Origin of the sequence: Longimicrobium sp. (assembly GCF_035474595.1) — a bacterium.
GTDB lineage: Bacteria > Gemmatimonadota > Gemmatimonadetes > Longimicrobiales > Longimicrobiaceae > Longimicrobium.
In genome coordinates this window covers 1-54,497 of the sequence record NZ_DATIND010000064.1, presented here as the reverse complement: position 1 = coordinate 54,497, position 54,497 = coordinate 1, and the positions used below count along the sequence as shown (strand labels likewise).

Here is a 54,497-nt window from a genome sequence, read left to right as displayed (position 1 = left end):
GGTGGACTCGCGCTGCAGCGGCAGGCGCGCGCCCGCGGACGACGCGGAGGCGCGCGGCGCGGCGGCGGGCGCCGGCTCGGCCGCGGGGACGGGCGCGCGCTTGCGCAGCAGCGCGGCGGCGGCGGCGGCCACCTCGGCGGCGGTGTAGTCCTCGAACAGCGGCTCCAGCACCAGCATCTGCGCGCCCACGTCCTCCTCGCGGATGGCGCGGCGGATCTCCTGGCGGAAGCGGCGCAGCTCGTCGGCCGCCGGGTGCTGCTCGCCGGTGATCCCCGCGGGGCTCGCGGCGAAGCCGGCGCGCTTCGCGATCTCGCGCAGGTGCGGCAGCTCGCGCGGCTGCACCAGCACGAAGCCGGTGTGCTCGCCGCCATGGCGCGCGCGCAGCGCCTCTTCGTCGCCCGGCACGTCGAACGAGATCACCGTGCCCGCGCCGTCCAGCCCCTCGGCCGAGCCGGTGACCACCACGTCGGCGTCCTCGTCGTCTCCATCCCCCACCAGGAAGCCGCGCAGCGACAGCGCCTCGGCTACCTGCGCGGCCCGCTCCTCGGTACGGCACACCAGCGTGGGCGGCGCCTCGCCGTTCCCCGCGCCGCCCAGCAGCCGCGCGACCGTGTCCACCTTCTCGCGCTCGCTGACGGGAACGTAGCCGACCATGCCGGTCGTCGCCGCCTCCACCGCGTCGGGAACGGCGGGCTGCGTGGGATACTTCACCGAGCGCTTCACCCGGCGGTCGATCAGGTCCTGCACCGCGGGGGTGGAGGTGGTGGTGATGACCACGCGCTGCGCGGTGCGCGGCACGTTGTCGAACAGCGTTTCCATCGGCTCCCACCCGCCCAGCGCCTCGATGTCGCTGGCCCCGTCGATGACGATGGCCTCGACCGCGTCGAGCTTCACGCCGGACGTGCGGACCGCCTCCATCACCTGCGCGGGGGTGGCGACGAGGACGTCGGCCTCGCCCGCGGAGGTGCCCCAGCCGGGCCCGGAGACGGTGACCACCAGGTCGGCCGCATGGGCGATGGGAACGAGGGAAAGCGCCGCGTGCTCGGCCGCCTCGGCGGTGGGAACCAGCACCAGCACCCGCGTTCCCTGCCCTTCGCCGGACGCCCCGGCATCGCCCTCCTCGCCCTCACCCTCGCCGTCGCCGCCGGACGAGGCGCGGGGCTCGATGCGGTCCAGCACGCCCAGCGCGTACGCGAGCGTCTTCCCCGAGCCGCTGGAGGCGCGCGCCACCAGGTTCCCCTCGCGCCGCAGCACGGGGATGGCGGCCTGCTGCAGCGCGGTGGGGTGCTCGATCCCCTCCTCCTCGAGCGCCATCACCAGCGGCTCGCGAAGCCCGAGGTCGTTGAACGAAGCCATGTTTTCTTCCGATCCGTCTGGTCCGGGTACGTGTGCGTCCGAAGGGCGGCCAATATACGCGGTAGCAAGTATTCTGCCTACTCAAGCCCATTCCGTCACGCGGAAGCTGCGCGCGTCCGTCCCGGCTGGGTCCGGGCGGATCCCGGCGCACCGGAGGATGACCGAAGCATCGCGGCGCGGGATGCGGATCCGTCCACCCATCCCGCTCCTCACCGGAAAACACCCGCCGGAGCGTGCACGGGTCTTGCCTTTCGTCGCGCGGATGGCCGCCGGGGGGGCGGGCCACGGTGCCCGGGGAGACACGGATGCGAGCGAGCGAGCGGGGGGCGGCGGCACTGGAACCGGCGGGGGCGTACCTCGCCGAGGCCAGCCGCGTGCTCTCCGATTCGCTCGACTACGAGACCACGCTGGGGCGCGTGGCCGAGCTGGCGCTGCCGCAGCTGGGCGGGTGGTGCATCGTGGACCTGCTGGAGGAGGACGGCACCATGCGCCGCGTGGCCGTGGTGCACCCCGACCCCGCCCGCCAGCCCATGGCCCGCAGGCTGGTGAGCGGATGGCCGCCGCACCGCGACGACCCGCTGGGGCTGCCGGTGGTGATGCGCACCCGCCGCGCCGAGCTGATCCCCGACGTGAGCGAGGACATGCTCACCACCGCGGCGCACGACTCCGAGCACCGGCGCGTGCTGCAGGCGCTGGGGATGGGCGCCGTGATCGTGGCGCCCATGCTGGCGCGCGGCAGCGTGCTGGGCGCCATCACCTTCGTGAGCGGACCCGGGCAGCACTACGGCGACGAGGACCTGGCGGTCGCCGAGGACCTGGCCCGCCGCGCCGGCATCTCCATCGACAACGCCCGCCTCTTCCGCGCCGCCGAGCGCGCCCGCGCCCAGGCCGAAGAGGCCAGCCGCGCCAAGAGCGAGTTCCTGGCCGCCATGAGCCACGAGATGCGCACGCCGCTGAACGCGGTGCTGGGCTACGTGGACCTGCTGGAGGTGGAGATCGCCGGGCCGCTGACCGAGGAGCAGCGCGAGCAGATGGCCCGCATCCGCGGCTCCAGCGCGCAGCTGCTGGCGCTGGTGGACCAGGTGCTGGACCTGGCGCGGCTCGAGTCCGGGAGCCTGCCCGTGGCCCGCGAGCGCGCCCCGGTGCGCGAGGCGGTGGACGAGGCGCTGGGGCGCATCCGCACCGCGGCCGCGGCGGAAGGGGTGGCGCTGGCGAACGAGTGCCCCGGCGACAGCCGCGGCTACTTCGTCGGCGACGTGGGGCGCGTGGGCGAGGTGCTGGACCACCTCCTTTCCAACGCGGTGAAGTTCACCGGGCGCGGCGGCCAGGTGCGGGTGACCTGCGGCGTGGCGGGGCGCGCGGACCCCGGCGCGCGGGTGAGCGGGCCCGGGCCGTGGGCCTGCATCGAGGTGGAGGACACGGGGGTGGGGATCGAGCCCGGGCGGCTGGACGAGATGTTCGAGCCCTTCCGCCAGGGGAGCGCCGGGCACACGCGCACCGAGGGGGGCGCGGGGCTGGGGCTGACCGTGGCCCGCCACCTTTCCCGGCTGATGGGGGGCGACGTGACGGTCCGCTCGTCGCCCGGCCGGGGCTCGTGCTTCACACTCTGGCTTCCCGCGGCGCCGGAGAGCGAGGTGGACCTGGAGCGCGACGAGCGGGCGCGGCGCCGCAGCGGGCACGCCATCGAGGCGGCCGGGCGCGACCTCACCTGCCACGTGGACGGCGTAATGGAGGCGTACGTCCGCCGCATCCGCGGCGACGCCCGGCTGCGGAGCGCGCGCGACGCCACCACCGTGGACCTGCTGGACCACGCCGCCACGCTGGTGGCCGACGTGGCGCAGTCGATGGTGGTGCTGGGCGGGGTGGCCGAGGACACGCCACGGCTGCTGCGCGACGGCAGCCGCATCCAGCGCTTCGTGGCCGAGCTGCACGCCGAGCAGCGCCGCCGCCTGGGGTGGACCGAGCCCGAGCTGCGGCGCGACTTCGAGGTGCTGCGCGAGGAGGTGGAAAGCTCCGTGCGCACGCACTGTCCCCCCGGCGAGGGCGCCGAGGCGGCGGCCGCGGTGGCGGCGCGGCTGCTGCGGCAGTCCGAGCGCGTGGGGATGCAGGCGTACCGCGCCGCCGCGGCCAGCGACGAGCCCACCTCGCCGCCGCCCGAGGCGCGGAGCGGCGCACCCTCAGCCGAGCGGCAGGGCGATGTCGGACGACCCGGTTGAAGAGGCCGCGCGCATCCGCGAGTCGCTGGCGGAGGCGGTGAAGAAGGTCCGCGCGGGCGGCGCCTCCCCCCGCGGCGGTAACGCGGAGCCCACGCAAGCCGTGCGGAGCGAGCACGACCGCGCCGTGAATGCGCTCCTGAGCCGCACGCGCGCGGTGATCGACCGCACCCGCCGCGTCATCGAGCAGACGCGGACCAATCTCCAGCGCCTCGCCGGAAAGGACGGCGACGGCGAGAAGCCGGAGTAGGCTCGCCATCTTGCCCCTCCATCTCTCTGACCCACAGAGAGACGTCATCCTGAGGCCGGCCACACTGTCGTTGCCCCGCACGAGCGGTTGCAGGCCGAAGGATCTATAGGCGAGGTCGCACGTGCGCTGCCGGGTCGCACGATCGATCCCCGAATTCGGTATTGATACCGCGTCCGGAGGAAGAATCAGCGCGTCCCGTCGAGTCACGTGCTGCCGCGGCTCTAGATCCTTCGGCCTGCAACCTACTGTTCAGACCCTGATTACGGTGTGACCGGCCTGAATGGAAAGTTCGCGGGCTGGCCCCCTCACCGGCGACTAAAGTCGCAGCAACAACTACGGGAAGCCTCGCAAACTGCGCGAGGCTGTTCGGCTCGGCGGCGAGTTCCGATTCCGGAGGACGCCCCTTTCATCCAACGTGGTCGCGCGCAGCGCGGTGTTCGACTCAGGATGACGTCAGGCTGGTGCGGCGTGGAACATCTCATTTTCCGGATCTGGTATGAGAGGCCTTCTTTGCCGGATCGGGTTGGACGCCGATGCGAAAAGGCCGCGGAGGAGAATCGATCTCCCCCGCGGCCTCTTCACTTTCCGGCAAGGATCAGGGGCGCTTGCCGGTGGTGTCGCGCGTGCCGCCCAGGTGCGCGGGGGTGCCGCCGCCGGAGGGCGTGGAGATGTCGCTGGGCCCGGTCGCCGACGGCGGCGGCGCCTGCACCGGCGGCACGCCGGAGCCCGCGCCCGGCGCGGCCGCCCCGCCCTGCGTCTGCGCGGGGGAGATGCCGGTGCTGCCGGTGGGCGCGGGCGCGCTGCCGGGGTTCGGGTCCTGCGCGCTGGAGTTGCTGCCGCTGGTGGCCCCGCCGTTCATTCCCGTGGTGTCGTTGGGGCTTCCCTCGGTGCCGCCGCCCTGATAGTCGCCGCCGCCCGGCTTCGAGCACGCCGCGCCGAGCATCGCCACCGCCGCCAGCGTTGTGGCAACCCGCTTTCCGATCATCTCCATCTCCTTGCGCTGAGCCTCCGCGGGCCCGCCCTCCGCGGCGCCCGAGCCGCGCTCCCGGGCGCAATCCACATGCCCGCTTCGCCGCAACGCAAAGCCGCCCCCGCCGGATGAGGCGAAGGCGGCGATGTCATTCTTCTTCCGGCGTCACGAGGCGCGGCGAAGCGCGTCGCTGATCTCTTCGGTGATCTCCACCTCACCGAACAGGGAGCGGGGATACAGGTAGTCTTCCCCGCTCTCGTCGATGACCCGGAGGAAATCCATCCCCTCCGCTTCGGCGTCGGAAAGCACCTCATAAAGCTTCCGGATCTCCAGCGAAGCACGGGTTTCCGCGTTGAAGAGGCAGACGGCCCAGCGGTTCATCGGACGATTGATTCTGGTCCCGAACGGAAGCGGGACGTACAATTCCGCGGCCTCGAATCTCCAGTCCCCATAATCTTACAAGCCGCACGAGATGCCGGAAGACCTGACGGACGCGCTGCAGGACGCACGGGCGGCGGAGAAGGAGCACGCGCTCTTCTACCGCGGGCTGGCGGCCGCCGCCGAGGAGCGCGGCGACGCGGCGCTCGGCGAGCGCTTCAACGAGCTGCACGCCGACGAGCAGCACCACCTCTCGCGGCTCACCGCGCGGCTGATGGAGATGGGCGCCGCGCCGCGCGACCTGGCCCGGGTGACGACGGCCGCGCTGGGGCTGGACGGGTGGGAGATCGAGGCCCGGCTGCGCGAACGCGCCGAGGTGGCCCGCTACGAGGCGCTGCTGGCGCGCGGCTACGACGCGCAGACGGAATCGCTGCTGCGCGAGATCCTGCACACCGAGCGGCACCACGCCGCGGAGCTGGGGGGCAAGTGGACGCCGGCCTGAGCCTGGGACTGACGGGAAAGCGCGCCGTGGTGAGCGGCGCCTCGCGCGGGGTGGGGCGCGCCGCCGCGCTGATGCTGGCGCAGGCCGGCGCCGACGTGGGCGTGGGCTTCCTGAGCCGCGAGGCCGACGCCGAGGCCGCGGCCGCCGAGATCCGCGCGCTGGGGCGGCGGGCCTACGCGCAGGCGGGCGACATCTCCACCCCGTGGGGCGCGGAGCTGCTCTTCGAGCGCGCGCTGGTGGAGTTCGGGGGGATCGACATCTTCGTGGGGAACGCCGGGGTGTGGGTGCCCGACGAGGTTTCCATCGCCGACATGACCGACGAGCAGTGGCGGCGCACGGTGGCGCAGAACCTGGACTCCATCTTCCACACCGTGCGGCTGGCGGCGCGCTTCGTCACCCCCCACGGGCGCATCGTCCTGGTCTCGTCCACCGCCGGGCAGCGGGGCGAGGCCTTCCACGCGGACTACGGCGCGGTGAAGGGCGCCGTCATCTCCCTGACCAAGTCGGTGGCCGTGGAGCTGGCGCCGCGGGGGATCACGGTGAACTGCGTGGCGCCAGGGTGGACCGACACGGAGATGGTCGAGAAGCCCATGGCCGCCGGCCGCGCGCGCATCGAGGCGTCGATCCCGCTGGGGCGCGTGGCGAGCGCCGAGGACGTGGCGGGGCCGATCGTGTTCCTCTGCTCGGCGCTGGCGCGGCACTTGACCGGCGAGGTGCTGAACGTGAACGGCGGGAGCGTGCTCTGTGGCTGAGCGCGCCCTTCCCCGCATCCTGCTGCTGGCCACCGGCGGCACCATCTCCATGCGCAGGAGCGCCGAGGCCGGCGGCGCCGTCCCCCAGCTCACCGGGCAGGAGATCGTGGAGGCGGTGCCGGGGATCGAGCACGTGGCCCAGCTGGAGGTGCGCGAGTTCGGGCGCTTCCCCGGGCCGCACATGACCATCGAGCGGATGTGGGAGCTGCGCGCGGCGATCCTGGACGCCTTCGCGCAGGGCGTGGAGGGCGTGGTCGTCACCCACGGCACCGACACCATCGAGGAGACGGCGTACCTGCTGGACCGCTCGCTCCCGGCCGAGATCCCGGTGGTCATCACCGGCGCGATGCGCAATTCGTCGGAGCTGTCGTGGGACGGGCCGGCCAACCTGATGAGCGCCACCGAGGTGGCCGCCGCCCCCGAGGCGCGCGGGCGCGGGACGATGGTGGTGATGGACGAGGAGATCGTGCAGGGCGCCGAGGTGGTGAAGACGCACACCGAGCAGGCGGGCACCTTCCGCTCGCCCAACTGGGGGCCGCTGGGGATCACCGACACCGGGCGCGCCCTCTTCTACCGCGAGAGTCGCCGCCGCCCCACGCTGGCGCCGCGGCACCCCGTCGTGCCCGTGGACCTGATCAAGATCGTCGCCGGGGCCGACGCGCGGCTGGTGGAGGCCAGCCTGGACAGCGGCGCCAACGCCATCGTGCTGGAGGCGATGGGGCGCGGCAACGTTCCCCCCGCCGTCCTCCCCGGCATCCGCCGCTGGATGGACGCGGAGAAGCCCGTCGTCGTCGCCACGCGGTCCTCGCGCGGGCGGGTGCTGGATACCTACGCGTACGAGGGTGGCGGCCACCAGCTGCGGGAGATGGGGTGCATCTTCGCCGACCACCTCACCGGGCAGCAGGCGCGCATCGAGCTGATCCTGGCGCTGGGCGTGCACGGCCGCGACGTGCAGCGCATCCGCGACACCGTGGAGGCGGGCCGATACGAGGAGTAGGGGAGATGGCGAAGATCCGGATCGACTGGGTCGAGCTCGAGATGGCGATGGACAGCGGCGACGGGATGATGCGCTGGTACCTCGACCGCGAGACCGGCGTCGTGATCGGGCTGGACGACGACGATGAGCTCGAGGAAGAGGAGGAGATCCGCGCGGCGATCGCCGCGGACGAGGACGACCGCTACCTCGCCATCCCTTCGCTGTCGTCGCACGAGGGGTTCCGGGTGATGGAGGACTTCGCGAGCATGCAGGACGACGCGCGGGTCCGCGGCGCGCTCCTCGACGCGCTCGACCGCCGGCACCCGTTCCGCTCGTTCAAGGACGCGCTTGCCGGCTTCCCGGAGGTCCGGGAGAAATGGTTCGCGTACCAGTCCGAACGCCTCCGCGAGGACGCGCTCGCGTGGCTGCGCAGCGAGGGGATCGACGCCGAGCTGGTGCCGTACGTCGACCGCTCCGCCGAGAAATCCTGAACCGCAGGATCACGCAGAGGGAACGGAGAACTCACCCCGAGATGAGTTTCTCCGTTCCCTCCGTTCCCTCCGTTCCCTCCGTGTGATTCGGCTTTTCAGTTGGCCGACGGCTGCGAGTCCTCGCGGTAGGCGCCGATGGAGAGGCTCACGGCGCGGTTCAGCAGGCGGCGGACGACGGGGAGCGCCTCGTCGACCGCGCGGCTGGCGGCCACGTCGCGGGCGGCGTTCAGCGACGTCTCGATCTCCTCGCCCAGGATCTCGTACTCGCGCCGCACCTCGGCCTCGCTCCATCCCAGGCGGCAGCGCTGGCGGCCGTGGCGGATGGCCAGCAGCCGCTGCACGTCGTCGGCGTCCTTCGCGATCCCCCGCGCGTCGTCCCCGTCTTCCTCCAGCACCACCAGCACCTGCGCCAGGTCCGTCACCAGCGTGACCAGGTGGTCCTCCAGCTCCGAGCGGGTGTGGCGGCGGGCGCTGGGCGTGCCCGGGTCCACGCGCAACCGCTCGGCGTAGCCGCGCACGACGCCCGCGGCCGAGGTGGCCAGGTGCTGCGCGACCGGGGTGAGCGACCCCTGCCCGCGCGACACGGTCCCGTCGCCCGCCTGCGGCTGCGGCGCGCCGGCGGGAAGCCAGAGCGAGAAGACGGAGCCCTTTCCCGCGCGGCTGCGCACCGTCAGGTCGCCGCCCATCAGCCGCGCCAGGCGCCGGGAGATGGCGAGGCCGAGCCCGCTTCCCTGGTGCGCGCGGGTGAGCGCGTTGTCCACCTGCACGAAGGGCTCGAAGACGGCGCCCAGCCGGTCCGCGGGGATGCCGATCCCGGTGTCCTCCACCCGCGCGCAGGTCCACGGACCGGGGCCGTGCAGCTCGGCGTCGCGGTCGGGCTCGGCGCACTCGCAGCAGAGCCGGATGCTCCCCCCCGCATCGGTGAACTTGATGGCATTGCCCAGCAGGTTCACCAGGATCTGCTGCACCCGGGTGTCGTCGCCCCAGTACTCCACCTCGTCGGCGCACTCCAGCTCCAGCCGCAGCCCCTGCGCCTCGGCCTGCGGGCGCAGCAGCCCGATGGCCGCCTCGGCGGTGCGCGCCAGCGAGGCCCGCGCCGGCGCCACCGCCAGCCGCCCCGCCTCCACCCGCGCGAAGTCCAGCACGTCCTCCACCAGCGCCAGCAGGTGCCGTCCGCTGGCGCGGACGCGCTCCAGGTACTGGCGCTGGCCCTCGGTCATCGGCCCCTGCACCTCCAGGTCCAGCAGGTCGGCGTAGCCCAGGATGGCGTTGATGGGGGTGCGGATCTCGTGCGACATGGTGGCCAGGAAGCGGCTCTTCTCCACGTTGGCCGACTCGGCCGCGCGCAGCGCCTGCCGCAGCTGCTCCTCCACCGCGCGCAGGCGGGAGAGGTCCTGCACCACCATGCTGAAGCCGAACAGCTCGCCGTCGCGGTGGAGCGCGGTGAGCACCACGCGCGCCGGGAAGGGGCCGCGGTCGCGGGCGGTGCGCGTGCCCTCGCCGATGTACTCGCCGTGCTCGGCGGCGTAGCGCAGGTGCCCGTCGGGGTTCCCGTCCTCGGCGCCGCCGGCGGGGTAGAGAAAGCCCAGCGGCTGGCCCACCACCTCGGCGGGGGTGTACTCGGCCATCCGCACGGCGCCCTCGCCCCAGTGCGTGATCACGCCGTGCGGGTCCATCAGCGAGATGGCGTAGTCGTGGACGCGCTCCACCAGCAGGTGGTAGGGAGTCGCGCCCGCGCCGCGCGACCCCGGCGCGGAGCCCTCGCCCTCTCCGGGGAGCCGCGCGTCCCTCCGGCCGTTGCCGTGTCCGTTCGCCGCCGCGCCGGGTGCCGTTCCGCCGTTCATCCCAATCCCGGGAATCCGTCCTGAGCGCGGGCCCCCGCCCGCATCCGAGCGACCCAAGTACAAGCTGCATGCCAGCTTACTGGAGAGGCGGGAAGATGGGCGAAAACAGCCGTCCGCCGCGGCCTTCCGGCGGGGGCTGGACGCGCGCGGAGCGGCGGCGTAGCATGGCTCGCCCCGCGGCACTCCGTCGCGCGGCGAGGCGGGACGGAGCCCCGCGGCGGGCGCGGATTCTGCAACGGTCACGCGCCCCGTTCCCCGCCGCGGACGTCCGCTCCCGATCGCCCGCGACGCGGCCCCACGCGCCCGACCACTCCGTCCAGCGACGATGCCCCGACGCGCCGGTATCTCCATCTCCCTCCCTGCCTTACGTCTCCCGCGGGCCGCGCCGTGGTGAGGGTCACGGGCGAGCGCCGCAGCGGCGTCCTGCTGCACCCCACCTCGCTTCCCGGCGAGGGGACGGGCGACCTGGGCGCGCACGCGTACCGCTTCGTGGACTGGCTGGCCCTGGCCGGGCAGACGCTCTGGCAGATCCTCCCGCTGGTGGCCGTGGGCGAGAGCGGCTCGCCCTACAACGGCCTTTCCGCCTTCGCGGGGAACGTCACCCTTCTTTCCGCCGACCTGCTGGTGGAGGACGCGCTGCTGGACGAGGACGAGGCGCGCGCCCCGGCGTTCGACCCCGCGCGGGCGGACTTCGCGGGCGCGGCGCGGTGGAAGGACGGGCTGCTGCGCCGCGCGCACGCCGCCTTCCGCGCCTCCGCGTCGCCGGGGCTGCGCGCGGGGTTCGCCGAGTACCGCGAGCGGCAGCGCGGGTGGCTGGACGACTGGACGCTCTTCCGCGCGCTTCGCGACGTGCACGGCGCGCCGTGGACCGCGTGGCCGGAGCCGCTGCGGCGCCGGGACGCCGGCGCGCTCGCCGCGGCATCCGGGGAGCTGGCGGGAGAGATCGAGCGGCACGCGCTGGCGCAGTTCCTGTTCGACCGGCAGTGGGGCGAGCTGCGCCGCTACGCCGCCTCGCGCGGCATCTTCGTGGTGGGCGACATCCCCATCTTCGTGGCCCACGACAGCGCCGACGTGTGGGCGCACCCGGAGATCTTCGCGCTGGACGAGGGCGGCCATCCCACCGTGGTCAGCGGGGTGCCGCCCGACTACTTCAGCTCCACCGGGCAGCGCTGGGGGAACCCGCTCTACCGCTGGGACGTGCTGGAGCGCCAGGGCTACGGCTGGTGGACGGCGCGCTTCCGGCGCACGCTGGAGATGGTGGACATCGCGCGCATCGACCACTTCCGCGGCTTCGAGAGCTACTGGGAGGTGCCGGCCGACGAGGCGACGGCGCTGCACGGCCGCTGGATGCCCGGCCCGGGAACGCGCCTGTTCGCCGCGGTGGAGCGCGAGCTGGGGCCGCTTCCGCTCATCGCCGAGGACCTGGGGATCATCACCCCCGAGGTCGAGCGGCTGCGCGACGAGCTGGGCTTTCCCGGGATGCGCGTCCTCCAGTTCGCCTTCGGCCAGGACGATCCGGAGAATCCCCATCTCCCCCGCAACTACCCGCGCGAGTGCGTTGCGTACACGGGGACGCACGACAACAACACCGCGCTGGGATGGTGGCACGACGAGGCGGGCGCCGGCGAGCGGGCCGCGCTGGCGGAGCTGGCGGGGGACGCGCACCCGGCCGAGGTGGGGTGGCGGATGATCGAGGTGGTGCTGGGGTCGCGGTCCGACCTGGCGGTGATCCCGCTGCAGGACGTGCTGGGGCTGGGAAGCGAGGGGCGGATGAACACGCCGGGGTCGGTGAGCGGCGACTGGCAGTGGCGCTTCCGCGACGGGTCGCTGACGCGCGAGCGGGCGTCGCGGCTGCGCGAGATCACCGCGCGAACCGGGAGGCTGCATGGCGAAGAACGGCGCTGAGGCGGCGGGCGGGCCCGTCGCCTTCATCTCCGGCGGCGCGGGAAACCTGGGGCGCGCCGTCACCCGCGTGTTCCTGGAGGCGGGGTGGCGCGTCTCGGTGGCGCTGCACCACACCGACCGCAAGGACGCGCTGGACGAGCTGAAGTCCGCGTACGCCGGGCGCGTGTCCACCTGCATGCTGGACCTGACCACCGAGCGCGGCGCCGACTCGGCCATCCGCCAGACGACCCAGTGGGGCGGGAGACTGGACGCCGTGGCGCACGTGATGGGCGCGTGGCACGGCGGCGCGAAGGTGGGGGATACCTCGCTGGGCGTGTGGGAGGCGATGATGTCGGTGAACCTCACCAGCGGCTTCCTGCTCGCGAACGCCGCCATCCCGCGGATGGCGGACGGCGGCGGCGGGTCGATCGTGTTCGTGGCCTCGCGCGCGGCGCGCGAGCAGCGCGCGGGGAACGGCGCGTACGCGGTCAGCAAGGCGGGGCTCATCGTCCTGGCCGAGACGATCGCCGAGGAGTACCGCGACCGGGGCGTCCGCGCCAACGCCGTGCTCCCCGGCACCATCGACACCCCCGCCAACCGCCGCTCCATGCCGGACGCCGACGCCTCGAAGTGGACGCCGCCGGAGGAGATCGCGCGCGTGGTCCTCTTCCTCGCCTCCCCCGAGTCCGCCCCCGTCAACGGCGCCGCCGTCCCCGTCTACGGCCGCAGCTGATGCCGGATCTTGCAATCACCCGTGCATTGCAAACGCACAGAGAGACGTCATCCCGAGTCGAACACCGCACTCACGCGACCATGGAGGATGAAAGGAGATCGGTCGTGAGCACCGGGGCCGCGGAGTGAGCGGATCAGCCTCGCGCAGTTTGCGAGGCTTCCCGTAGTTGTTGCTGCGACTTCAGTCGCCGGTGACTGACTGCGCCAGGAACTTTCCATCCGGGCCGGCCACACCATCGTTGCCTCCCACACGAGCGGTCGCAGGCCGAAGGATCTACAGGCGAGGTCGCACGTGCGCTGCCGGATCGCACGGTCGATCTCCCACATCGTGACGAAGCCCCCGCTCCGGAAATCCGGCCAGGGGCTTCATCGTTCGCGATCCGGTCGGCGCCTACTGCACGGTCACGTCCTGCTCCAGCCGCACGCCGTCGCCGATGGGCTCGCCGGCGGCGGCCATGCCGGCGTGCTCCACGCGCACGTGGTAGGTGCCCGGCGCCAGGCCGGAGATGTCCGCGCGGTAGCCCGAGACGGCGATGAAGCCGGGACAGGCGTGCTCGGTGTCGTGCTTCAGCTCCAGGCGGAACACCAGGTCGCCGCCGTCCACGCGCGCGGTGGGCTTCGGCGAGTCGCAGCCGCCGTAGGTGTAGGTGCCGTAGATGGTCACGGTGCCGGACGCGCTGCTCCCCGCGGTGAACGGGGGCGTCCCCGCCAGGGGAACGCCGATGTTGTTGAACGACACCGGCACGCGGTTGCCGCCGGTGGCGTCGGAGCACGCCGCCAGCGCGGCGAGGGAGAGCGCGCCGGCCAGGGCGCGGAGGGTCGGTACGAGCTTCATCTTTCCTGTGATCGTCTTGCGGTTCGATGTGTGTGAGCCGCGGATTCAGAACCGCAGCTGTGGAACGACCTGCACGCCCGCGGCCCAGCGCGAGCCGGAGCTGTCCTCGCCGTGGCTCCAGAGCACCGTGCCCTCGACCGCCACGGGAAAGCGCTGGGCGACATTGAACACGCGCCCCAGCGCCAGCCCCGCCGCGGGCCCGGCCTCGTGGCTGACCTGCGCGTCCGTCACCCCGCCGGAGCCCACGAAGTAGGTGGCGAAGGCGTGCCGCCCCAGCCCCACGCCCGGGCGGACGTAAACCTGCTCCGGGTCGCCGATCTGCACCGAGGCCAGCAGCGACACGGTGTTCAGCACCACCGGCCGCCGGTTCACCTGCGTACCGCCGAGCTCGTTGGTCACGACGATGTCGGAGTTGCGCGGCCGGTCGTCGCCCAGGCCGTGCACGCCCACCTCCAGCATGGCGGCCAGCGAGCGGCTGAATCCCCATCCCACCCGCCCGTGCAGCGCCGGGCCCAGGCGGTGCTGCCCCAGCTCGTCGTTGTTCACCGCGCTCACGCCCACCCCGATCCCCACGAACGGCCCGCGCGGGTTCAGCTGCGCCCCGGCGCGAGGGGCGATCACGGCCGACGCGGCGAGCACGGCGGCGACGAGGAAGGTGGAAGAGCGATTCATCTCCGGTCTCCGGCGAAGAAGTTCCGTCGTCCTATCGAATTCGGGATCGGTCGTGCAAACCGGCAGCGCACGTGCGGCCTCGCCTATGGATCCTTCGGCCTGCAACCGGTCGTGCCAGGGCAGCTACGGTGTGGCCGGCCTCAGGATGACGTCTCTCCTGATTTTCGGAACAGATCCGCTGTCAGAAGCGGACGTCGCGCACCACCTGCACCCCGGCGGACCAGCGCGGGCTGCTGCTGTCCTCGCCGCCGCTCCAGCGCGCCACCGCCTCCACGCCCAGCGGAAACCCGGGGATCACGCTCACCTCGCGGCCCACGGCCAGCCCGGCCGCGGGGCCCCACTCACCCTCGGTCTCCAGCTTCCACCCGTCCGTGGGGAGCGGGCGGTACGAGGCGAAGGTGTGCCGCGCGAAGCCGATCCCGGGGCGCACGTAGATCGTCCGCGGCGAGCCCGCCTGCAGCGACGCGAGCACCGAGAGCGTCCGCAGGTTGTGGGGGATGCCCGGCGGGCCGCCGATGACGGCCAGGTCGGGGAGGGGCTGGATCCCCACACGGGTGCGCCCGATCCCGTCCAGCCCTCCCTCCACCAGCAGCGCCATCGTGGGGCTGAGCGCCCATCCGGCGCGCAGGTGCAGCGACGGAGTCACGCGCGACTGGTCCGTAGCCGGCTCGCCCACGCGGGCGACGCCGACCCCGGCTCCAACGAATGGTCCGGCCTGGGCCGCGGCATGCGTCCCCGCCGCCGACGTGGCGAGCGCGAGGAGGATGGGGAGAAGCGAAGCGTGTTTCATCTGCCGGACTCTCGGGTCTGTGTGGGACTAGAACTGGATCTCGCGCACGATCTGCACCCCCGCCGACCAGCGCGCCGGGGTGCTGTCCTCGCCGCGGCTGTAGAGCGCCACCGCCTCCACGTTCAGCGGAAAGCCGGGGATCGGCAGCTCGCGCCCCACGGCGATGCTGGCGGCCGGGCCCCACTCGTGGCTCGTCTGGGAGATGAGCACGTCGCCGTCCCGCTGCCGGTAGCTCCCGAACGAGTGCCCCGCGAACCCCACGCCCGGGCGCACGTAGAGCGTCTGCGTGGTGCCCAGCTGCAGCGACAGCAGGAGCGACTGCGTGCCCAGCTTCACGCGCCGCGACGGCAGCTCGGAGCTGCCGGACGGGCCCTCGACGATCACCGTGGCGGAATCGACGTTCTTGTCGTTCGCCGTGTTGAAGCTGCTCTCCAGCATCAGCGCCACGGCGGGGCTGAAGCGCCACCCCGTGTGCAGGTGCGCCATGAAGCCCACGTTGGCCACGTCCGAGGCCGGCTCGCTGGTGCGGCCCAGGCCGCCCCCCGCGCCGATGAAGAAGCCGTGGGCGTCGCGCGCCGCCTGCGCGCGGGAGGTGGCCGGGAGCGCCGCCAGCGCGGCGGCCAGGAGCACGGACGAGCGGACGATGAGTGTGCGCATGTCGTTGTGGGATAAGGGGGATGGGCGGGAGGATACGGTCAACTGTGCGGGCGCGCCGCCTCCGGCGCAACCCTCGTCCGTAGAACGCGCGGATGCGGCGGGATGTGACTGCGTGGACATTCCGCGGCCATCCGGGGGAGATCGTGGGCCGCGCACGCACGAAGGGCCGGGAGCGATCCCGGCCCTTCGCCCTGCCACCGTCCACGCGGTCCCGGTCAGACCGGCGGCGGCCCGCACCCCGCGGCGCAGTTGCTGTTGCCGCAGCCGGCCACGCAGTTGGTGTTGCCCGGATCGGCGCCGCCCGCGGCGGCTTCCAGCTCGTCCACCGACAGCTCGTCGTCGTCGCGCTGGATGGGTCGATCGGCCATGAGGCCTCCGTTCGTCAGAGGTGGATCGAAAGCGGGTGGAGCTCCGCGGTCCGGGAGAGCGGCATCACCTGAATCGCCGCCGCCCGCCCGTCCCATCTCCCGTGCGGTCAGACCGGCGGCTTGCCGCAGCCCGCCACGCAGTTGCTGTTGCCGCACCCCGCCACGCAGTTGGTGTTGCCGCCGCCGTCGATGCCGCCCGCGGCGCTCTCGAGCTCTTCCACGCTCAGCTCGTCGTCGTCGAACGCGCGCGTGGCCGAAGGATCAGCCATCGGGCCTCCCTGGGTGAAGAGAAAGGTTGAGAACGGAACCCTGCACGCCGGCGGAAGACCGGAGGCTCGCGGGCGGCATCTTCCCGCCCGCTGCTCCCGTTTCCGCCCGCGCTTCACCCGGGTGGAGCTCCCGGCTCTGCGGCCGGGACCGGATGGTGTTCCCCGTGCGCCCTGCCTCCTCCACCGGCCGGTGGCCGGCGCGGTGGAGGGCGCCGGGGACCTTAGAGCGGATCCTTGTTGAGCGGGCCGCAGCCGGCGGCGCAGTTGGTGTTGCCGCACCCCGAGACGCAGTTGGTGTTGCCCGCGGGGTCGGTGCCCCCCGCCACGTCGTCCAGCTCTTCGACCGACAGCTCGTCGTCGTCGTAGGCGCGGGGTGCGATGGAGTCGGCCATGGTGCCTCCAGACGTGAGATGAGGGGAACGGTCCCCGGAGCAGGGAACCCCGCGCCGGGCCGGAAAGCCGGGCCGCGCACCCGCCGCGGCCCGTTCCTGACGGGTTCGGCCACGACCGCTTGCCCGCGTCCTGGGACTCAGACCGGCAGCGGCCCGCACCCGGTGACGCAGTTGGTGTTGCCGCAGCCCGAGACGCAGTTGGTGTTGTTGCCTTCCACGCCGCCCGCGGCGCTCTCCAGCTCCTCCACCGACAGCTCGTCGTCGTCGCGCCCGCGAATGGGATCGCTCATGCCTGCCTCCCGACGTGAAAGGGAAAGATCCGGAAACGGTGATACCCGCTCACACGCCCCTCAGCCGCGGCCCGCGCGGCCATCGCCCGAGTATCCCGGAGACCGGGCGGCACGGGCGCCGGAGCCTTACAGCGGGTCCTGGTTGTAGGGACCGCAGGCGCCGAAGCAGTTGGCGTTGCCGCACCCGCCCAGGCAGTCGCCGTTGGCGGGATCGAGATCGCCGCCCGCGGCGACCTCGAGCTCGTCTACCGACAGCTCGTCGTCGTTGTCACGCGCCCGCGCCCGAGCCGGCCTGGCCATGGTGCATCCTTCCCGGTGGGAGAAGACGGGGAGCCGGAGGCCGTCGCGCCGCGGCGGTGCCCGGCGAACCCATCGGCCCGCCGGGCTCCCGCCCTCGTCGCGAGGGGATGGGAGAGCGGCGGACCCGGGATCACGGCGTCTGGTTCAGCGGCCCGCAGCTGGCCACGCAGTTGCTGTTGCCGCATCCCGCCACGCAGTTGGTGTTGTTCCCCTCCACGCCGCCCGCGGCGGTCTCCAGCTCCTCCACCGTGAGCTCGTCGTCGTGCGCGTGCGCGCCGGCAGGATCGGCCATGGTGCCTCCATTCGTGTGAAGACGGTCCGGAGCAGGAGTGTCCTGCACGCCGGCGGAAAGACCGGGCGCGCGGGAGGGCATTGCTCCCTCCCACTCGCCGGCGCGGAGATCAGGGGGTCTGGTTCAGCGGGCCGCAGGCGGCCACGCAGTTGCTGTTGCTGCACCCCGCCGAGCAGTTGGTGTTGCCCCCCTCCACTCCGCCCGCCACGTCCTCCAGCTCGTCGACCGTCAGCTCGTCGCCGTCGCGCGCGTGCGCGGAAAACGGATCAGCCATGTTGCCTCTCCTGTCAGAGTCCGATCAGCCCCGGCCAGTCACGGCGTCTGGTTCAGCGGGCCGCAGCCGGCGGAGCAGTTGCTGTTGCCGCACCCGGCCACGCAGTTGGTGTTGCCCGTGCCCTCCCCGCCCGCCACGCCGTCCAGCTCCTCCACCGACAGCTCGTCGTCGTACGCGCGGGGTGCGGTCGGGTCGGCCATGATGCCCTCCAGGGGGAAGCGGAGACCGGGAGCAGGGAGCCCTGCACCACGCGGGAAAGGCAGGAGCCATGCCCCCTCGCGGCCCGCCTGCAAGTATTTTTAGCACAGTCGTTTGCGCGCTGGGGCGCGGCCGCTTTCGGACATTTGCATCGCCGCCCGTGTCTACGGAATAGACGGAGCGCTCTACTCGTCGCGCGCGGCGTCCATTCCGCGCGCACGCACCAACGCGGCGGCCCCGCCCGTCCACGAGGGGGACGGGCGGGGCCGCGGGGTCGATCGAGATCCGCCGGGTGTTCGCCTACTCGGTGTGCCGCGCGTAGGCCTCGGGCTTCAGGCGGTGGTGGCGGAGGAAGTCCATGAACTTCAGGTAGTCGCCCGGGTCGATGCCGATGCGCGGGAGGAGGCGCTTGTAGCTTCCGCCCGTCTCCGTCAGGCAGCGGTGCAGCAGCGCCCGCACGTCGGCGCGGCTGATCTCGCGCTCCATGAACGGCTCGCGCACCACGGCCCAGAAGCTCTCGCCGCCGCGCATCATCCGCTCGTACGCCGCCGTGGCCGCCTGCCCGGCCTGCACCTTCCCGTTCCCCGCGGCGCCCGGCGCGTGGCCGTTTCCGTCGGGGGCGGGGATGGGGATGGAGATGTCGAGGGGGATGCGGCGCACCATCCCGCCCCCCTCCAGCGCGGGGATCAGCTCGCCCGCGCAGATCTCCCGCCCCTCGGCCAGGTGGAAGCCCATGTCGATGAGCCCCTTCAGCTCGCGCACGTTCCCCGGCCAGTGGTACGCGCCCAGCACCTCGCGCGCGTCGCGCGCCAGCGTCTTGCAGGTGCCGTCGCACGCCAGCCCGGCCAGACAGTGCCCCGCGATCAGCTCCCAGTCGGCCCCGCGCTCGCGCAGCGCCGGCACGTGGATCCAGAAGTAGCGCAGGCGATAGAACAGGTCCTCGCGGAAGGTCCCCGCCTCGACCATGGGGCGCAGGTCGCGGCTGGTGGCGGCGATCACCCGCACGTCCACGTAGCGCACGCTGGTGCCGCCCACGGGCACGATCTCGCCCTCGCTCAGCGCGCGCAGGAGCATGGCCTGCGCGGGCGGCGAAAGCTCGCCGATCTCGTCCAGGAACACCACGCCGCCGTTGGCCTCCTCGAACAGCCCCCGGTGGTCCGCCACCGCGCCGGTGAAGCTCCCCTTCTTGTGCCCGAAGAGCTCGCTGGCCATCAGGTTGCCGTCGTGGTACTGCGCGCAGTTCACACGGATGAACGGCTTCCCGCGGCGCGCGCCCAGCAGGTACAGCGCGCGGGCGAACAATTCCTTCCCCGTTCCCGTCTCGCCGGTAAGCAGGATGGGGGCGTTGGAGGCGGCGAAGCGCTGCAGCTTGCGCTGCGACTCGATGAGCGCCGGGTCGCGGCCGATGAGCGTGACGGCGCGCGCCGCCCCCCAGCTCTCGACCGAGCGGTCGCGCACCGCCTGCGCCAGCTCGCTCAGCGCGCCGGCGGGCGGCATGGGCACCCCGTTACCGCGCACGCTCAAGCGGCCTCCGGGGCGCGGGTGCCCGACGGCGCAAACCAAACCGCCACAGCGCGCACCGCGCCACGACGGGCACGGCCGCACGCGGTGGCGGCGGAAAGGGAGGGGCGGCACGTACGACCGGGGGTGTGGCATCCCCGGCGGCGAGAGGATGGGGCGGTCATCTGCCCTCCGCGCGAATGAACCCCGGCATCCGGCGGCGGGCGCGTGGTGCGCCCAACCCCGGACCGGAAAGGATAAATCGCCGTCGCCCTGCTGTCAACGAAGCGTCGGCAAAGATGTGCTGAACGTCCGCGTTGCAACCTTCCGGCGCCACGGACGGGCCCGCGAACGCCGCAGCCGCGCCGCCCCGTCCGGGGCGGCCAGTGCCTCCAGCGGCAGCGCGAAGAGGGCCGCCAGCGTAGCACCCCGTTCCGCCACGCCGGTGTCCCGATGGGGCCGGGCGGCGTCGAACGCGGCCAGCGCCTCCACCGCCGCGCGCGCGAGCGAGGCCAGCACCGCGAAGGCCGCGTCGCCCAGCGCGCCGCGGTAGTTGGCCAGGCGCCCGCCCGCGCGGAAGCCGGGAAGCGCCTCCTCCACCCCCAGAAAGCGCGCGGCCCAGTCTGCCCGGTACCGGCCCGCGGCCGCGGCGATCCCGGCGAAGTCGGCCACGATCTCGTCGAGCGCGTGGGGGCGCATGGCCCCCAGCACGCGCTTGCTGAAGTAGTGCGCCGCCTCGTGCTCCAGGCGGATGGTGAGCGAGAGCTCGTTCCACCGCACCGGCTCCATCCCCATCTCCCCCGCCGCCACGCCGCTGTACGGGCCGGGGGCCAGCAGGACGAAGCGGTCCTGGTACAGCTCGCGGCGGGGTATCATCTCCCGCCACGCCGCGCTCCACTCTCCCTCGGCCGCGCCGGGATGCTCCGCCTCCCACGCGCGGCGCAGCGCGGCGACGCGGTCCCAGTTGTTGAACCCCGCCACCATCAGGGCGCCCATCGACGGGGGGACGGGCGACGGCTCGTTCTGCCGCGCCAGCGCGCGCACCAGGGTGACGAAGTCGTCGCGGCACCCGGCGGCGAGCACGGGAAGGCGTCCGGCCGGCGTGGGATGGACGAAGAGGCGCAGCGCCTCCGGCCGCGCCAGCTCCACGCCGGGGCCCTCCGGCGGGGCGAGGCCGCGGCGGGTGGCGGCGCGGTACTCGTCCGTCTCGCACATCCCCTGGGCGATGGGAAAACGCAGCTGCGGCAGCCGCTCGCGCAGCACGTTCCACGCGCCGCGCGCCTCCGCCTCGGCCGCGTACCCCGCCCACGCATCGGCGAACGGCTCGTCGTCCAGCGGGAGCGCGGGGGGGCGCGGCGGGCGGCGCAGCTCCACGGCGGTGTACGCCAGCAGCTCGGCGACCTCCGCCGGGCCGGCGCCGTGCCGGCGCAGGACCTCGGCGCGGAAGGCCCGGCCGCGCGCAGGGGCGTCCGCCCGCGTGCTCATCGCCGCCCCCGCGACGCCACCATCCCGGGAGACGCGGGGCTGGCGCCGCCCAGGTACTCGAAGCGCCCGCCGCGCACGGTGATGGTGGTGATGGGCTTGGTGGGCAGGTCGCCCGACGCGTCGAAGGTGAAGGGGCCGGTGACGCCGGTCCACCCGCGCGTCTCGTGCAGCGCGCGGGCGACACGGTCCGGCGCGGTGCTGTGCGCGCGGCCGATGGCGTCGGCCAGGAGGTGCACGGCGTCGTACCCCAGCGCGGCCGCGGCGTCGGGGGGCTGGCCGTAGCGCGCGCGGAAGGCGCCGGAGAAGCGCCGCACCTGCGGGTTCGGCGCGTCGGGGTGGAAGGCGGCCACGATCACCGTTCCCTCCGCGGCGGGGCCGGCGGCCAGGAGGTCGGGCACGCCCAGCGCGTCGCCGCCCAGCACGGGCGCGGTGATGCCGTGGCGGCGCGCCTCGGTCAGGAAGGTGGCCGCGTGCGGCGTCTCGCCGGCCAGGAGGATGGCGTCGAAGCCCAGCTGCTTCCAGTCGTCCAGCAGCGGGCCCAGCGCGGGGGCGCCGGGAACGGTGTTGGGGTCGTAGCTCTGCCGCGCGGCGATGCGGATCCCCAGCTCGGCGGCGTGCTCCTCGAACGCGTTGGCCAGCGAGCGGCCGTAGGGGTTGCGGACGTAGTAGATGGCCACGCTGCGGTAGCCGCGGGCGTGCGCGTAGTCGGCCAGCTGCGCGCCCGCGGCCAGGTCGCTGAAGGTGCCGCGGAAGACGTGCGAGAAGTGCCCCTGCGTCAGCTCCGGGTCGGTCGCGGCCGGGGCGAGGAGGACCACGCCGGCCAGGTCGTAGATGGGGGCGGCGGGGATGGTGACGTACGACTGGAGATGGCCGATGACGGCGACCACGTCGGGGTTCTCGGCGAAGCGCTGGGCCACGAGCCGGCCGTCGTCCACCGATTCGTGGTCGTCGGCGGAAACGATGCGGATCTGCCGGCCCAGCACGCCGCCCTTCGCGTTCACCTCGGCGGCGGCCATGTCCAGCCCCTGCTTGTAGAGCAGCTTGCTGCGCGCGGCCCACGGCCACGCCGCGCCGATGACGATCTCGCCCCTGCCGCTCTCGGCGCGGCGGAGGCGCTCGGCCGCCGGGTCCGCGCCGCCGCCGCACGCCTGCGCCGCCACCGCCGCCGCGAAGATCGCGGCGGCGGTGGCGCTCCGGGTCCAGCGGAATCCAGGCATCGTGACCGCCTCGTTGGCGCGAGCCGCGGCCCGGGGAGACCCGGGCGTGCGGGATTCGTCGTCGATGTGGAAGATGCGACCGAGGTCGCGGCTACAACGGCACGCAGTCCGCCTTCGCGGACTTCCCTGCCCCGCCATCCGTGCGGTCCATCCCGCATCCGCGCGTCCGGCGATCGCGGCGGGCGCATCTCATCGTTCCGACAAGCATCGCTGCGGCGATCGCGGCATGCTCGTCATGCGCTCTACGCATCGCACAATTCGGAGGATTCAGTGCGAACCGCCGGCCGACGTGCGGGACAGGCTATGGATCCTTCGGCCTGCAACCTGTTGCGCGGAGGCGGATTACGTCGTGGCCGGCCTCAGGATGACGTCCCGTCGGGATGACCGCCGATGACCAGCCCCGGCGCAGTCGGGATCATCCACTCTCGCACTCTCGCACTTCCGTCAAGCGATCTGCCGCCTCGCCAGCTCCCGGAACGGGCCGTCCACCTCCATCAGCTCCTCGTATCTTCCCGACTGCACCACGGTTCCCTTCTGGATGACGCAGATGCGGTCGGCGTGGATTACGGTGCTCAGGCGGTGGGCGATCACCAGGCGCGTGGAGCGCAGCCCCGCCAGCGAGTCGGCCACGATGGCCTGCGTGCGGTTGTCCAGCGCGCTGGTGGCCTCGTCGAAGAGGAGGATGCGCGGGCGGGTGACGATGGCGCGGGCGATCATCAGCCGCTGCCGCTGGCCACCGGAGAGCGTGCTTCCGCCCTCGCTCACCACCGTGTGCATCCCCATGGGCATGGCCTTGATGTCGCCGTCCAGCCCGCTCATCCGCGCGGCCTCCCACGCGTCCTCCAGCAGCGCGCCGGTGGAGCCCACGATGTTGGAGAACAGGTCACCCGGCATCAATCGCCCGTTCTGCAGCACCACGCCGATCTGCCGGCGCAGCGCCAGCAGGTCCAGCCCGCCCAGCTCCTGCCCGTCGAAGAAGATGGACCCCGACTCGGGCTGCTCGAAGCCCAGCAGCAGCCGCAGCAGCGTGGACTTCCCCGATCCCGACGGCCCGACGAGCGCCACGAACTCGCCCGCCTCGGCGTTCAGGGACAGGTCGTTCAGCACGTACCCGCCGTCCACCGAGTAGCGGAAGAAGAGGTGCTGCATGGACACCTGCCCGGTGAGCACGCCGGGGTCGGCGCGGCCCAGGTCGGTCTCCGGCTCGGCTTCCAGGATGGGGCGGGCGATCTCGTACTGCGGCACGGCGGCCAGCGCGTTGGTCACCGCCTGGCTGGTGGTGAGCAGCGCCCCGGTGAAGGCGCCGAACGCCGCCATGAACGCCAGGAAATCTCCCGTCTTCATCCCGTGGTCCCCGCCCACCACGGCCGCCGCGGCGGCGAAGATCACCGCCTGCGCCAGGACCGGGAAGGCGGCGTTGAAGCTGGCCAGCCCGCCCGCCGCGCGGCGCACAGCGTAGCGCAGCCGCCGCTGCTCGGCGAAGCGCTCGGCCCACAGCCCGAAGGCGCGCGCCTCGGCCGCGGCGGCGCGCAGCTTGGCGATGCCCGTGAGCAGCTGCAGCACCACCCCCTCGATCTCCGCCTGCAGCCGGCTCAGCACCCGCTGCCGCCGCAGCTGCACGAAGCTGCTGGCGATGGTCGCGGCAACCAGGATCCCCGCCATCAGCGTGGCCCACCCCGCCAGCCGCCCGCTGTAGTGGAAGAGGAGGGCGAAGTTGAAGGTGGAGAAGACCAGCCCCAGCAGCGCCGTGGCCGTCGCCCCCGACAGCGCCTCGCGGATGGAGTCCACCCCCATCGCTCTCGATGCCAGGTCGCCCGCGGCGCGCGCGCGGAAGAAGCCGGGCGGCAGCGATAGCAGCCGGTCCCACACGGCGGCCTGCACCGCGGCGCCCGCCTTCCCCTCGATGCGCGTCAGCGCCACCGCGCGGGTGAGCTGGAACAGCGCGGCCGCCACGGCCACGGCCAGGAGGACGGCGGTGAGCTGCGCCAGCTGCGCCCGCTCGGCACCGGGGATCACGGAGTTGAACAGGAGCCCCGTGGCGATCGGCGGCGCCATCGCCAGCGCGCCGCCCGCGAAGCCGACCAGCAGCAGCGTCGTCACGTCGCGCCCGCACCCGCGGATGCCGAAGCGGAGCAGCCCCCCGATTCCCACCGGGCCGGGATCGAACGGGCGGTAGAAGGCGTAGGCGAAGGGGGTCAGCGTTCCCGCCACCTTGCCGTCCACCGGCGTGCGGGCGCGCTCCACCGGGTCGCAGAGCACGTAGCTGCGCCCGCGCACGGGAAGGAGGGCGACGAAGCGCTTCTCCGCGTCCAGGAAGGCCAGCATCGGCCCGCTGTCGCGCCGCCACCAGTCGTCGCGCAGCATCACCGTGCGCGTCTGGAAGCCCGAGGCGCGGGCGATGGAGGCCAGCTTCATCTCCGTGGCGGCGGGCGGCGGGCGCACCGCGATCCCCTGCGCCTCGGCCACCAGGCGGCACGAGGCGAAGAGCGCGTCCTCGTCGTCGTCCGCTGCGCGCATCCGCATCCCGCCGGCGGCGCGGCGCGTCTCGATGACCGAGGCGAGGCGCCCCGTGGCCCGCGCGAGCACCGAGCGGTCCAGCGCGGCGCGGCGCCGCAGCCGGTCGCGGTCGGCGGTCTCCTCGCGGGCCGCCAGCTCGGCGGCGGCGCCCAGCACCAGGCCGTGCAGCCGCGCCATCCCCCGCCACGCCTCGGCCGGCTCCGGCATGGCCTCGGCGGCCACCCGCGCCTCCGCCTCCGCAGTCACCCACGCCGGCGCGGCGATGGGAACGGGGACGTCGCCGGAGAGGCGGAGGGTGGCGTCGCCCAGCAGGTCGGTGCTCCCCTCGCGGTGCCGCAGCCAGACGACGCCCACCGGACGCACCGTGGCCCCGGCGGGAAGGGTGATGGCCATCCCCTCCGCCAGGTCCTCCGAGCGCCGGGGAACCACGTCGCGCGCGATCCCCGTGCAGAGCGCCGCCGCCCACCCCTCCACCGCCGCGGCCGCCGCGTCCCGCTCCCCGCCGCCGGCCGCGTCGCGCAGCCGCGCCTGCGGAAGCGCGAGGAGGCGCGCGTTCACCGCCGGAGCCGCGAGCAATCCCATCCCATGCGCCCCCGCGGCCTCGCCCACGCCCAGGAGCGCGCCGCCGGACTCCACGCGCACCAGGTGGCGGCGCGCGCCGGTGGGCTCGCCCTCCGCCACCCGCACCGCGAACACGTCCACATGCCCCTGAGCCACCAGCCACCCCGTGTCCCCACCGAGCAGGAACGGCCCCGCGGGGGTGACGGGCGCGCCGTGCGCCGCGAAGAGCGAGCGGAGGGCGGGGGCGCTCATTCGGCCTCGATCAGCGCGCGGTACACGCCGCCCGCCGCGTAGAGTTCGTCGTGCGTCCCCCGCTCTACGACCTTGCCCCGCTCGAGGACGATGATCTCGTCCGCGTCGCGGATGGTGCTCAGGCGGTGGGCCACGATCACGCAGGCGCAGCCGCGGCGGCGGAGCGCGTCGTCCACCGCGGCTTCCGTCGGGGGATCGAGCGCGCTGGTCGCCTCGTCCAGCACGAGGAGCGACGGGTTGCCCACCAGGGCGCGGGCGATCTCCAGCCGCTGGCGCTGGCCGCCGCTGAAGTTGCGTCCCCCCTCCTCCACCCGCGCGTGGTAGCCGCCGGGGCGCGCCGTGATCTCCTCGTGGATGCTGGCGTCGCGGGCCGCGCGCACCAGGTCGGCCTCGGGCACGCCGGGGTCCCAGAGCGCCAGGTTGTCGCGCACCGTCCCCGCGAAGAGGAACACGTCCTGGTCCACGAAGGCCAGCGACGCGGCGACCGAGGCGGGGGGGACGGCGGCGCGGGCGCGCCCGTCCAGCACCACCTCGCCGGTCCACGGCTCGTGCAGTCCGCAGACGAGGCGGGCGATGGTCGACTTCCCGCTCCCCGACCCGCCGACCAGCGCCACGCGGCGCCCCGGCTCCAGCGCCAGCGAGAAGTCCTCGATCAGCGGCGGCTCCAGCGGGCTGTAGCCGAAGCTGATGCCGCGCAGCTCCAGCCGCCCCTCCAGCCGCGGCGGGTCCTCCGCCTCGCCGTCGGTCTGCACCGCGGCGAAGGCGCCGGCCAGCGGGTCGGGCGTGGCGTTCAGCACGTCGTCCAGCCGGGCGAGGCCCCCCTTCACCTCCTGCAGCGTCCCGCCGAGGTCCACCAGCCGATTGACGGGGGTGACGAAGGCGATGAGCAGCGCCTGCAGCGCCACCAGCATCCCCATGCTCAGCCGGCCGTCCATCACCCGCAGCCCGCCGATCCCCACCAGCAGCGCGGTGTTCGTGGCCAGCAGGAAGGGGGGGACGACGGAGAGGAGATGCGTGTACAGCGCCAGCTGCTGCTGCGCGTTCACCACCTTGGCCTGCTGCCCGGCCCAGCGGGTGAAGAAGAAGGCCTCCGAGCCGGTGGCCTTCAGCGTCTCGATGGTCTGCAGCCCGCCCATGGCCACGCCCATCAGCTTGCCGCGGTCCTGCTGCAGCCGCTGCGAGATGTCCACGCGGCGGCGCGACACCCAGCGCAGCGCCCCCACGTTAAGCGCCGCCACGGCCACCCCGATCCCGGTGAGCACCAGGTCGTACTGCACCATCACCGCGGCGTAGAAGGCGATCACCAGCAGCGACAGCATGGTGGTGGCCAGCTCGCCCGAGAGGAGCTGCGCCACGCGGTCGTTCACCCCCACGCGCGACCCGATCTCGCCCGCGAAGCGCTGGGTGAAGAAGCTCACCGGCAGCCGCAGCACGTGCCACAGGAAGCGCCCCGAGCTCCCCAGAGCCAGCCGCGTCTCCAGCCGCAGGAGCTGCGTCTGCTGCATCCAGGTGATCGTGGCCATCACCAGCCCCGCCACCACCATGGCGGCCAGGAGCGGCGTGGTCCACCCGCGCAGCCCCTTCACCATCACCTGGTCCACGAACACGCGCGAGAAGGCGGGGGCGACCAGGCCGGGGACCACGAGCGCGATCCCCGCCAGCACCGCGAACGCCAAGGCCGGCCCCGCGCCGACGAGGCGCCCGCGCAGCGACGCCACCACCCCGGGAAGCGCCCCGCCGCGCGCGAACGCCTCGCCGCGCCCGAAGGTGAGCACCACGCCGGTGAAGGCCTGGTCCAGCTCCTCGGTGGTCACGCGGCGCGGGCCGGTGGACGGGTCCACGATGTGCGCCCGTCCCTTGCGGAACCCCTCCAGCACCACGAAGTGGTTGAAGTTCCAGTGCAGGATCATGGGCGGGGCCAGCTCGCGCAGCTGCGCCGGCTCCTTCTTGAACCCCCGGGCGTCCAGCCCGTAGCGGCGCGCGGCCTTCACCATGTTGCTGGCCTTGCTGCCGTCGCGCGACACGCCGCAGGCCACGCGCATCTCCTCCAGCGGCACCCAGCGCCCGTACGCGGCCAGCACCATGGCCAGCGTGGCCGCGCCGCACTCCACCGCCTCGAGCTGCAGGATGGTGGGCACGCGCACCCGCGACGGCCCGGCGGGGCGACGCAGCACGCGCAGCACGTCGCGCGGCCGGAACCCGCGCGGCTCCTCCGCGGGCGCGAGGGCGACGGGCGCGGCCTCAGACATCCGTCCCCCCGACGGGAACGGCGGAGCTCTCACGGAAGGCACCGAGGTCACGGCGAACGGAATCCGTGTCCTCCGTGCCCTCCGCGAGAGCCCATGCGATGCCGGGTCTCACCCGGGCGGTGGGGATTCGGAGAAAGCTCATCCCCCCACCAGGCGGCGGAAGATGGGGAGCACCAGCTCCACCGGCCGCGTCTCGCGGAGCGTGACCTGCGCGCGGCAGAGGGTGCCGCTGCGCACCTCCACCGGCGGGCCGGCGGGGCTGGACCAGCGGTAGTGGCTGATGGTGCGCGGGTCGGGGATCAGGTCGGCGTGCACCTCGTACGGCGTGCCGGTGCCGGCCAGCGACTGCGCCAGCGCGTCGTTTTTCAGCACCCGCCCCATCCCCTCGGGCGAGGCGGGAAAGTCCGAGACGTAGGTGACCGTGCCGATCATCAGCCCGTACTCCTCCTCGCGCACGGTGCTGGGGGCGATCTGGATGCGCATCCCCGGCCGGATCTTCTTCCCCGCGTCGCTGGGGACGTAGACGACGGCCTCCAGGTCCTTCACCGCGCGGCCCACGGGGTCGATGCGCACGATGGGCTTGCCGCGCTCCACCACGTGCCCCTGCTCGGCCATCACCTCCACGATGCGCCCGGTGTAGGGGGTGACGACGGACGAGGTGCGCTCCAGCTCGGCCTCCAGCCGGTGCACGTCGCGCTCGGCCTCTTCCACGCCCAGGCGGCCGGTGAGCGCCTCGGCGTCGCGCTTCTGCCGCACCGCCACCTGGTCGGCGTCCACCTGCTTCAGCTGGCTCTGCGCCTGGCGGATCTGCTCCTGCACGTTCTGGTATTCCTGCCGCGTGGAGAGCAGCGTCTGCCGGGTGATCAGGCCGTCGCGCACCAGCCGCTCCTGGCTCTCCATCTTCTGCTGCAGCAGCTGCAGCGTCTGCTCGTTGGCGCGGATCCCCGCCTGCAGGTTGCCGCGCTGCTCGGCCGCGTACGCCGCCTGCACCTGCAGCTCGCGCGCGCCGGACTCGCCGGTGCGCTGCTCCGACAGGCGCAGGTCCTCCAGATGGTTGCGGGCCTCGGTGAGCTTGTCCTGCAGGTCGGGCTGCGCCACCCGGGCGATGGTCTGCCCCTCGTTCACCACGTCGCCCACGTTCACCGACACGTCGGTCACCCGCCCGCCCTCCAGCGGCACCACCTCGAAGATCCCCCCGCTCTTCACCAGGATCCCCTGCCCGGGGATCTTCTCCGGCACCGTTCCCGTCATCCCCCAGAACACGGCCACCGCCAGCAGAAGCCCGAGCGCGCCCAGCGCCAGCCACCCGCCGGGGGTGGTGGCCTGCATGGCCTGGTCGAGCTGCTCGGGGCTGGCCAGGCGGTCCAGCGACACCTTGCGGAAGATGCTGTCGGCCATCGGCTTCCGATCTTCAGGGAGACGGGGAGAAGGCGACGGCGGAGGGGGCCGCCACGGGGCGCCCGTCCTCGTCGCGCACCAGCGCGCCGGTCTCGTACGCCAGCCGGGCGCGCGCGTCGGCGAAGCGCTCCTGCGCCGAGATGCGCGACAGCAGCGCCGACGTCAGCGCGTCTTCCGACTGGATGATGTCGAAGAGCGTGCTCATCCCCAGCTGGAACTTGCGCTCCTCGTTCTCCACCGAGGTGCGCGACAGCGTCACCGCCTCATCGGCGCGCTCCAGCTCGGCCTGGCCGTGGCGCAGCGCCTGGGCGGCCACCGCCACCCCCGAGCGGATCTCGCGCTCCAGCTCCTGCGCCGCCACCTCGCCCTGGCGCTGCACCGCGCGCGTCTGCGCCGCCGTCCCCGCCGCGGTGGCGTTGCGCAGCGCGGCCTGCCAGCTCACCTCCAGCGACGCGCTCCAGGTGTTCAGGTCGCGGTAGAAGGGGGTCACCAGCGACGACCACGACTCGCCCGGCACCGCGCCGGTGTAGCCCACCGACAGCTGCAGGTCCAGCCGCGGCCGCGTGCCCGCCTGCGCCGCGTCGGCCAGCACCCGCTGCGCGCCGGCCGCCTGCCGCGCCGCGGCCAGGTCCATCCGCCGGGCGACCGCCTGCGCCACCAGCGCGTCCGCCGCCAGCGGCGCGCCCGGGCCGCCCACCGGGAGCGGGGTCGACGGCAGGGGAAGGAGGGCGATGGAATCGCCGTCCACCCCCATCGCCAGCCCCAGCGTGCGCCGCGCCTCGGCCAGGTCCTGCTCCGCCGCCGAGCGCGCCGCCTGCCGCGATGCCAGCGCGGCGAGGAGGGGGTTCAGGTCCGCCTGCGCCCGCTCCTGCGCCGAAACCAGGATGCGCGTCTGCTCCACCAGCCGCCGCGAGCGCTCCTCGGCCTGCCGCTGCACCTCCAGCCGCTCGGCCGCGGCGGCGTAGGCCCAGTACGCCCGCGCCGCCTCCAGCGCGCCGACGGACGCGGCGTGCATCAGGTCCGCCCGCGCGGCGCCGGCCAGCGCCCCCGCCGCCCGCTCCGGCGCGGCCAGCTGCCCGCCCGCGCCGCGCAGCAGCGGCATCCCCACCACCAGGCTGGCGGACGCGGTGCTGTTGCGCCCCGTGGCGTCGGGCGAGAACTCCTTGCGCGTGGCCTCGATGCCGGGGGACACGACCAGGCCGGAGCGGAACTGCCGCTCCAGCGCCACCCCGTACCGCACCCCCAGCGCGCGCGACGGCTGCACCGCGTCGGCCCCGGCGCCGCTCCAGCGCAGCTGGTTGTCGCGCGTGCTGGTGACGAACGAGGTCACCGTGGGGTCGAACGCGCCCGACGCCGCCAGCGCCCCGCCCCGCGCGGCCGACAGCTGCTCGCGCGCCTGCCGCACGCCGCCCGAGCGCTCCGTCGCGCTGGCCAGCGCCTGCGCCAGCGTCAGCCCCGGCGCGGGTGCGTTGCCGGGAGACGGGGTCTGGGCGCACGCGGCCCCGGCCGCCGCGCAGAGCGCCGCGGCCAGGGCCGCGCACCTCCAGCCGAGTGCCACCCCGCGCATGGGCTCAGGGATCCGTCGGCGGGGGCGGAGGCGGGGGCGGGTTCAGCGGATCGCTCCAGGTGCCGTCGCCGCCGGCCGCCTCGTCCAGCTCCTCGTCGGTCAGCTCGTCGCGCTCGGGGTCGGGAAGCACCACCAGCGCGTCCACGTCGCGCGGGCGCTCGACGAAGCGCACCCGGTACCCGGCCGGCAGGGTGATCCCCAGCGTTTCGCGGAGCGCGCGGGCGGGGTCGTGCAGCAGCGCGCGCCGGAAGTCGGCGTCGTGCGCCGCGCGCGCGGCCACCTGGTCCCAGCGCGGCTCGGGGTGCGGACCTGCGGGTCCGGGCGAATGGGCCATGGGGTCGTCTCCGGCTGGGGTGCGGGGAACCGCGGGTAAGGGTTGGAGCGGGGCAACGAGCGTTCCCCGCCACGCCTCCCGCGGGGGCGATGCAAATCCGTTCACCGCAACCGTTTCCAGCGCCGTCCTCTCCGCTGGACAGACGGCGATGGAGCCCGGGCCCCATCGAGTAGAGCCCCGGCTCCATTCGCTCGCGCATCCCTCCATCCCCCAACCGGCCGAAATGTCTCACGGGCGGGCCCGGCGGGCGCGGAGCCGATGCCCATCCTCCGTGTCCGAATCTCCAACGCGAGTCCGTGTGATCGTGGGGCCCGCGACGGAGTCAGCCGCGAAGCTTGGTCGATCATCGGGCCCGCGCCGGCGTCAGCTTCCCGCCGAGGGGGCGGACGGAGCCGCGGCCAGGGGGATGGGTGCGTCGCGGCGGGGCTCGGCGGGAACCCAGGCGCGGTCCAGCCCGCCGGCCACCTGGTCCAGCTCGTCGAGGTCCAGCTCGTCGCGCGTGCCGGCGATGCTGCCGGGAATCCGGATGCGGTCCTCCATGCTCAGCCCTCCTCCTCCTTGCGGTTGGCGCGTGCGGAGTGGCGCGCGGCCAGGTAGGCCTTGGCCTGGGGCGCGCACCCCTCGTGGAACAGCAGCTTCACGTGGTTCACCCGGCGCACCAGCAGGCTGCGCCAGGGCTGGTGCGGAAGCACGGCGTTGGACCATCCGGGCCAGCGGCCCAGCGCCCCGGCCTTCTCCGGCGCCACCGAGGAGAGCGACCGCAGCCACTCCGCCTCGCGGATGTGCCCCTCCAGCTGGGCGCGGCGCTGGAACGGCACCTCCACCCCCAGCCGCGGCCCCGGCCCGCCGTCGTGCGCGTCCAGGTGCACGTATCCGGGCACCGGCCCCGGGTCGGCGTCGCCCAGCGCGGCCAGCACCGGGCCCGGGTCGCCGCGCCACCCCGCGCGGCGCAGGTAGCCCCGCAGCGTGGCGGCGCCGACCCCCGACGCGCACACGCGGATGGCGCCCTCGCCGCGCCCGGGGAAGAAGCCGGCGTAGGTCATGGCGGCGCCGGGGGGGAGCGCCTCCACGCAGCGCCGCACCGCGCGGATGGTTCCCGGCGCCGGCGCCCGCCCCGCCAGGCGCGCGGCGGCGCTGGCGGCGTACGCGGTCCACTCGGCGGGGCCGGCGCCGCGGGCCGAGAGCCAGGAGAGGTCCACGAAGATCCCCGGCTCCAGCCCCCCGGGCGCGTCGTCCAGGTCCAGCTCCACCCAGAGCGAGCCCACCGCCGTGTGGAAAATGGAGCGCGGGTCCGCCCACTCTCCGCAGAAGCGCCGCAGCCGAGCCCAGGCCGGGTGGTCGCCCAGCGGCGGCGGGAGGGGGATGGCGTGGTTCACCCCCGCCAGGATGTCGCGCCCCGGGCCCTTCACGTGCAGCACCGTGTCCACGCGCGGCTCGCCCGGCCCCAGGCGGCACTCCAGGTACAGCTCGTCGGTCACCGCCGCGGGAACCAGCGCGAGCGCCGCCTCAAGCGCCGAGAGCGCCGCGCCGCCCACCAACTCGGGCGCGAGGTGCGGCTCCAGCAGCCGCAGCGTTTCCGACAGCGGCCCGCGGGTAAAGGCGCCCGGGTCGTCGCCGCCCTGTCCGTGGAGCGCGTGCCACCGGCGTCCGTCGGCGGACGCGGGGTCGGTGGCGGGGATGGTGCCCTCCATGGCTCCCCCATGGCGCAGGCGAACACAAACCGCACGGCGTGATCGGATCGGCAACGCACGTGCCGGGCGCGCCGTTTCTCGTAACCTTTTGTCCCGCCGCACTTTCTCCCATCCGCGACGTTTTGCGGCCTCCGTCCGTCGTAGAGCCGATGGGCCGGGGATAGAGCCCCGCGTCTACCGCCGCCGCCCCGCTCCAGCGAGAGGTGGACGGTCCGGCGGCGGGCGCGAATCGCCACGCGCTTGCAGAAGGCAGCCCGGACCGCTAGTCTGCCCAGTGTAAGCGAATCGTTCGTAGACGTGGTAGACGGGCCGGAGAGGCTCCGGCGGCGGCGGTGTGCCCATGACGGCGCGCCGCCCGGTTCCGCTGGAGATCGTCCGGCAGGCGCTCCGGTCCGCGGTGGACCGCGACGGCCTGCGCCCGGTCGCGCGTGCCGTGGGGATGACGCCCACCGGCCTCTCCAAGGCGCTGGACACCTCCATCTCGCCGCGCGCCAGCACGCAGACCAAGATGCGCGACTGGTACGTGCGCCACAGCCGCGGCATCGGCCCGAACACGTACAGCGCCCGCATCGCGCTGGAGATGATGCTGGAAGGCATTCCCGAGCCGCAGCGCTCGGAGGGAATCGCGGTGATGCTGCAGGTGGTGGAGAAGATCTACCGCTCGGCCGGCATGCAGCCGCCCGAATGGCTCCGCAAGCTGCTGGAATCCGATTCGTAGATCCCCGGGACGCGCCGAAACATCCCCACTCCGAACTGAAGTCCGCGAAGGCGGCGCGAAGGCGGACTGCGTGCCGTCGTAGCCGCGACTTCAGTCGCATTTTTCCCCCGACATCGATCCGAATCCTCCTCGACCTCTCCCAATCCTTCTCAATCTTTCCCTCGCTTCCTATTCCTCTTCGAATCTTCGCTCTCCCCTACCCTTTCCTCCGCCCCCGCGCGGCGGATGCGCAGCTCTCACCCCTCCTCGTTCAGCAGCACGCGCAGGCTGAGCTGGCGGTTCTGCAGGAAGTCGCGGTACACCTGGTAGTGCTCCGTCTCCTCGTACTCCGTGCGGCGCACGCCCTGGTCGTCGAACTGGTAGATCCACGCGTCGGGGTACGCCAGCACGATGGGCGAGTGCGTGGCGATGACGAACTGCGCGCCGCTGCGCACGTGCTGGTGCAGCAGCGAGAGGAAGCTCATCTGGCGGATGGGGCTGAGCGCGGCCTCGGGCTCGTCCATCAGCACCAGCATCCCGCCGTGCAGCTTGTGCTGGAAGATGGCCAGGAAGCTCTCGCCGTGCGACTGCTCGTGCAGCGAGCGCCCGCCGAAGTAGTCGATCGTCTTCTTCGGCAGCGCCCTCGCCCAGTCCTCGCGGTCCACCCGCTCGATCTCGGTGGCCAGGTTGAACACGCTCTCGGCGCGCAGGAAGAATCCGTAGCGCAGGCGCGACGGGCGCGGCTCCAGGTACTCGTTCAGCTCCGAATGGCTGGCGCGCGAGGAAAAGTCCAGCTCGCCCAGCGAGCCGCCCTCGGCGTTGAAGCCGAGCGACACGGCCAGCGCCTCGAGCAGCGTGCTCTTGCCGCTGCCGTTCTCGCCCACGAAGTAGGTCACGCGGGGGTGCAGCTCCAGCCGGTCCAGCCCGCGCACCGCCGCGAGCGAGAAGGGGTAGCGCTCGAACGACGGCACCCGCTCGCGCCGCAGCCGCACTTCGGCAAGGTGGGCCACGGCGGGGTCAGCTGCCGGCGCCGTCGAGGAAGGGCTGGAAGCGGGGATCGTTCTTCGTGGGGGTGAAGCGGACCAGCTCGTAGTCGGCCACCTTCTCGGTGAAGTACGGGTCGTCCACGATCATCTTCATCGCCTCGACCTCGTTCGGCACGTTGGCGAAGATGACGCCCCCGGTCTGCGGTTCGCGCGGCCCGCTGACGATCAGCTTTCCCTGCGCGTACAGGCCGTCCAGGTAGGCGCGGTGGGCGGGGCGGACGCGCTCGATCTCCTCGATGGGCTTGATGTACTTCAGCAGCAGCACGAACATGGCTCCCTTTCGGCGTCGGTGTGGGTCTGCCGGGGAGTGTAGCCGGAGGTGCGGGAGTGCGAAAGTGCGTGAGTGCGGAGGGATGGCGATGGGGAGATCGTTTCTCGCTGGACGGAAGAGTTGACGAGATGCATGGATGGATCGAAGCCGCGTCGCGGGCGATGGAGGAGCACGCGGGGCCGGACGGTGCGTCAGCCGCCGCGGTCGCGGTGCTGGCAGGCGGTGCGATGGAGACTGCGGTCGTCTCGCGCCCGGGCGTGTCGCCGGCGTTCTCTGCCGACGCGCGGTTCCTCGTGTACAGCCTCACCAAGTCTTTCATCGCCGCGGCGGCACTCCGGCTGGTCGCGGCCGGCGAGCTGGAGCTGGATGCGCCAGCTGGACGATGGATTCCCGCGGTGCCGCTGCCGGATTCGGTCACGCTCCGGCACCTGCTGCAGCACACGAGCGGGTTGGGAGACTACGGCGCGCTGCCGGAATACCACGCGGCCGTGCGTCGGGGATCGAAGCCGTGGAGCGACGCCGAATTCCTGCGCCGCACCGGCAGTTGCGTGCCCCTCTTCGCGCCCGGCACCTCGTGGGCGTACTCGAACGTGGGATACATGCTCGTCCGCCGCGTGCTCGAGGCGGCGCGGTCCGCCACCCTCGCGCGGGTCCTCGATGCCGAGGTGCTCCAGCCGCTCGGGCTGCGCCGCACCTCCGTCGTGGAGCATGCGGCCGAGCTGGACGGGCTGGCATTCGGGCCGAGCCGCTATCTCGGAGATGGCGAGCCCGTGCCGGTGGCAGGCCGGTACGACCCCGCGTGGATCGCGACGGGCGTGGTGGCCTCGACCGCGGAGGAGGTCGCGCGCTTCTACCACGCGCTCCTTGGGGACGATTTCCTTCCGCCGGCACTCGCGGCGGAGATGCGGAAGCCGGTCGTGCTCGGGCCGGTGCCCGGACGTCCGGTGGCGCGGGCGGGCTACGGGCTGGGCCTCCAGGTCGACATCGGCGCCGTCCCCGGCCCCGTGTACGGCCACACCGGCGCGGGTCCCGGCGCCTCCGCGAGCGCATGCCACCTGCGCGACGGCCCCGCACCCGTCACCGTAGTCGCGCTCTCGAACGGCGAGGACGTGCCGCAGGTGGAGTGGATGGCGACGGAAGCGCTCAACGCAGTATCTCGGTGTTGAGCGCCGATGCCGCGGATGAGCGGATCAGCCTCGCGCAGTTTGCGAGGCTTCCCGTGGTTGTTGCTGCGGCTTCAGCCGCCGGTGACGAAGCTGAGGCCGACTCCACAATCCGTCCCCGCACAATGACCTGCAGGCTGAAGCATCTATCGCCGGGGAGCACGTGATTCGGGGAAAGCACGAAAGCCGCCCCGCCGGTTGTCACGGCGGAACGGCTATGGGAGATGGAGATTGGAGATCGAATCCAACCGCACCGACGATGCCCCACTATCCGGCGTCCGAGCCGCTTCCGAGGAGACGCCCCGCGAGCCGTACGCCGCCTTCGATCAGCCGCCCAACGCCATCGATCAGCTCCAGCAGCTCGAACAACGCGCCGACCAGCTCCAGGATCTCGAACATCGCCACCTCTCGCGAAAAAACCCCGTGTGGCCCTGCTCAGGATTACGCGGGTGTGGCGGCGGCGGTTTCGCGGCGGGTCAGCGGTCCGGCAGGTGGGACGGGTTCATCGCGAGAACGGCGTCGTGCAGCAGCCCGTTGCTGGCCACGACGCCGCGCCATGCGGGGTCCGGCTGGTTGTAGCGGAAGGGCTCGCCGGTGGGCCCACTGACGCGGCCTCCCGCCTCGACGACGATCACCGCGGCGCCGGCCACGTCCCACTCGTTCTTGGGCCCGGACGAGACGAAGACGTCGGCGGTGCCATCGGCCACCTTCGCCATCTTGTACGCCGTGCTCCCGAGCGGCGACACCCGCCACGGCGCGGTGAAGTGGGCCAGCTCGCCGCGCCGGATCTCCCAGCGCGAGCCGATGAGCGTGCGCATCTCCGCCCGCTCGTCCGTCGTGGAAACGCGGATCGGCGCGCCGTTCAGGAACGCGCCGCCGCCCGCCGCGGCGTGGTACAGTTCGTCGGTCGCAGGGTTGAAGACGAGGCCGATCACGGGCGCGCCGCGGTCCACCAGCGCCACGCTGATCCCGAACTCCGCGATCCCCTGCACGAACGAGTTGGTCCCGTCGATGGGATCGACCACCCAGAGCCGCTCCTTCGCCAGCCGCGCGGGCGAGTCCTTCGTCTCCTCCGAGAGCCAGCCGTACTCCGGCCGCGCGCCCAGCAGCATCTCGTGGAGAATGCGGTCCGCCTCCAGGTCCGCGTCGGTCACCGGCTGGTCGGGCCCCTTGTAGCGCACCTCCTGCCCGCTCCGGAACGCCGGCAGGATCGCCTCCCCCGCCGCCCGGATCGCGCGGATGGCAAGGTCCAGGTCGGCGTCGTACTCCGAGACGTTCCGCATCAGCTCGCGAACCCGGTCAAGCTCATCGCGACCTGGGGAAACGCGGCGAGTACCTTCCGATCGGCGGTAACGAGCGTGCGGCCGGTTTCCTGGGCCACGATCACGAATTCACAATCGTAGGGAGAAACACCGGAGGCGGCCGAGAGCGCCAGAACGCCCGCCGATTCGACATTGTATTCTCGCCCGCCCAGCAGGGTTTCGGCATTCTCCATCGCCCGCATCGCCCGGTCGAGCGTGAATCCTCCCGACCGGATTTGAAGCCACAGGACGTTCCGGAACTCGCTTCGCCACAGGGCCGGCGCGCACCATTCCGGGTCTTTCCGAAAGACGGCCTCGGCGTCGGCCGTGAAAACACTGGGAATGAAGAGATACGCGATCAGATTCGTGTCAGCGACAATCACGGCCGTCCCTCGGCGATGGCCTTCTCGATCATCTCCGGTGTGAGCGGCGTGCCGTGCATTTCTTCGCGATCACGGCGGATCCGCGCGAGGAACGCCTCGGGATCGATACGCGCGGGTCCCAGAGACTTCTCCAGCGCAACGAGTGCCTCGCTGTTCAGGCTGCGCCGATGCATCTGCGCGCGAACTCGAAGGCGCTCGAGCAATTCGTCGGGTACACCCTTCAAGGTGAGCGTGGCCATGGAACCTCTGAATGGTTGCGAAATGGAACCAAAATGGAAATATAAAGCTGCCCGCACGGAGGTCAATCCGGCACGCGTGTTCAGTCGCACGACAGGGGTGCACTTATGACGACGCCGCGGCCGGGGTGCGCTCGGGGAGGACGGGGGTGGCGGGGTCCTGCGGGAAGCCGCGCTCGGCGGCGCGGATGAAGGCTTCGACCACCTGGGGATCGAACTGCGTCCCCGCGCAGGCGCGCAGCTCGGTGAAGGCGGCCTCGTCGCTGGCGGCGCCGCGGTAGGGGCGGGCGGTCACGATGGCGTCGTAGCAGTCCACCACCGCCACGATGCGCCCGTGCAGCGAGATGGCCTCGCCGCTCAGGCCGGCGGGGTAGCCCGCGCCGTTCCACCACTCCTGGTGGTGCAGCACCGCGGGCAGCCCCGGGCGCAGGAACGAGCTGCTGGCCATCACCCGCGCGCCGATCTCGGGATGGCGCTTCATCTCGTCGTACTCGCCCGGCGTCAGCGCGCCCGGCTTGCGCAGGATGGCGTCGCTCACCCCGATCTTCCCCACGTCGTGCAGCAGCGCGCCGATCCAGAGCGCCCGCAGCTCGTCGCCCCGCAGCCCCAGCTCGGCGCCGGTCGCCGCGGCGTAGCGGGCCACACGCTCCACGTGGCCGCCGGTGTAGTCGTCGCGCGTGTCGATGGCCGTCGCCAGCGAGCGCAGGGCGTCCACCAGCAGGCTCTCGATCTGCCGCGCCTGCTCGCCCACGCGGTCCTCCAGGTGCTGCTGGTAGCCGCGGTTCTCGCGCACCAGGCGGCGGTGCTCCAGCGCGCGCGCGCACGCCAGCAGCACCTCGTCCACGTTGAAGGGCTTCACCAGGTAGTCGTCGGCCTGCAGCCGCAGCGCCTGCACGGCGTTCTCCACCGTTCCCGCGCCGGTGAGGATGATGAACGCCGCGGTGTCGTCCACCGCCTTCACGCGGCGCAGCAGCTCCAGCCCCGTCATCGCCGGCATCTGCAGGTCGCTGAGGACCAGGTCGGCGCCGCCGTCCTCGAAGATGGCCAGCGCCTCGGCGCCGTCGCCCGCCTCGCGCACGTCGTAGGCGGCCAAGATCAGGCGCAGCGCCTTGCGGATGGCCGCGTCGTCGTCGGCCACCAGGATGCGCGCTGGAGGAGCCGTCACCGGGCCGCTCCGTCCGCGGCGCCCGGCTCCACGCGGAAATCGCGCACCACCAGCAGGCACTCGTGCGACGTCCGCACCCCCGCGATCCCGCGCACCGACAGCTCGGCCGAGGGCACGCGCGCCATCTCGGCGCCGTTCACGCGGAAGACGGTCACGCTGTCCGTCACCGCCACCTCCAGCTCGTTGGGGCGCCCCTGCTCGTCCACGTCGCGGCGGATGACGGGGTTCTGCGTCCAGTCGCGCACCACCGGGGTCTCCAGCCCCTGCCGCCGCTTCACCAGGAAGCTCCCGTCCCCTCGGACCAGGAGGTAGCTGTACACCTGGCCGGACTCGGGCCCCTGCAGCCCGCTGCCGCCGAACAGGATCCCGTATCCCTCGTGCAGCCGACCGCGGTGCTTGGTGAAGGTGGCGCGGATGGTGTACGGCGGCGCCAGCTCCTGCGCGCTCGCGGGCCAGAGGATGGTGTGCGGCCCCGTCTCGATCACCATCGAATCGCCCGCCCCCGTCAGCGCCTCGCCCGCCAGCGGGTTGGAGCTCCACGCCGGCACGGCGGCCCGCGCCGGCCCCGCATCCGCCCGCGCGGGCGGCGCCGGCGGCGCGTCCTTGGTGTGGCACGCGGAGGTCCCCGCCATCGCCGCGCCCAACGCGAGCAGGCGGCGGACGCGCGCCATCGCCCCGGATCGTACTCCCGTGCTCCCGTGCTTCCGTACTCTCATGGCGCCAGCGCGTGGCGGAGTGCATCCATCGGCAGGTCCTTCAGCTTGATCTCCAGCGGCACCACGTACTCGGCGCCCGTCTGCGTGCGCAGGTGGAAGGTGTCCACCAGGTGCACGGGAATGTCCTGGCGCAGCGGGACGCTGGCGTGTACGGGGATGGTGACCACCCGGTTTCCGAAGGGCGTGTTGAACGGGACCCGCACGTCGGTGTTGATGGGGAGCGAGGTGCGCAGGTTGATCACGTAGCGCTGGTCGATGGGGATGTCGAAGCTGACCGGCGTGCCCGCGGGGATGCGGACCGTGTACTTGATGGCGGCGTCGGAGTTCCGCAGGCGCTCGGCCACTCGGTCCAGCGCGGGCGCCAGCGTCCGCTCGGGCCGGCTGAGCCTGTGCAGCAGCACGCCGTTGATGGCGAGCGACACGAGGGCGATCGCCAGCGCGGCGGGCGCCATCCAGGGTGCACGGAGAGCGGAGGTGTTCGCCAATCTGCGTCGGGTCCGAAGGGCGTGCCGGGCGGGCGTGGGTCGGCGGAAGATAAGCAGCCGGCGTCGCTTGCGCGAGCCGGACGCCCTGCCGGAGACGGTGGACGCGCCTGCCTGCAATCACATTTGCATGCAGTTACGATTGCAAGCAAGGACTAGCGACTCGCCGCCCGGCGCGAGTTTCGCTTCCGGCGTTCTTTATCCAGAGCCGTCCGGAACGGGAGGCGCGTACACGTCCTCAATCGTCCAGAGGATCACGGGATGCGCACTCGCTCCCGCCTCCTCCCGGAACGCCGCGCTGAAGCCGCCGGCAGCGACATAGAAGATCGGCGCCTCCGGCTCAAGCGCCGAGTGCGCCCACGCGCGCCCTGCTTCCGCCGCCCGGCGGAGCATCTCCAGATGCCCGTGGTGCACGCCCGCACCGATGGGAGCGGCGTCCCACTTCACGGCGCCGGTCATCACGCGCCCATCGGTCAGCGGAGCGACGATGTCGACCTCCAGCGACCGCCGCCCCCGGTCCACCCCCTCCCACTGTCCCCATCGCTCTACCATGGCCAGTCCCATGCCCGGTGACCGGCGGTCATACGCCTGGGTGGCGATGCGCTCGAACTCCAGGCCCATGTAGGCGTCCAGGTGCGGCGCGACGGCCGTCTCCCACACCTGCGCGGCCGGGTAGCGTTCCAGAACCGAGGCATTCGGCGCCACGAAGCGGTGGTAGAATCGAAACGCCGCGTCGGCAATGGAATAGCGTACCGCCTGGTTCGGCTTCGCGTCGATGTTGCGCCGCTCCTCCAGGTATCCAAGCTCGACCAGCGTTGCCAGCTTCGCACGCAGGCCGTGGTCGTTCGCCAGCCCCGCACGCTGGGCGACCTCGTTGCGCTCGGTGCACCCGTCCGCCACCGCGCGCAGGATCGCACGGTACCTGGACACCTCACGCAGTCCCTCTTCCTGGTCAAGCGCGGTTTCCACCAGCAGGCGCACCTCGCCACGCGGAGAAAGCAGCTGGTCCGCGGCGTTCTCTCCAACCGTGCGCGCCGGGTCCACCGCCGCGAGGTAACGCGGCGTGCCGCCGAACACTCCGTAGAGCAGCGCACGGTCGCGCGGACGTGCGAACGGCGCGAGCTCGGCCGCGTGCCAGTACGTGAACGGCTGAAGCTTCTGGTGCCACGCGAACCGCCCGTACAGGGGCGCGCCGCCACCGGCCAGCGCTTCCATCGTCGCCACTGCCGAGCCGGCCAGGACGATCAGGAACGGGAGGCGTGGCTTTCCCCGTTCGACCTGCTCCCATACCGCGTTCAGCTCGGATGCGACCGCGGCAACTCCCCGGTCGCCGTCCGCGAGGTACTGGAACTCGTCAAGGACGACCACGGTGGGGCGCACCGGATCACCCGCCGCGCGTCTCTCGGCTACGTCCGCCATGAGCCGGAAGACCGTGCGCCAAGTGGGGTACTCCTCGATTCGCACCGCCCCGCCCGACCATGCCGCGAGGTCGGTAATCAGCTGCTGCCGGTTCAACTCCGGCGTGGTCTGCGCCGCCGTGTACAGGAACAGCTCTTCGGGCGGGAAGACGTGGGAGAGGAGGTACGTCTTTCCCACCCTCCGCCGCCCCGTCAGCAGCGCGAGCGCGGGCCGTCCACGGCGGAGCAGAGACGAGAGCTCGTCACGTTCACGCTCGCGGTCTACCAGAAGCGGCGGAAAGGTATCTGAATCCATGCTTGCAATCGTAATTGCATGCAAACGTAATTGCAAGCAACCATGTTTGGGAGTAGTGATAAGGTGCTCACATAAGCCAATGACTGCGAAGTGTTTCCTTGTCCCCTTCTGATGCCGCAGGCACATTGCGAAAGCGTCGCCCGCCGGCCGCGCCGCAACTCTCGGCGCCGTGCCGCACACGCCATGGGCGCGCCGCCCGCCGGGCTCCGTACACGCGGTCCACGGGGAGGCATCATGGGCAAGATCAGGCTGGCGCTCGAGTCCCTCGCAGTCGAGTCGTTCGCAACCATGCCGCGGGAAGGCACCGCCGGCACCGTGCACGCCAACCAGTTCGAGAGCCTGCGCTCGTGCGGGGTGACCTGTGACGACACCTGCATCCAGACCTGCGCGAACACCTGCCTGAACACGTGCGGCACCTGCAACGCGTCGTGCTACAACACCTGCGCCGTGTCGTGCCTCGGCACCTGCCAGACTGCGTGCGGCGGGTGCGGCTACGTCTCGCAGCCGCCGGCCTTCTACAGCTGCAGGTTCTGCTGAGCGGCGGCCACGCTGGCCATGGGACAGACGAACGGAGGGCGCCGGCCTCGCAACCGGCGCCCTCCGCGCGTCTGCTCCCTGCAACTCGCGATCAGGGGCTATGGCCCGCGGAAACCGGTGCTCTACGGAACTCGACCTTGAACACCGTCTCGGATTTCTCATCGCCCGTGAAGAACCGAATCAGCATCGCGGCGATAAGCGTTGCCAGAATCGCGATCCCGAGCTCTCTCCAGAAGCTGCGTCCCCGCATCACCACTGCCTCCTTTCGGTGACCGAAGACGAGAATCCCCGCCTCCGGAGCCGGGAAGCGGGGTCATGGACACACGCCTCCCAGCATCATGAGCTTGCTGGGAGGCCCGAGGCGTCGACTCGGAAAACCGCAGACCTCTATGTCACCGAACCTTCGAGTTAAGCGCCACGCTGCCGAGCCGACCTTCCCCGTTGGGAACCGCGGGGAAACAGCGCTTCAGGCGCATAGTTACAGAGATGGCTCAAGCCATCTGCCCCTGATATTTGCAGGAAACAGGCCAGAGCAGGACAGGTTCAGGCGCGCGACTGCTGCCCCATCCCCCACCGCGCGCAGAGCTGCGCAACCCCGCGGCGCGACGGCGCGTAGGGCCGCGGGACGATCGCTCCACGCCACTTGCCCCCGAACCCCCGCGCTCCCATGCCGTTCCGGATCGACCTCGCCAGCCCGTCGTTCAAGGCCGATCCCTACCCGGCCTACGCGCGGCTGCGCGACGAGGCGCCATGCCACCGGGTGCGGCTCGGCTGGCGGCGAGCGGCCTGGCTCGTCTCGCGCTACGCAGACGTCGCCGCGCTGCTGCGCGACGGGCGCTTCGCCAAGGATCCGTCCCGCGTCCGCGGCCCCGGCGGGCGGGGCGGCGGGCCGTGGCTGCCGCCGTTCCTGCGCCCGCTGACGCGCAACATGCTGGACCTGGACGCGCCGGACCACACGCGCCTGCGCGCGCTCGTGCAGAAGTCGTTCACCCCGCGCCTGGTGGACGGGCTCAGGCCGCGGATCGAGAAGCTGGTGGACGAACTGCTGGACGCGGCGCTGCGCGATCGCCCCGGCGAGCTGGTGCGGCAACTCGCGCTTCCGCTCCCGCTCACCATCATCGCCGAGCTGCTGGGCGTTCCCGCGGAGGACCGTGCGCGCTTCCACGCCTGGTCCAGCCGCATCGTCTCGGGGACGCCGGACATCCGGGCCATCGCGGTGCTCCCCGCGGTCCGCGCGCTCTTCCGGTATCTCCGCACGCTGTTCGCCGCGCGCCGCGCCGAGCCGCGCGACGACCTGGTGAGCGCGCTGGTGCACGCCGAGGCGGAAGGCGACCGGCTGAGCGAGGACGAGCTGCTGGGGATGGTCTTCCTCCTCCTGGCCGCAGGCCACGAGACCACGGTGAACCTGATCGCCGGCGGCGTCCTCGCGCTGCTGCAGAACCGCACGGAGCGCGAGCGGCTCCGCCACGATCCGGAGCTGGCGCGCCCGGCGGTGGAGGAGCTGATCCGCTTCACCAGCCCGGTCGAGCTGGCGACGGAGCGGTACGCGCGGGAAGAGGTGGAGATCGCGGGAGTCCGCGTCCGGCGCGGCGAGCTGGTGCTGGGAGCGATCGGCTCGGCCAACCGCGATTCCGCACAGTTCCCCGACCCCGACGTGCTGGCCCTGTCGCGCGAGCCCAACCGCCACCTGGGCTTCGGCATCGGCGCGCACTACTGCCTGGGTGCCCCGCTGGCGCGGCTCGAGGCGCAGATCGCCCTCCCGGCGCTCCTGACGCGCGCGCCGCAGCTGCGTCTCGCCGTCCTCGCGGACACCCTGCGCTGGCGGCGGCACGTGTTCCTCCGCGGCCTGCGCGAACTGCCCGTGGTCTTCTGATCTCGACGAACCCAGAGCGCTTCCTCGACCTTCTCAACAGAGGGCATCACGCGGAGGAAACGGAGGACTGGAAACGCGCGGAGATGGCGGGGAGCCACCTCCTCCCGGAACGGGAGGGATCGCGCCCTCCGGCGCGGGGGGAGGGCGCGAGGCGGCGGAGACGCGGTGAAATCCGTCCGGGGAAAATGCGCGGAGGGCGCCGGCCTCGCAGCCGGCGCCCTCAGCGCGCGTCTCCCGACGATCCGAGGCGTTGCCGCCTCAGCTCATCAGCTTCTTCACCTCTTCCGTCATGCGTGGGAGGATCTGGAACAGGTCGCCCACGATCCCGTAGTCGGCCACCTTGAAGATCGGCGCCTCGGGGTCCTTGTTGATGGCCACGATGTAGCGGCTGGTGCGCATCCCGGCCAGGTGCTGGATGGCTCCACTGATGCCGACGGCGATGTAGAGCGTGGGCGCCACCGTCTTCCCCGTCTGCCCCACCTGGTCGCCGTGTGGCCGCCACCCGGCGTCCACCACCGCGCGCGACGCGCCGACCGCGGCGCGCCCGCCGAACGCCTCGGCCAGCTCCTCCAGCAGCTTGAAGTTGGCCGGGTCCTGCAGCCCGCGCCCGCCGCTGATCACGATCGGCGCCTCCGACACGTCCAGCTTCTCCCCCGCGGCGGCCTTGATCTCCTTCACCACCGCACCGAAGTCGGCCGAGCCGAGATCGACGTTCAGCGTCTCGACGGAGCCTGCCTTCGCGTTCTCCGCCGCCTGGAACGAGTTGGGGCGCACCGAGATCACCGCCGGCTTCGACGTGACCGCCGCCCTGCTGAACACCTTGCCGGCGTAGCGCGGCCGGGTGACGGTGATGGTGGCGCCCTCGGCGTCCAGCGCCGTGGCGTCGCTCAGGTACTCCACCCCCAGGCGCGCGGCCACCCGCGGCGCCAGGTCCTTCCCCAGCGCGCTGGCGGGGAAGAGCGCCGCGTCGCACCCGTGCTCCCGGATGAAGTTCACGATCACGGTCGTGAACCCCTCGGGCGAGTACCGGTCGAAGGCGCCGGACTCGCCCACGAACACCTTGTCGGCGCCGTACTTCCCCAGCTCGGCGGCGGCGGCCTGCAGGCCGGAGCCGCCCAGCGCCACCGCGTGCACCTCGGTGCCGGCGGCGTCGGCCAGCTTCCGGGCCGCCGTCACCACCTCCTGCGCCACCTTGCGCAGCTCGCCGTCTCGCGACTCCGCGAACGCAAAAATGCCTGGCATATGGATCTGCCTCTGTCTTTTAGGGGACAGGGGACAGGGAACAGGGGACAGGGAACCGCGGGGAGGGAGCCTCTCGCAGGCCGTCCCTGTCCCCTGTCCCCTGTAACCCGTCCCTCAGTCCCCTAGATCACTTTGGCTTCCTGGCGCAGCAGGCGCAGCAGCTCCGGCACCGCGTCGGGGCCCTCGCCCACGATGCGGCCGGCCTGGCGCTCGGGCGGATACGAGAGCGCCGCAGGCGCCGCGGGCGCGTCCACCTGGGCGGGCTTCTCTTCCAGCGGCTTCTTCTTGGCCGCCATGATCCCCTTCAGCGACGCGTAGCGCGGCTCGTACGCGCCCTTGGTGAGGGTGATCGCGCAGGGCATGCGCAGCTCCACCACCTCGGCGCCGCCCTCGATCTCGCGGTGCGCCGTCACCTTGCCGTCGGCGATGGAGAACTCGGTCACGGCGCTGGCGACGGGGATCCCCAGCAGCTCGGCCACCATGGGGCCCACCGCCTGCAGGTCGTCGTCGATGGCCTTCATCCCGAACAGCACCAGGTCGTACTCGCGCCCCTGGATGCCGGCGGCCAGCGCCTTCGCGGCGGCGAGGCCCTCGGGGGTGCGGTCGGCCTTCAGCAGCACGGCGCTGTCGGCGCCCATGGCCAGCGCGGTGCGCAGCGTCTCGGCGCTCGCGGCGTCGCCCACGCTCATCACCGTCACCTCGCCCTGCCCCGCGGCCTCCTTGTGCTTCAGCGCCGCCTCGACGGCGAACTCGTCGTACGGGTTCAGCACGAACTTCACGCCCGACGGGTCGATGCTGCTCCCGTCGCCGGCAATGCGAATGCGCGCCTCGGTGTCCGGGACGCGCTTTACGCACACGATGCTCTTCACGCGCATCTCCCTGGTTCGGATTGGTGCAACCGGCGCCCGCCGGGGCTCCGGAGCCGGGAATTCTAGCGCCCGCGAAGAATCGTGCAAGGCTCGAACGAGCGTTCGGCAACGGATTTAGCCCAATCTGCAACCGCCGGGTGCGGGCGTGTCCCTCCGCTGCGCTCCGGGCCGGGCTGCGCGCGCGGTAGGGCACGGTACGACTGTGCCCAACCGCGCCGGGCCCCCGCCGCGCCCCACATCCCGGCAATCCCCCAGCATCCCCGCGGGCGCGGCGGTTTCCCGGCCCTCCGGGCGCGCATCCCTCACGCAAGAATGCCGCGGAGTGAGCGGACCAGCCTCGCGCCGTTTGCGAGGCTTCCCGTAGTTGTTGCTGCGACTTCTTCAGTCGCCGGTGATCGGCTGCGCCCGGAACTTTCTTTCAGGCCGCCAGCTTCGGGGGCCTCAGAATGACGTCTGCGATGTAGCGCCATCAAGGAAAATCCCCCTCGCCCGGCGTTCGGGCGAGGGGGATCTGCGATCGTCGATGACGAGCGCTACGGCTTCGTCGCGGAGGCGGGCGGGGTGCCGGTGGTGGCGCCGGCGGCCTTCGTCGCGGTGTCGTTGTTCGCCGCGCCGGCGGGGGTGCTGTCCTGGCCACCCAGGTCCTCGATGTGGGTGGTGGTGTCCACCATCCCGGCGGCGGCGGCCTGCTCGGGCGTCAGCGCCTGCGCCTGCTGCTTCAGCTGCTCGTCGCTGACGCCGTCCATCGGCTGGTTGTTCGCGCTGTCGATCTGCACCGGCGGTCCGCTCGCCCGGTCGTCGTCGCCCCCGCGCTTGCACCCCCCGGCCACGACGGCGGCCAGCACCATCCCGCACCCGGCGATTCGTCCCGCTCTCGTCATCGCTCCACTCCTTCGGGGGGTCCGTCGTCGCTCCGCGCGGGTCGAATCCGCCGCGGAGGCAAGTTCATCGGCCTGCCGCACCCCGGCTGCCGGTCCAGCGCGGACCGGCCGGGTGCGGTATCCTTCCGAGCCCCAAACCTACTCCGCCGCGCGGCGCTGCCCCTCCTGCGCGTCCAGGAAGTCGCGGATGCGCGCCACCACCTCGCGGGCGCGCTCCCAGTGCGGCATGGCGCCGGTGGGGAGCGAAACCACGCTCACGTTGGCGCGCCCCTCCAGCTCCGGCACCCGCGTGTAGCTTTCCATCCGCCGGTTCTCCACGTTCCCGTGGATCACCAGCAGCGGCTGGCGCAGGCGCCGGTAGGTTTCCAGCGCCTCCTCGGGGAACATGCGCCCGCTCAGGAAGTCGTCCAGCGGGTGCGGCGCCCCCTCGGCCCGCGCCGTCTCCGAGGCGAAGTTCACGTACTCGTCCGGCACCCCGAAGTCGGGAGTGAACAGGTTCTCGCGCGCGAACCGGGTCAGCGCCTCGGGGGTCGTCAGCCGGTCGTAGAACGCCCGCTGCACGCCCGGCAGGGTGAACAGGAGTCGCGCCCACCCGCGTCCGATCTCGGCCGGCTCGTCGCCCAGCCCCGCGGGCTCGATGGCGACGAGCGAGCGCACCAGGTCCGGCCGCCGCCGCGCCACCTCGGCCGCGTACGTGGCGCCCAGCGACAGCCCGATCACATCCGCGCCCCCCGCCGGCCGCAGCACCCGCTCCAGGAAGTGCTCCAGCTGGTCTTCCAGCACGTCGGGCGTGTAGGCGATCTCGGGCCGGTCGCTGTGCCCGAAGCCGATCCACTCCAGCGCGTACACCGGGCGCTCGCGGTCGCGCAGGAAGGCGCGCGCCAGCGGCCGCATCTCGTGCGCGCTGGCCACGGCGTTGATGGAGTGCAGCAGCACCAGCGGCCGCCCGTGCCCCTCGCGGGCGTAGTAGGCGTAGTGCACGTCGCCCCAGGGCACGTAGTCCAGCCGCATCCCCAGCGCGTTGGGCAGCTCGGTCACCGGGCGGCGGCGGCCGCGCCCGGCGCCCAGCAGGTACACCGCGTAGGCGGCGGCCGCGGCCGCGCCCAGCCCGGCCGCCGCGCGCCGCGGCGTCACGCCGAACAGCCCGCGCCGCTTCGGCTCGTCCGCGGGGGCCTCGCCCCCGGGCTCCGCGGGGCGCTCCACGATCCGCGGGCGCTCGGCTTCGCCGCGTTCCTTCCCGTCCTCCTCAGGCCCGTCCATCTTGCGCGCTCCGGTGTCCGCCGCTCGTGACCCGCCGCCCTGCCGCGGGATGGTGTGCAATCGCCATGCGAAACGCAAGGCCCGGCGCGCCGGCGCCGGGCCCGTCACTCCCGTCTTCCCTCCGTCCTTCCCCCGCGGCTACAGCGTCCGCGGCACCCCGCCCGGCGCGTCCGCCGCCGGCGCTGCACCGGCCGCGGGCTGCTGCCACTCCGCCGGCCAGAGCGAGTTGGCGCTCCGCTCGGCCCACCGCAGCGGCCAGCCGCCCGCGAAGAAGAGGAGCACCACCAGCGCCGCCGCGACGCCCACCGCCGCCATCGCCGGCCCGGGGAGGCGCGCGGCGCGGTGCTCGCCGGCCACCCGCGCCGGCTGCATGTACATCACCACGATCACGCGCAGGTAGTAGAAGTAGCTGAGCAGCGAGGTCAGCACCAGCACCACCGCCAGCGGCGTCAGCCCGCTGGCGATGGCCGCGCGCAGGATGTACAGCTTCCCCAGGAACCCCGCGGTCAGCGGAAAGCCGGCCAGGGAGAGGAGGAAGATGGAGAACAAGCCGGCCAGCAGCGGCTTCTCGCGCGCGAACCCGGCCCAGTCCTCCAGCGACACCCGCTCCTCGCCGGTGGCCTCGCGCGAGTTGGCGATCAGGAGCGCGAACGCCCCCGCCGTCATCAGCGTGTAGACCAGGAGGTAGAAGAGGAACGCCGCCGCCCCGTCGGCCGAGTTGGAGAGGAGGGCGACCAGGAGGTAGCCGGCATGCGCGATCGACGAGTACGCCAGCATCCGCTTCAGGCTTCCCTCGGTCATCGCGATCAGGTTGGCGCCCGCCATGGTCACGATGGCGATCCAGAACCCGATCGCCTGCCAGTGCTCCGGCGCCCCGCCGAACCCGATCACGAACACGCGGATGAAGCTGGCGAACGCCGCCGCCTTCACCCCGGTGGACATCAGCGACGTCACCGGCGTGGGCGCGCCGTCGTAGGCGTCGGGCGTCCACATGTGGAAGGGCATGGCGGCCACCTTGAAGCCGAAGCCCACCATCAGCATGGCCATCCCCGCCAGCAGCATGGGCGACACCTCCACCGTGCGCCCCAGGATCAGCTGCCCCATCAGGGGGATGTCGGTGGTTCCCGTGGCCCCCCAGGTCAGCGCGATGCCGAAGAGGAAGAAGGCGCTGGAGAAGGCGCCCAGCAGGAAGTACTTCAGCGCCCCCTCCACGCTGCGCTCGTCCAGCCGGTCGAAGCCCACCAGGCAGTAGATGGGGATGGAAAGCAGCTCCAGGCCGATGAACACCATCAGCAGGTCGCGCGCGCCCGCCATCAGCAGCATCCCGGCGGTGCTGAACATCACCAGCGCCTGGAACTCGCCGCGGTTGATGCCGCGCCGGTCCAGGTACCCCTGCGCCATCAGCAGCGCCAGCGCCGCCGAGCCCAGGATCACCAGGTCGATGAACACGCGGAAGCGGTCCACCGACATCATGGCCGGCCCGGCGGTGGCGGTCACGTTCCACAGCGCCCCCGTGGCGACCGCCGTCACCACGATCCCCACCAGCGCCAGCCAGCCGATGGACGGGCGGCTGGCCTGGGAGCGGTTCCCCTTCTGCGCCACGTCCACGATCAGCACCAGCATGGCCCAGGCGCAGAGCACGATCTCCGGCAGCAGCGCCAGCGTGTAGCCGCCCGTGCGGGTCAGGTCGAGCACGGCGTTCATCGCGCGCCCTCCCCGCCGCCGAGCGCCACCCCGCCCGTCGCCTCGCCCTGCGGCGCGGCGAAGTCGGGAACCAGGCGGTTCTGGTGCACCGCGGTCAGCACCCCGGTGGCCGCCGGCTCCATCCGGTCCAGCACCGGCCTGGGGTAGAAGCCGATCCACAGGATCAGCGCCACCAGCGGAAGGAGAATGGCCAGCTCGCGGCCGTTCAGGTCCGGAATCAGGCGGTTGGCCGGGCGGTCCAGCCGGTTGAACACCAGCTTCTGCACCATCGGCAGCATGTAGTACGCGGCGAAGATCACCCCCGTCGCGGCGATCAGGGTGAAGACGGGGAAGCGCTCGAAGGCGCCCAGCAGCACCAGGAACTCGCTGGTGAAGCCGGCCGTGGTCGGCAGCCCGACCGACGCCATCCCCGCGAACACCAGCAGCGTGGCGAAGAGCGGGAGCGAGGCGGCCAGCCCGCCGAAATCGTCGATCTCGTAGCTGTGGCGCCGCTCGTACAGCATCCCCAGCAGGAAGAAGAGCATCGGCGTCGACAGACCGTGCCCGATCATCACCAGCAGCGCACCCTGCATCCCCTGCAGGTTGAAGGCGAAGATCCCCAGGATCACGAAGCCCAGGTGGGCCACGGAGGTGTAGGCGACCAGCCGCTTGGCGTTGGGCTGCACGGCGGCCACCATGGCCGTGTAGATGATGCCGATGAGCCCCAGGATCACCGCCGACCTCCCCGTGGCGTACCCGGCCGCCACGTTGGGAAAGAGCGGGAGCGCGAAGCGGATGAAGCCGTACGTTCCCATCTTCAGCAGCACCCCCGCCAGCACCACCGAGCCCGCCGTGGGCGCCTGCACGTGCGCGTGCGGGAGCCAGGTGTGGAAGGGGAAGATGGGCACCTTGATGGCGAAGGCCAGCGCGAACGCCAGGAACAGCAGCCGCTGCTGCCCCGCCGTCATGGGCACCTGCAGGAAGGCGAAGTAGCTGAAGCTGGGCTCGCCCGGGTGCAGGCCGGCGTAGTGCCAGTAGAGCCAGAGGATGGCCACCAGCATCAGCAGCGAGCCCACGGTGGTGAAGAGGAAGAACTTCACCGCCGCGTACACGCGCTCCTTGCCGCCCCAGATCCCGATCATGAAGTACATCGGGATCAGCATGATCTCCCAGAACACGTAGAACAGGAACATGTCCAGGGCCACGAACACGCCCACCACGCCCGCCGTCAGCGCGAGGAGGGAGGCGTAGAAGCCGCGCCTGCGGTCGCGGATGTAGGTCCACGAGCCGAGGACCATCAGCGGCAGCAGGAGCGTGGTCAGCAGCACCATGAACAGGCTGATCCCGTCCAGCCCCAGCTGGTAGTGGATCCCCCAGCTGCCGAGCCAGGGGGCGTCCACGCAGTTCTGGAACGCCGGGCCGCCGGCGGGGAACCCCTGCACGTCGCAGCGCGCGGCCGGCTGGAAGGTCCAGAAGAGCGGCACCGAGACCAGGAACTCGATGATCCCCACGCCCAGCGCGATCTCGCGCGCGTTCTCCTCGCCCGCCAGGAACACCGCCAGGGCGCCCGCCAGCGGGAAGAAGATCAGGAGGGTGAGGATCCAGTGGCTATGGTAGAAGGCTTCCACTTTTCGTCAGTCCGCGGTCACAGGGCCACGAAGGCGCCGAGCACGATCACCACGCCCACCACCAGCACGAAGGCGTAGGTGTTGAGCTGCCCCGTCTGGAGCCGCCCGAAGGCGATGCCGAACATCTGCGACAGACGCCCGAACAGGTCCACCGTCCAGTCGATCACGCCCATGTCGAAGCGCGCGAAGGCGCGCGACACCCCGCGCACCGGGCGCACGACCACGCGGTCGTAGAACTCGTCCACGTACCACTTGTTGTACAGCACGCGCTCGGCGGCGTTGTCGTACGCCGGCTGCGTGTCGGCCGTCCCCAGCCGCCTGCGCGCCAGCAGCACCCAGGCCACGGCCAGCCCGCCCAGGCCGATGGCGACGGCGAGGAGGATCGGCCACGCGGCGTGCCCCGGCTCGGGAAGGTTCCCCACGTTCTGCGCGATCACGTCGTCCGCCCCGGCCAGCGCGGGGTGCAGCCAGTGGTGCAGCGCCTCGCCCTGCCCGAAGTCGAACGCCTTCACCAGCGGCGTCCCGGTCTCCACGTTCAGCAGCCCGCCCACGGTCGCCAGCAGGCCCAGCACGATCAGGGGGAGCGAGAGCGTCCAGTCGCCCTCATGGAGATGCTTCCGCTCCTCGTCGCCGGTCCGGTTGGCGCCGAAGAAGGTGTAGATCATCATGCGGCCCATGTAGAAGGCCGTCATGAACGCGGCGATCGAGAGCGTGCCGCCGATGAACCCCATCCAGTAGCGCCCCTCGATCCCGAAGAGCGACGCCGTCGACAGGTGCGACGCGCCCTCGGCCCCCAGCCACGCCGCGCCGATGATCTCGTCCTTCGAGAAGAACCCGGCGAAGGGCGGCACCCCGGCGATGGCCAGCGTGGACACGCCCATGGTGATGAAGGTGATCGGCAGGTACTTCCTGAGTCCCCCCATGTTGCGCATGTCCTGCGCGTCGGCGGGGTTGTGCGTGCTGTGCAGCGCCGCGTGCATCGCGTGGATGACCGCGCCCGAGCCCAGGAAGAGGCAGGCCTTGAAGAAGGCGTGCGTCATCAGGTGGAACACGCCGGCCACGTACGCGCCCATCCCCACGGCGGCGAACATGAAGCCGAGCTGGCTCACCGTCGAATAGGCGAGCACCTTCTTGATGTCCCACTGCTTCAGGCCGATCGACGCCGCGAAGATCGCCGTCAGCGCGCCCACCAGGGCGACGACCAGCGAGGCCGAGGGCGCCATCGTGTAGATGACCGCCGAGCGGGCTACCAGGTACACGCCCGCCGTGACCATGGTGGCCGCGTGGATCAGCGCCGAGACGGGCGTGGGGCCGGCCATGGCGTCGGGGAGCCAGATGTAGAGCGGGATCTGCGCGCTCTTCCCCGCCGCGCCCAGGAAGAAGAAGAGGGCGATCCAGGTGATCACCACGCCGCCGTAGGGCAGCGCGTTGTGCAGCAGGTTCTCGTTCACCGTGGCGAAGTCCAGCGCCTTCACGTTCCAGAAGAGCAGGAACATGGCGATGAGGAAGCCGAAGTCGCCGATGCGGTTGACGATGAACGCCTTCTTCCCCGCGTCGGCGTTGGCCTTCTCGGTGAACCAGAAGCCGATCAGCAGGTACGAGCACAGGCCCACGCCCTCCCAGCCCACGAACATCACGGGGTACGACGAGCCCAGCACCAGGATCAGCATGAAGAACACGAAGAGGTTCAGGTACGCCATGTAGCGCGGGTACCCGGGGTCCTCCTTCATGTAGCCGATGGAGAAGATGTGGATCAGCGACCCCACGCCGGTGATGACCAGCGTCATCAGCATGGAGAGCGGATCGAGCTGCAGCGCCGCGTTCACCTGCAGCGAGCCGGCGGGGATCCAGCTCCACAGCTGGTGGATGGCCGTGCGGTGCGCTTCGTCCGCCCCCCGCATGGCCAGGAAGTTCAGCACGGCGACCACGAACGAGCCGATCAGCACCCCCGGCGCGATGAGCGACGGCAGGGTGTGCGTGAACGGCCTGGGCCCCGCGGGCCCGTGGTCGTGCGCGTCGTGCCCGTGCGCGTCGTGCGGGTGGACGAGGGTGTCGTCCGCGTCGTGGACCGCGTGCCCGTGCGCGCCGTGGACGAGGGTGACGTCCGCGTCGTGCATCTCCGCGTGCGCGGCGTCGACGGGGTGGGCGATGGCGCCGGAGTCGTGCGACTCCTGCTCGCTCGGCATCCCCGCGCCCACGGCGACGGGGGCGGGCACCGGCGCATGCGTGACGGCCACGCCGTGGTCGTCGTGCGCGTGGTCGTAGTGCGGGTCGCCCACCGGCGGCAGCCTGGGCAGCGCGCGCCGCGCGGCGGTGACCGAGAGCAGTCCGTTCAGCACGAACCCGAGCAGCGGGAGCGCGACGATCAGCCAGGGGAGCACCGGCGTGAAGCCGCTGCCGCCGGTAGCTGCCGCCGTGGCGCCGTGCGCCGCTTCCTGAAGAAGGAGCATCGTGTGCCCTACCACCTGAGCAGGCTGAAGTTCTTCACGTCCATGCTCTCGCGATGGCGGAAGACGGCGATCATGATCGCCAGCCCCACGGCCGCCTCGGCGGCCGCGACGGCGATCACGAAGAAGACGATGACCTGGCCCTTCACCCCGGCGTAGGGGCTGAGCGCCACGAACGCCAGGTTCACGGCGTTCAGCATCAGCTCCACGCACATGAAGAGCACGATGGCGTTGCGCCGCACCACCACCCCGGCCACGCCGATGGCGAAGAGGATGGCGGAGAGGCCCAGCGAATAGGCCAACGGGATCTCGTTCATCCGGCTTCAGACCTTCCGCTTGGCGAGGACGACGGCGCCGACCCCCGAGACCAGCAGGAGGATGGCGGTGGCCTGGAGCGGCACGATGTAGTCGGTGTAGAGCGGGATCCCGATGAGCCCCACCACGCCGC

The 54,497-nt window shown here is 72.5% G+C and carries 56 protein-coding genes (1 of these 56 running past the window's edge); 12 read left to right on the top strand and 44 right to left on the bottom strand.

Annotated features, from left to right (window positions below; genetic code table 11):
- On the bottom strand, positions 1 to 1,356 hold the 5' portion of the coding sequence (locus VLK66_RS11385; RefSeq protein ID WP_325309535.1) for a DEAD/DEAH box helicase. 453 nt of this gene lie to the left of the window's left edge; only the first 1,356 of its 1,809 coding nucleotides appear in the window; its start codon is at positions 1,354 to 1,356; its stop codon lies off the left edge, out of view.
- A 305-nt stretch (positions 1,357 to 1,661) separates the two neighbouring features.
- Between VLK66_RS11385 and VLK66_RS11380 the strand changes: the two genes are divergently transcribed.
- The gene (locus tag VLK66_RS11380; protein WP_325309534.1) at positions 1,662 to 3,572 is read left to right on the top strand and encodes a GAF domain-containing sensor histidine kinase; all 1,911 of its coding nucleotides are present in this window, start codon (positions 1,662 to 1,664) and stop codon (positions 3,570 to 3,572) included.
- Entirely contained in the window at positions 3,553 to 3,819 is a 267-nt protein-coding gene (locus VLK66_RS11375) for a hypothetical protein (RefSeq protein ID WP_325309533.1), read from the top strand. The genes VLK66_RS11380 and VLK66_RS11375 overlap by 20 nt, the downstream gene beginning before the upstream one ends.
- Positions 3,820 to 4,414: 595 nt before the next feature.
- On the opposite strand, the gene VLK66_RS11370 is transcribed toward VLK66_RS11375, so the two are convergent.
- Both VLK66_RS11370 and VLK66_RS11365 read right to left on the bottom strand, forming a co-directional pair.
- Entirely contained in the window at positions 4,415 to 4,804 is a 390-nt protein-coding gene (locus VLK66_RS11370) for a hypothetical protein (RefSeq protein WP_325309532.1), read from the bottom strand.
- A gap of 150 nt (positions 4,805 to 4,954) precedes the next feature.
- On the bottom strand, positions 4,955 to 5,170 hold the full coding sequence (locus tag VLK66_RS11365; RefSeq protein ID WP_325309531.1) for a hypothetical protein: 216 nt from the start codon (positions 5,168 to 5,170) through the stop codon (positions 4,955 to 4,957).
- A gap of 91 nt (positions 5,171 to 5,261) precedes the next feature.
- Here VLK66_RS11365 and VLK66_RS11360 point away from each other — a divergent pair, with 91 nt between their 5' ends.
- Genes VLK66_RS11360 through VLK66_RS11345 form a run of 4 tightly spaced genes read left to right on the top strand, consistent with a single transcriptional unit; the run spans position 5,262 to position 7,888 of the window.
- Positions 5,262 to 5,669: a hypothetical protein gene (locus VLK66_RS11360; protein ID WP_325309530.1), complete on the top strand. Its 408-nt coding sequence runs from the start codon at positions 5,262 to 5,264 to the stop codon at positions 5,667 to 5,669.
- A complete protein-coding gene (locus tag VLK66_RS11355; RefSeq protein WP_325309529.1) occupies positions 5,654 to 6,421 on the top strand; it encodes an SDR family NAD(P)-dependent oxidoreductase in 768 nt (255 codons plus the stop codon). The genes VLK66_RS11360 and VLK66_RS11355 overlap by 16 nt, the downstream gene beginning before the upstream one ends.
- Complete coding sequence (locus tag VLK66_RS11350; protein ID WP_325309528.1) at positions 6,414 to 7,418, top strand: asparaginase; 1,005 nt, start codon at positions 6,414 to 6,416, stop codon at positions 7,416 to 7,418. The genes VLK66_RS11355 and VLK66_RS11350 overlap by 8 nt, the downstream gene beginning before the upstream one ends.
- 5 nt (positions 7,419 to 7,423) lie before the next feature.
- Positions 7,424 to 7,888 carry a UPF0158 family protein gene (locus VLK66_RS11345; protein WP_325309527.1) on the top strand — a complete coding sequence of 155 codons (465 nt, stop codon included), beginning with the start codon at positions 7,424 to 7,426 and terminating at the stop codon, positions 7,886 to 7,888.
- 95 nt (positions 7,889 to 7,983) lie between these two features.
- Here VLK66_RS11345 and VLK66_RS11340 read toward each other — a convergent pair whose 3' ends face one another.
- Entirely contained in the window at positions 7,984 to 9,732 is a 1,749-nt protein-coding gene (locus tag VLK66_RS11340; RefSeq protein ID WP_325309526.1) for a PAS domain-containing sensor histidine kinase, read from the bottom strand.
- A gap of 387 nt (positions 9,733 to 10,119) precedes the next feature.
- On the opposite strand from VLK66_RS11340, the gene malQ reads away from it, so the two are divergent.
- Positions 10,120 to 11,637 (top strand): 4-alpha-glucanotransferase, encoded by a 1,518-nt coding sequence (gene malQ, locus VLK66_RS11335; protein ID WP_325309525.1) that lies wholly within the window; start codon positions 10,120 to 10,122, stop codon positions 11,635 to 11,637.
- Positions 11,618 to 12,349 (top strand): SDR family oxidoreductase, encoded by a 732-nt coding sequence (locus VLK66_RS11330; protein WP_325309524.1) that lies wholly within the window; start codon positions 11,618 to 11,620, stop codon positions 12,347 to 12,349. Before malQ ends, VLK66_RS11330 begins: the two co-directional genes overlap by 20 nt.
- Positions 12,350 to 12,739: 390 nt before the next feature.
- Here VLK66_RS11330 and VLK66_RS11325 read toward each other — a convergent pair whose 3' ends face one another.
- From VLK66_RS11325 to VLK66_RS11220, 22 genes are all read right to left on the bottom strand, one after another.
- A complete protein-coding gene (locus VLK66_RS11325) occupies positions 12,740 to 13,183 on the bottom strand; it encodes a hypothetical protein (protein ID WP_325309523.1) in 444 nt (147 codons plus the stop codon).
- Between the two features lie 45 nt (positions 13,184 to 13,228).
- Positions 13,229 to 13,855, bottom strand: a complete 627-nt coding sequence (locus VLK66_RS11320) for a hypothetical protein (RefSeq protein ID WP_325309522.1) — start codon at positions 13,853 to 13,855, stop codon at positions 13,229 to 13,231.
- 181 nt (positions 13,856 to 14,036) lie between these two features.
- Positions 14,037 to 14,645, bottom strand: a complete 609-nt coding sequence (locus VLK66_RS11315) for a hypothetical protein (RefSeq protein WP_325309521.1) — start codon at positions 14,643 to 14,645, stop codon at positions 14,037 to 14,039.
- A 27-nt stretch (positions 14,646 to 14,672) separates the two neighbouring features.
- Complete coding sequence (locus VLK66_RS11310; RefSeq protein ID WP_325309520.1) at positions 14,673 to 15,302, bottom strand: hypothetical protein; 630 nt, start codon at positions 15,300 to 15,302, stop codon at positions 14,673 to 14,675.
- A gap of 215 nt (positions 15,303 to 15,517) precedes the next feature.
- Positions 15,518 to 15,670, bottom strand: a complete 153-nt coding sequence (locus VLK66_RS11305; protein WP_325309519.1) for a hypothetical protein — start codon at positions 15,668 to 15,670, stop codon at positions 15,518 to 15,520.
- 107 nt (positions 15,671 to 15,777) lie between these two features.
- A complete protein-coding gene (locus tag VLK66_RS11300; protein ID WP_325309518.1) occupies positions 15,778 to 15,939 on the bottom strand; it encodes a hypothetical protein in 162 nt (53 codons plus the stop codon).
- A 221-nt stretch (positions 15,940 to 16,160) separates the two neighbouring features.
- The gene (locus tag VLK66_RS11295; protein ID WP_325309517.1) at positions 16,161 to 16,331 is read right to left on the bottom strand and encodes a hypothetical protein; all 171 of its coding nucleotides are present in this window, start codon (positions 16,329 to 16,331) and stop codon (positions 16,161 to 16,163) included.
- A gap of 137 nt (positions 16,332 to 16,468) precedes the next feature.
- The gene (locus VLK66_RS11290) at positions 16,469 to 16,621 is read right to left on the bottom strand and encodes a hypothetical protein (protein ID WP_325309516.1); all 153 of its coding nucleotides are present in this window, start codon (positions 16,619 to 16,621) and stop codon (positions 16,469 to 16,471) included.
- Between the two features lie 126 nt (positions 16,622 to 16,747).
- Positions 16,748 to 16,921 (bottom strand): hypothetical protein, encoded by a 174-nt coding sequence (locus VLK66_RS11285; protein WP_325309515.1) that lies wholly within the window; start codon positions 16,919 to 16,921, stop codon positions 16,748 to 16,750.
- Positions 16,922 to 17,051: 130 nt separating this feature from the next.
- Positions 17,052 to 17,213 carry a hypothetical protein gene (locus VLK66_RS11280; protein WP_325309514.1) on the bottom strand — a complete coding sequence of 54 codons (162 nt, stop codon included), beginning with the start codon at positions 17,211 to 17,213 and terminating at the stop codon, positions 17,052 to 17,054.
- 109 nt (positions 17,214 to 17,322) lie between these two features.
- Positions 17,323 to 17,487 (bottom strand): hypothetical protein, encoded by a 165-nt coding sequence (locus VLK66_RS11275; RefSeq protein ID WP_325309513.1) that lies wholly within the window; start codon positions 17,485 to 17,487, stop codon positions 17,323 to 17,325.
- A 38-nt stretch (positions 17,488 to 17,525) separates the two neighbouring features.
- On the bottom strand, positions 17,526 to 17,687 hold the full coding sequence (locus VLK66_RS11270; protein ID WP_325309512.1) for a hypothetical protein: 162 nt from the start codon (positions 17,685 to 17,687) through the stop codon (positions 17,526 to 17,528).
- Positions 17,688 to 17,985: 298 nt separating this feature from the next.
- A complete protein-coding gene (locus tag VLK66_RS11265; RefSeq protein WP_325309552.1) occupies positions 17,986 to 19,203 on the bottom strand; it encodes a sigma 54-interacting transcriptional regulator in 1,218 nt (405 codons plus the stop codon).
- A 261-nt stretch (positions 19,204 to 19,464) separates the two neighbouring features.
- Positions 19,465 to 20,670, bottom strand: a complete 1,206-nt coding sequence (locus tag VLK66_RS11260; RefSeq protein WP_325309511.1) for a DUF7005 family protein — start codon at positions 20,668 to 20,670, stop codon at positions 19,465 to 19,467.
- Positions 20,667 to 21,887, bottom strand: a complete 1,221-nt coding sequence (locus tag VLK66_RS11255) for an ABC transporter substrate-binding protein (protein WP_325309510.1) — start codon at positions 21,885 to 21,887, stop codon at positions 20,667 to 20,669. Before VLK66_RS11255 ends, VLK66_RS11260 begins: the two co-directional genes overlap by 4 nt.
- A 444-nt stretch (positions 21,888 to 22,331) precedes the next feature.
- Positions 22,332 to 25,217 (bottom strand): NHLP bacteriocin export ABC transporter permease/ATPase subunit, encoded by a 2,886-nt coding sequence (locus VLK66_RS11250; RefSeq protein ID WP_325309509.1) that lies wholly within the window; start codon positions 25,215 to 25,217, stop codon positions 22,332 to 22,334.
- Positions 25,214 to 27,466: an NHLP family bacteriocin export ABC transporter peptidase/permease/ATPase subunit gene (locus VLK66_RS11245; protein WP_325309508.1), complete on the bottom strand. Its 2,253-nt coding sequence runs from the start codon at positions 27,464 to 27,466 to the stop codon at positions 25,214 to 25,216. Before VLK66_RS11245 ends, VLK66_RS11250 begins: the two co-directional genes overlap by 4 nt.
- A gap of 138 nt (positions 27,467 to 27,604) precedes the next feature.
- The gene (locus VLK66_RS11240) at positions 27,605 to 28,864 is read right to left on the bottom strand and encodes an NHLP bacteriocin system secretion protein (RefSeq protein WP_325309507.1); all 1,260 of its coding nucleotides are present in this window, start codon (positions 28,862 to 28,864) and stop codon (positions 27,605 to 27,607) included.
- Between the two features lie 13 nt (positions 28,865 to 28,877).
- Positions 28,878 to 30,431 carry a TolC family protein gene (locus VLK66_RS11235; protein ID WP_325309506.1) on the bottom strand — a complete coding sequence of 518 codons (1,554 nt, stop codon included), beginning with the start codon at positions 30,429 to 30,431 and terminating at the stop codon, positions 28,878 to 28,880.
- Between the two features lie 4 nt (positions 30,432 to 30,435).
- Positions 30,436 to 30,765: an NHLP leader peptide family RiPP precursor gene (locus tag VLK66_RS11230; RefSeq protein WP_325309505.1), complete on the bottom strand. Its 330-nt coding sequence runs from the start codon at positions 30,763 to 30,765 to the stop codon at positions 30,436 to 30,438.
- Between the two features lie 363 nt (positions 30,766 to 31,128).
- Complete coding sequence (locus VLK66_RS11225) at positions 31,129 to 31,305, bottom strand: hypothetical protein (protein ID WP_325309504.1); 177 nt, start codon at positions 31,303 to 31,305, stop codon at positions 31,129 to 31,131.
- A 2-nt stretch (positions 31,306 to 31,307) separates the two neighbouring features.
- Positions 31,308 to 32,456, bottom strand: coding sequence for a hypothetical protein (locus VLK66_RS11220; protein WP_325309503.1), 1,149 nt, complete (start codon positions 32,454 to 32,456; stop codon positions 31,308 to 31,310).
- Positions 32,457 to 32,796: 340 nt separating this feature from the next.
- On the opposite strand from VLK66_RS11220, the gene VLK66_RS11215 reads away from it, so the two are divergent.
- Positions 32,797 to 33,174 carry a hypothetical protein gene (locus tag VLK66_RS11215; RefSeq protein WP_325309502.1) on the top strand — a complete coding sequence of 126 codons (378 nt, stop codon included), beginning with the start codon at positions 32,797 to 32,799 and terminating at the stop codon, positions 33,172 to 33,174.
- 236 nt (positions 33,175 to 33,410) lie between these two features.
- Here the strand turns inward: VLK66_RS11215 and VLK66_RS11210 are convergent, their stop codons facing one another.
- Both VLK66_RS11210 and VLK66_RS11205 read right to left on the bottom strand, forming a co-directional pair.
- Positions 33,411 to 34,163, bottom strand: a complete 753-nt coding sequence (locus tag VLK66_RS11210; protein ID WP_325309501.1) for an AAA family ATPase — start codon at positions 34,161 to 34,163, stop codon at positions 33,411 to 33,413.
- Between the two features lie 7 nt (positions 34,164 to 34,170).
- Positions 34,171 to 34,470 carry a YciI family protein gene (locus VLK66_RS11205; protein ID WP_325309500.1) on the bottom strand — a complete coding sequence of 100 codons (300 nt, stop codon included), beginning with the start codon at positions 34,468 to 34,470 and terminating at the stop codon, positions 34,171 to 34,173.
- 128 nt (positions 34,471 to 34,598) lie between these two features.
- Between VLK66_RS11205 and VLK66_RS11200 the strand changes: the two genes are divergently transcribed.
- Positions 34,599 to 35,636 carry a serine hydrolase domain-containing protein gene (locus VLK66_RS11200; RefSeq protein WP_325309499.1) on the top strand — a complete coding sequence of 346 codons (1,038 nt, stop codon included), beginning with the start codon at positions 34,599 to 34,601 and terminating at the stop codon, positions 35,634 to 35,636.
- Positions 35,637 to 35,900: 264 nt separating this feature from the next.
- Here VLK66_RS11200 and VLK66_RS11195 read toward each other — a convergent pair whose 3' ends face one another.
- From VLK66_RS11195 to VLK66_RS11160, 8 genes are all read right to left on the bottom strand, one after another.
- Positions 35,901 to 36,032 carry a hypothetical protein gene (locus VLK66_RS11195; RefSeq protein WP_325309498.1) on the bottom strand — a complete coding sequence of 44 codons (132 nt, stop codon included), beginning with the start codon at positions 36,030 to 36,032 and terminating at the stop codon, positions 35,901 to 35,903.
- A gap of 77 nt (positions 36,033 to 36,109) precedes the next feature.
- Entirely contained in the window at positions 36,110 to 36,916 is an 807-nt protein-coding gene (locus VLK66_RS11190) for a 3'(2'),5'-bisphosphate nucleotidase CysQ (protein WP_325309497.1), read from the bottom strand.
- Complete coding sequence (locus tag VLK66_RS11185; RefSeq protein WP_325309496.1) at positions 36,916 to 37,317, bottom strand: type II toxin-antitoxin system VapC family toxin; 402 nt, start codon at positions 37,315 to 37,317, stop codon at positions 36,916 to 36,918. Before VLK66_RS11185 ends, VLK66_RS11190 begins: the two co-directional genes overlap by 1 nt.
- Positions 37,314 to 37,556 (bottom strand): FitA-like ribbon-helix-helix domain-containing protein, encoded by a 243-nt coding sequence (locus VLK66_RS11180; protein WP_325309495.1) that lies wholly within the window; start codon positions 37,554 to 37,556, stop codon positions 37,314 to 37,316. The genes VLK66_RS11185 and VLK66_RS11180 overlap by 4 nt, the downstream gene beginning before the upstream one ends.
- Before the next feature lie 103 nt (positions 37,557 to 37,659).
- On the bottom strand, positions 37,660 to 38,718 hold the full coding sequence (locus tag VLK66_RS11175) for an HD-GYP domain-containing protein (protein ID WP_325309494.1): 1,059 nt from the start codon (positions 38,716 to 38,718) through the stop codon (positions 37,660 to 37,662).
- The gene (locus tag VLK66_RS11170; protein WP_325309493.1) at positions 38,715 to 39,389 is read right to left on the bottom strand and encodes a hypothetical protein; all 675 of its coding nucleotides are present in this window, start codon (positions 39,387 to 39,389) and stop codon (positions 38,715 to 38,717) included. Before VLK66_RS11170 ends, VLK66_RS11175 begins: the two co-directional genes overlap by 4 nt.
- A 41-nt stretch (positions 39,390 to 39,430) precedes the next feature.
- Positions 39,431 to 39,886, bottom strand: coding sequence for a hypothetical protein (locus VLK66_RS11165; protein ID WP_325309492.1), 456 nt, complete (start codon positions 39,884 to 39,886; stop codon positions 39,431 to 39,433).
- 228 nt (positions 39,887 to 40,114) lie between these two features.
- On the bottom strand, positions 40,115 to 41,629 hold the full coding sequence (locus tag VLK66_RS11160; RefSeq protein ID WP_325309491.1) for an ATP-binding protein: 1,515 nt from the start codon (positions 41,627 to 41,629) through the stop codon (positions 40,115 to 40,117).
- Between the two features lie 234 nt (positions 41,630 to 41,863).
- Here VLK66_RS11160 and VLK66_RS11155 point away from each other — a divergent pair, with 234 nt between their 5' ends.
- Entirely contained in the window at positions 41,864 to 42,166 is a 303-nt protein-coding gene (locus tag VLK66_RS11155; RefSeq protein ID WP_325309490.1) for a hypothetical protein, read from the top strand.
- 667 nt (positions 42,167 to 42,833) lie between these two features.
- Positions 42,834 to 44,039 (top strand): cytochrome P450, encoded by a 1,206-nt coding sequence (locus VLK66_RS11150; RefSeq protein ID WP_325309489.1) that lies wholly within the window; start codon positions 42,834 to 42,836, stop codon positions 44,037 to 44,039.
- A 258-nt stretch (positions 44,040 to 44,297) separates the two neighbouring features.
- Here VLK66_RS11150 and VLK66_RS11145 read toward each other — a convergent pair whose 3' ends face one another.
- The 8 genes from VLK66_RS11145 to nuoK all read right to left on the bottom strand — a co-directional run bounded on the left by VLK66_RS11145 (position 44,298) and on the right by nuoK (position 54,366).
- Entirely contained in the window at positions 44,298 to 45,281 is a 984-nt protein-coding gene (locus VLK66_RS11145; protein ID WP_325309488.1) for an electron transfer flavoprotein subunit alpha/FixB family protein, read from the bottom strand.
- Positions 45,282 to 45,403: 122 nt separating this feature from the next.
- A complete protein-coding gene (locus VLK66_RS11140; protein ID WP_349260500.1) occupies positions 45,404 to 46,156 on the bottom strand; it encodes an electron transfer flavoprotein subunit beta/FixA family protein in 753 nt (250 codons plus the stop codon).
- A 527-nt stretch (positions 46,157 to 46,683) separates the two neighbouring features.
- The gene (locus VLK66_RS11135; protein ID WP_325309486.1) at positions 46,684 to 47,031 is read right to left on the bottom strand and encodes a hypothetical protein; all 348 of its coding nucleotides are present in this window, start codon (positions 47,029 to 47,031) and stop codon (positions 46,684 to 46,686) included.
- A 138-nt stretch (positions 47,032 to 47,169) separates the two neighbouring features.
- Complete coding sequence (locus tag VLK66_RS11130) at positions 47,170 to 48,291, bottom strand: alpha/beta hydrolase (protein WP_325309485.1); 1,122 nt, start codon at positions 48,289 to 48,291, stop codon at positions 47,170 to 47,172.
- Positions 48,292 to 48,429: 138 nt separating this feature from the next.
- On the bottom strand, positions 48,430 to 49,995 hold the full coding sequence (locus VLK66_RS11125) for an NADH-quinone oxidoreductase subunit N (protein WP_325309484.1): 1,566 nt from the start codon (positions 49,993 to 49,995) through the stop codon (positions 48,430 to 48,432).
- A complete protein-coding gene (locus VLK66_RS11120; protein WP_325309483.1) occupies positions 49,992 to 51,602 on the bottom strand; it encodes an NADH-quinone oxidoreductase subunit M in 1,611 nt (536 codons plus the stop codon). Before VLK66_RS11120 ends, VLK66_RS11125 begins: the two co-directional genes overlap by 4 nt.
- A gap of 17 nt (positions 51,603 to 51,619) precedes the next feature.
- On the bottom strand, positions 51,620 to 54,052 hold the full coding sequence (gene nuoL / locus VLK66_RS11115; protein ID WP_325309482.1) for an NADH-quinone oxidoreductase subunit L: 2,433 nt from the start codon (positions 54,050 to 54,052) through the stop codon (positions 51,620 to 51,622).
- 8 nt (positions 54,053 to 54,060) lie between these two features.
- On the bottom strand, positions 54,061 to 54,366 hold the full coding sequence (gene nuoK, locus VLK66_RS11110; protein WP_325309481.1) for an NADH-quinone oxidoreductase subunit NuoK: 306 nt from the start codon (positions 54,364 to 54,366) through the stop codon (positions 54,061 to 54,063).
- Positions 54,367 to 54,497: the final 131 nt, after the last annotated feature.

Bases quoted from the DNA above. Each gene is read 5' to 3' on its own strand.
- VLK66_RS11380 (WP_325309534.1), top strand. From the start codon at position 1,662: ATGCGAGCGAGCGAGCGGGGGGCGGCGGCACTGGAACCGGCGGGGGCG.
- VLK66_RS11375 (WP_325309533.1), top strand. From the start codon at position 3,553: ATGTCGGACGACCCGGTTGAAGAGGCCGCGCGCATCCGCGAGTCGCTG.
- VLK66_RS11370 (WP_325309532.1), bottom strand. From the start codon at position 4,804: ATGATCGGAAAGCGGGTTGCCACAACGCTGGCGGCGGTGGCGATGCTC.
- VLK66_RS11365 (WP_325309531.1), bottom strand. From the start codon at position 5,170: ATGAACCGCTGGGCCGTCTGCCTCTTCAACGCGGAAACCCGTGCTTCG.
- VLK66_RS11360 (WP_325309530.1), top strand. From the start codon at position 5,262: ATGCCGGAAGACCTGACGGACGCGCTGCAGGACGCACGGGCGGCGGAG.
- VLK66_RS11345 (WP_325309527.1), top strand. From the start codon at position 7,424: ATGGCGAAGATCCGGATCGACTGGGTCGAGCTCGAGATGGCGATGGAC.
- VLK66_RS11340 (WP_325309526.1), bottom strand. From the start codon at position 9,732: ATGAACGGCGGAACGGCACCCGGCGCGGCGGCGAACGGACACGGCAAC.
- VLK66_RS11330 (WP_325309524.1), top strand. From the start codon at position 11,618: ATGGCGAAGAACGGCGCTGAGGCGGCGGGCGGGCCCGTCGCCTTCATC.
- VLK66_RS11325 (WP_325309523.1), bottom strand. From the start codon at position 13,183: ATGAAGCTCGTACCGACCCTCCGCGCCCTGGCCGGCGCGCTCTCCCTC.
- VLK66_RS11320 (WP_325309522.1), bottom strand. From the start codon at position 13,855: ATGAATCGCTCTTCCACCTTCCTCGTCGCCGCCGTGCTCGCCGCGTCG.
- VLK66_RS11315 (WP_325309521.1), bottom strand. From the start codon at position 14,645: ATGAAACACGCTTCGCTTCTCCCCATCCTCCTCGCGCTCGCCACGTCG.
- VLK66_RS11310 (WP_325309520.1), bottom strand. From the start codon at position 15,302: ATGCGCACACTCATCGTCCGCTCGTCCGTGCTCCTGGCCGCCGCGCTG.
- VLK66_RS11305 (WP_325309519.1), bottom strand. From the start codon at position 15,670: ATGGCCGATCGACCCATCCAGCGCGACGACGACGAGCTGTCGGTGGAC.
- VLK66_RS11300 (WP_325309518.1), bottom strand. From the start codon at position 15,939: ATGGCTGATCCTTCGGCCACGCGCGCGTTCGACGACGACGAGCTGAGC.
- VLK66_RS11295 (WP_325309517.1), bottom strand. From the start codon at position 16,331: ATGGCCGACTCCATCGCACCCCGCGCCTACGACGACGACGAGCTGTCG.
- VLK66_RS11290 (WP_325309516.1), bottom strand. From the start codon at position 16,621: ATGAGCGATCCCATTCGCGGGCGCGACGACGACGAGCTGTCGGTGGAG.
- VLK66_RS11285 (WP_325309515.1), bottom strand. From the start codon at position 16,921: ATGGCCAGGCCGGCTCGGGCGCGGGCGCGTGACAACGACGACGAGCTG.
- VLK66_RS11280 (WP_325309514.1), bottom strand. From the start codon at position 17,213: ATGGCCGATCCTGCCGGCGCGCACGCGCACGACGACGAGCTCACGGTG.
- VLK66_RS11275 (WP_325309513.1), bottom strand. From the start codon at position 17,487: ATGGCTGATCCGTTTTCCGCGCACGCGCGCGACGGCGACGAGCTGACG.
- VLK66_RS11270 (WP_325309512.1), bottom strand. From the start codon at position 17,687: ATGGCCGACCCGACCGCACCCCGCGCGTACGACGACGAGCTGTCGGTG.
- VLK66_RS11260 (WP_325309511.1), bottom strand. From the start codon at position 20,670: ATGAGCACGCGGGCGGACGCCCCTGCGCGCGGCCGGGCCTTCCGCGCC.
- VLK66_RS11255 (WP_325309510.1), bottom strand. From the start codon at position 21,887: ATGCCTGGATTCCGCTGGACCCGGAGCGCCACCGCCGCCGCGATCTTC.
- VLK66_RS11250 (WP_325309509.1), bottom strand. From the start codon at position 25,217: ATGAGCGCCCCCGCCCTCCGCTCGCTCTTCGCGGCGCACGGCGCGCCC.
- VLK66_RS11245 (WP_325309508.1), bottom strand. From the start codon at position 27,466: ATGTCTGAGGCCGCGCCCGTCGCCCTCGCGCCCGCGGAGGAGCCGCGC.
- VLK66_RS11240 (WP_325309507.1), bottom strand. From the start codon at position 28,864: ATGGCCGACAGCATCTTCCGCAAGGTGTCGCTGGACCGCCTGGCCAGC.
- VLK66_RS11235 (WP_325309506.1), bottom strand. From the start codon at position 30,431: ATGCGCGGGGTGGCACTCGGCTGGAGGTGCGCGGCCCTGGCCGCGGCG.
- VLK66_RS11230 (WP_325309505.1), bottom strand. From the start codon at position 30,765: ATGGCCCATTCGCCCGGACCCGCAGGTCCGCACCCCGAGCCGCGCTGG.
- VLK66_RS11225 (WP_325309504.1), bottom strand. From the start codon at position 31,305: ATGGAGGACCGCATCCGGATTCCCGGCAGCATCGCCGGCACGCGCGAC.
- VLK66_RS11220 (WP_325309503.1), bottom strand. From the start codon at position 32,456: ATGGAGGGCACCATCCCCGCCACCGACCCCGCGTCCGCCGACGGACGC.
- VLK66_RS11215 (WP_325309502.1), top strand. From the start codon at position 32,797: ATGACGGCGCGCCGCCCGGTTCCGCTGGAGATCGTCCGGCAGGCGCTC.
- VLK66_RS11205 (WP_325309500.1), bottom strand. From the start codon at position 34,470: ATGTTCGTGCTGCTGCTGAAGTACATCAAGCCCATCGAGGAGATCGAG.
- VLK66_RS11200 (WP_325309499.1), top strand. From the start codon at position 34,599: ATGCATGGATGGATCGAAGCCGCGTCGCGGGCGATGGAGGAGCACGCG.
- VLK66_RS11195 (WP_325309498.1), bottom strand. From the start codon at position 36,032: ATGTTCGAGATCCTGGAGCTGGTCGGCGCGTTGTTCGAGCTGCTGGAG.
- VLK66_RS11190 (WP_325309497.1), bottom strand. From the start codon at position 36,916: ATGCGGAACGTCTCGGAGTACGACGCCGACCTGGACCTTGCCATCCGC.
- VLK66_RS11180 (WP_325309495.1), bottom strand. From the start codon at position 37,556: ATGGCCACGCTCACCTTGAAGGGTGTACCCGACGAATTGCTCGAGCGC.
- VLK66_RS11170 (WP_325309493.1), bottom strand. From the start codon at position 39,389: ATGGCGCGCGTCCGCCGCCTGCTCGCGTTGGGCGCGGCGATGGCGGGG.
- VLK66_RS11165 (WP_325309492.1), bottom strand. From the start codon at position 39,886: ATGGCGCCCGCCGCGCTGGCGATCGCCCTCGTGTCGCTCGCCATCAAC.
- VLK66_RS11160 (WP_325309491.1), bottom strand. From the start codon at position 41,629: ATGGATTCAGATACCTTTCCGCCGCTTCTGGTAGACCGCGAGCGTGAA.
- VLK66_RS11155 (WP_325309490.1), top strand. From the start codon at position 41,864: ATGGGCAAGATCAGGCTGGCGCTCGAGTCCCTCGCAGTCGAGTCGTTC.
- VLK66_RS11150 (WP_325309489.1), top strand. From the start codon at position 42,834: ATGCCGTTCCGGATCGACCTCGCCAGCCCGTCGTTCAAGGCCGATCCC.
- VLK66_RS11145 (WP_325309488.1), bottom strand. From the start codon at position 45,281: ATGCCAGGCATTTTTGCGTTCGCGGAGTCGCGAGACGGCGAGCTGCGC.
- VLK66_RS11140 (WP_349260500.1), bottom strand. From the start codon at position 46,156: ATGCGCGTGAAGAGCATCGTGTGCGTAAAGCGCGTCCCGGACACCGAG.
- VLK66_RS11135 (WP_325309486.1), bottom strand. From the start codon at position 47,031: ATGACGAGAGCGGGACGAATCGCCGGGTGCGGGATGGTGCTGGCCGCC.
- VLK66_RS11130 (WP_325309485.1), bottom strand. From the start codon at position 48,291: ATGGACGGGCCTGAGGAGGACGGGAAGGAACGCGGCGAAGCCGAGCGC.
- VLK66_RS11125 (WP_325309484.1), bottom strand. From the start codon at position 49,995: ATGAACGCCGTGCTCGACCTGACCCGCACGGGCGGCTACACGCTGGCG.
- nuoL (WP_325309482.1), bottom strand. From the start codon at position 54,052: ATGCTCCTTCTTCAGGAAGCGGCGCACGGCGCCACGGCGGCAGCTACC.
- nuoK (WP_325309481.1), bottom strand. From the start codon at position 54,366: ATGAACGAGATCCCGTTGGCCTATTCGCTGGGCCTCTCCGCCATCCTC.